At 59.6% G+C, this 54,256-nt stretch carries 63 protein-coding genes and 2 tRNA genes (1 of these 65 cut by a window edge); 53 read left to right on the top strand and 12 right to left on the bottom strand.

The genetic code is table 11. The annotated features are described in order from the left end of the window. Both Q0K02_RS09070 and der read right to left on the bottom strand, forming a co-directional pair. Positions 1–385, bottom strand: partial view of a GNAT family N-acetyltransferase gene (locus Q0K02_RS09070; RefSeq protein WP_294487747.1) — the 5' portion only. Its footprint begins 53 nt before the window's first position; only the first 385 of its 438 coding nucleotides appear in the window; the start codon lies at positions 383–385; its stop codon lies off the left edge, out of view. Between the two features lie 305 nt (positions 386–690). Beyond that, positions 691–2,115 carry a ribosome biogenesis GTPase Der gene (gene der / locus Q0K02_RS09065; RefSeq protein WP_294487745.1) on the bottom strand — a complete coding sequence of 475 codons (1,425 nt, stop codon included), beginning with the start codon at positions 2,113–2,115 and terminating at the stop codon, positions 691–693. Between the two features lie 297 nt (positions 2,116–2,412). On the opposite strand from der, the gene Q0K02_RS09060 reads away from it, so the two are divergent. The 6 genes from Q0K02_RS09060 (at position 2,413) to Q0K02_RS09035 (ending at position 8,581) form a co-directional block, all read left to right on the top strand. Next, positions 2,413–3,678 carry an AMP-binding protein gene (locus Q0K02_RS09060; RefSeq protein WP_077071475.1) on the top strand — a complete coding sequence of 422 codons (1,266 nt, stop codon included), beginning with the start codon at positions 2,413–2,415 and terminating at the stop codon, positions 3,676–3,678. A 320-nt stretch (positions 3,679–3,998) separates the two neighbouring features. Beyond that, on the top strand, positions 3,999–4,376 hold the full coding sequence (locus tag Q0K02_RS09055) for a RidA family protein (RefSeq protein WP_294487738.1): 378 nt from the start codon (positions 3,999–4,001) through the stop codon (positions 4,374–4,376). A 176-nt stretch (positions 4,377–4,552) separates the two neighbouring features. Beyond that, positions 4,553–5,761: a dicarboxylate/amino acid:cation symporter gene (locus Q0K02_RS09050; protein ID WP_294487736.1), complete on the top strand. Its 1,209-nt coding sequence runs from the start codon at positions 4,553–4,555 to the stop codon at positions 5,759–5,761. A 2-nt stretch (positions 5,762–5,763) separates the two neighbouring features. Next, positions 5,764–6,570, top strand: coding sequence for an amino acid racemase (locus Q0K02_RS09045; protein WP_294487733.1), 807 nt, complete (start codon positions 5,764–5,766; stop codon positions 6,568–6,570). A gap of 13 nt (positions 6,571–6,583) precedes the next feature. Continuing rightward, positions 6,584–7,582, top strand: coding sequence for a D-cysteine desulfhydrase (locus tag Q0K02_RS09040; RefSeq protein ID WP_294487731.1), 999 nt, complete (start codon positions 6,584–6,586; stop codon positions 7,580–7,582). Positions 7,583–7,912: 330 nt separating this feature from the next. Next, positions 7,913–8,581: a GntR family transcriptional regulator gene (locus Q0K02_RS09035; protein WP_294487729.1), complete on the top strand. Its 669-nt coding sequence runs from the start codon at positions 7,913–7,915 to the stop codon at positions 8,579–8,581. A gap of 759 nt (positions 8,582–9,340) precedes the next feature. Here Q0K02_RS09035 and Q0K02_RS09030 read toward each other — a convergent pair. From Q0K02_RS09030 to Q0K02_RS09020, 3 genes are all read right to left on the bottom strand, one after another. Next, entirely contained in the window at positions 9,341–10,453 is a 1,113-nt protein-coding gene (locus Q0K02_RS09030; protein WP_294487726.1) for a L,D-transpeptidase family protein, read from the bottom strand. A 152-nt stretch (positions 10,454–10,605) separates the two neighbouring features. Further along, the gene (purB, locus tag Q0K02_RS09025; RefSeq protein WP_294487724.1) at positions 10,606–11,904 is read right to left on the bottom strand and encodes an adenylosuccinate lyase; all 1,299 of its coding nucleotides are present in this window, start codon (positions 11,902–11,904) and stop codon (positions 10,606–10,608) included. Between the two features lie 8 nt (positions 11,905–11,912). Then, the gene (locus Q0K02_RS09020) at positions 11,913–12,230 is read right to left on the bottom strand and encodes a zinc ribbon domain-containing protein (protein ID WP_294487723.1); all 318 of its coding nucleotides are present in this window, start codon (positions 12,228–12,230) and stop codon (positions 11,913–11,915) included. Between the two features lie 430 nt (positions 12,231–12,660). Here Q0K02_RS09020 and Q0K02_RS09015 point away from each other — a divergent pair, with 430 nt between their 5' ends. From Q0K02_RS09015 to Q0K02_RS08985, 7 genes are all read left to right on the top strand, one after another. Next, the gene (locus Q0K02_RS09015; RefSeq protein ID WP_294487721.1) at positions 12,661–13,068 is read left to right on the top strand and encodes a PaaI family thioesterase; all 408 of its coding nucleotides are present in this window, start codon (positions 12,661–12,663) and stop codon (positions 13,066–13,068) included. Continuing rightward, the gene (coaE, locus tag Q0K02_RS09010; protein ID WP_294487719.1) at positions 13,061–14,728 is read left to right on the top strand and encodes a dephospho-CoA kinase; all 1,668 of its coding nucleotides are present in this window, start codon (positions 13,061–13,063) and stop codon (positions 14,726–14,728) included. Before Q0K02_RS09015 ends, coaE begins: the two co-directional genes overlap by 8 nt. A 580-nt stretch (positions 14,729–15,308) precedes the next feature. Continuing rightward, on the top strand, positions 15,309–16,652 hold the full coding sequence (locus Q0K02_RS09005) for a circularly permuted type 2 ATP-grasp protein (RefSeq protein ID WP_294487716.1): 1,344 nt from the start codon (positions 15,309–15,311) through the stop codon (positions 16,650–16,652). A 33-nt stretch (positions 16,653–16,685) separates the two neighbouring features. Then, positions 16,686–17,366 carry an alpha-E domain-containing protein gene (locus Q0K02_RS09000; RefSeq protein ID WP_294487713.1) on the top strand — a complete coding sequence of 227 codons (681 nt, stop codon included), beginning with the start codon at positions 16,686–16,688 and terminating at the stop codon, positions 17,364–17,366. Further along, entirely contained in the window at positions 17,363–18,190 is an 828-nt protein-coding gene (locus Q0K02_RS08995) for a transglutaminase family protein (protein ID WP_294487710.1), read from the top strand. Before Q0K02_RS09000 ends, Q0K02_RS08995 begins: the two co-directional genes overlap by 4 nt. Then, positions 18,187–19,125: a M14 family metallopeptidase gene (locus tag Q0K02_RS08990; RefSeq protein WP_294487707.1), complete on the top strand. Its 939-nt coding sequence runs from the start codon at positions 18,187–18,189 to the stop codon at positions 19,123–19,125. The genes Q0K02_RS08995 and Q0K02_RS08990 overlap by 4 nt, the downstream gene beginning before the upstream one ends. Further along, positions 19,122–20,048, top strand: a complete 927-nt coding sequence (locus tag Q0K02_RS08985) for a M14 family metallopeptidase (RefSeq protein ID WP_294487704.1) — start codon at positions 19,122–19,124, stop codon at positions 20,046–20,048. The genes Q0K02_RS08990 and Q0K02_RS08985 overlap by 4 nt, the downstream gene beginning before the upstream one ends. A gap of 238 nt (positions 20,049–20,286) precedes the next feature. Here Q0K02_RS08985 and tgt read toward each other — a convergent pair whose 3' ends face one another. From tgt to Q0K02_RS08960, 5 genes are all read right to left on the bottom strand, one after another. Continuing rightward, a complete protein-coding gene (tgt, locus tag Q0K02_RS08980; protein WP_294487701.1) occupies positions 20,287–21,435 on the bottom strand; it encodes a tRNA guanosine(34) transglycosylase Tgt in 1,149 nt (382 codons plus the stop codon). A gap of 18 nt (positions 21,436–21,453) precedes the next feature. Then, positions 21,454–22,449: a rhomboid family intramembrane serine protease gene (locus tag Q0K02_RS08975; protein WP_294487698.1), complete on the bottom strand. Its 996-nt coding sequence runs from the start codon at positions 22,447–22,449 to the stop codon at positions 21,454–21,456. 117 nt (positions 22,450–22,566) lie between these two features. Further along, positions 22,567–22,779 (bottom strand): 50S ribosomal protein L28, encoded by a 213-nt coding sequence (gene rpmB / locus Q0K02_RS08970; RefSeq protein ID WP_178581515.1) that lies wholly within the window; start codon positions 22,777–22,779, stop codon positions 22,567–22,569. 369 nt (positions 22,780–23,148) lie between these two features. Further along, positions 23,149–24,168, bottom strand: coding sequence for an ornithine carbamoyltransferase (gene argF / locus Q0K02_RS08965; protein ID WP_294487690.1), 1,020 nt, complete (start codon positions 24,166–24,168; stop codon positions 23,149–23,151). 24 nt (positions 24,169–24,192) lie between these two features. Then, positions 24,193–24,747 carry an N-acetyltransferase gene (locus Q0K02_RS08960; protein ID WP_294487688.1) on the bottom strand — a complete coding sequence of 185 codons (555 nt, stop codon included), beginning with the start codon at positions 24,745–24,747 and terminating at the stop codon, positions 24,193–24,195. A gap of 291 nt (positions 24,748–25,038) precedes the next feature. Between Q0K02_RS08960 and gap the strand changes: the two genes are divergently transcribed. The 36 genes from gap to Q0K02_RS08780 all read left to right on the top strand — a co-directional run bounded on the left by gap (position 25,039) and on the right by Q0K02_RS08780 (position 50,038). Then, a complete protein-coding gene (gap, locus tag Q0K02_RS08955; protein ID WP_294487683.1) occupies positions 25,039–26,085 on the top strand; it encodes a type I glyceraldehyde-3-phosphate dehydrogenase in 1,047 nt (348 codons plus the stop codon). 138 nt (positions 26,086–26,223) lie between these two features. Further along, positions 26,224–28,008 carry an NAD-binding protein gene (locus tag Q0K02_RS08950; protein ID WP_294487680.1) on the top strand — a complete coding sequence of 595 codons (1,785 nt, stop codon included), beginning with the start codon at positions 26,224–26,226 and terminating at the stop codon, positions 28,006–28,008. Positions 28,009–28,944: 936 nt separating this feature from the next. Beyond that, positions 28,945–29,262 (top strand): 30S ribosomal protein S10, encoded by a 318-nt coding sequence (rpsJ, locus tag Q0K02_RS08945; protein WP_077071459.1) that lies wholly within the window; start codon positions 28,945–28,947, stop codon positions 29,260–29,262. Positions 29,263–29,273: 11 nt separating this feature from the next. After that, positions 29,274–29,903, top strand: a complete 630-nt coding sequence (rplC, locus tag Q0K02_RS08940) for a 50S ribosomal protein L3 (RefSeq protein WP_294487674.1) — start codon at positions 29,274–29,276, stop codon at positions 29,901–29,903. Between the two features lie 23 nt (positions 29,904–29,926). Then, a complete protein-coding gene (gene rplD / locus Q0K02_RS08935) occupies positions 29,927–30,556 on the top strand; it encodes a 50S ribosomal protein L4 (RefSeq protein WP_294487671.1) in 630 nt (209 codons plus the stop codon). Between the two features lie 24 nt (positions 30,557–30,580). Further along, entirely contained in the window at positions 30,581–30,868 is a 288-nt protein-coding gene (rplW, locus tag Q0K02_RS08930; protein WP_178579833.1) for a 50S ribosomal protein L23, read from the top strand. Between the two features lie 3 nt (positions 30,869–30,871). After that, positions 30,872–31,702, top strand: a complete 831-nt coding sequence (gene rplB / locus Q0K02_RS08925) for a 50S ribosomal protein L2 (protein ID WP_294487663.1) — start codon at positions 30,872–30,874, stop codon at positions 31,700–31,702. A gap of 12 nt (positions 31,703–31,714) precedes the next feature. Further along, entirely contained in the window at positions 31,715–31,999 is a 285-nt protein-coding gene (gene rpsS, locus Q0K02_RS08920; RefSeq protein ID WP_077071454.1) for a 30S ribosomal protein S19, read from the top strand. Positions 32,000–32,011: 12 nt separating this feature from the next. After that, positions 32,012–32,350 carry a 50S ribosomal protein L22 gene (gene rplV, locus Q0K02_RS08915; protein WP_077071453.1) on the top strand — a complete coding sequence of 113 codons (339 nt, stop codon included), beginning with the start codon at positions 32,012–32,014 and terminating at the stop codon, positions 32,348–32,350. A gap of 3 nt (positions 32,351–32,353) precedes the next feature. Next, positions 32,354–32,995, top strand: a complete 642-nt coding sequence (gene rpsC / locus Q0K02_RS08910; RefSeq protein ID WP_294446848.1) for a 30S ribosomal protein S3 — start codon at positions 32,354–32,356, stop codon at positions 32,993–32,995. Beyond that, entirely contained in the window at positions 32,995–33,414 is a 420-nt protein-coding gene (gene rplP, locus Q0K02_RS08905) for a 50S ribosomal protein L16 (protein WP_294446851.1), read from the top strand. Before rpsC ends, rplP begins: the two co-directional genes overlap by 1 nt. Next, positions 33,411–33,602: a 50S ribosomal protein L29 gene (gene rpmC / locus Q0K02_RS08900; RefSeq protein WP_077071450.1), complete on the top strand. Its 192-nt coding sequence runs from the start codon at positions 33,411–33,413 to the stop codon at positions 33,600–33,602. Before rplP ends, rpmC begins: the two co-directional genes overlap by 4 nt. Before the next feature lie 8 nt (positions 33,603–33,610). Further along, on the top strand, positions 33,611–33,877 hold the full coding sequence (rpsQ, locus tag Q0K02_RS08895; protein WP_294446855.1) for a 30S ribosomal protein S17: 267 nt from the start codon (positions 33,611–33,613) through the stop codon (positions 33,875–33,877). A 30-nt stretch (positions 33,878–33,907) separates the two neighbouring features. Continuing rightward, positions 33,908–34,276 (top strand): 50S ribosomal protein L14, encoded by a 369-nt coding sequence (rplN, locus tag Q0K02_RS08890; protein WP_077071448.1) that lies wholly within the window; start codon positions 33,908–33,910, stop codon positions 34,274–34,276. Between the two features lie 11 nt (positions 34,277–34,287). After that, complete coding sequence (gene rplX / locus Q0K02_RS08885) at positions 34,288–34,608, top strand: 50S ribosomal protein L24 (protein WP_294487654.1); 321 nt, start codon at positions 34,288–34,290, stop codon at positions 34,606–34,608. A 13-nt stretch (positions 34,609–34,621) separates the two neighbouring features. Then, entirely contained in the window at positions 34,622–35,161 is a 540-nt protein-coding gene (gene rplE, locus Q0K02_RS08880) for a 50S ribosomal protein L5 (RefSeq protein WP_294446857.1), read from the top strand. A 10-nt stretch (positions 35,162–35,171) separates the two neighbouring features. Further along, positions 35,172–35,357: a type Z 30S ribosomal protein S14 gene (locus tag Q0K02_RS08875; protein ID WP_077071445.1), complete on the top strand. Its 186-nt coding sequence runs from the start codon at positions 35,172–35,174 to the stop codon at positions 35,355–35,357. Between the two features lie 27 nt (positions 35,358–35,384). Further along, positions 35,385–35,765, top strand: a complete 381-nt coding sequence (gene rpsH, locus Q0K02_RS08870; protein ID WP_077071444.1) for a 30S ribosomal protein S8 — start codon at positions 35,385–35,387, stop codon at positions 35,763–35,765. A 44-nt stretch (positions 35,766–35,809) separates the two neighbouring features. Next, positions 35,810–36,352, top strand: a complete 543-nt coding sequence (rplF, locus tag Q0K02_RS08865; protein ID WP_294487650.1) for a 50S ribosomal protein L6 — start codon at positions 35,810–35,812, stop codon at positions 36,350–36,352. Positions 36,353–36,363: 11 nt separating this feature from the next. Next, positions 36,364–36,723 (top strand): 50S ribosomal protein L18, encoded by a 360-nt coding sequence (gene rplR / locus Q0K02_RS08860; protein WP_294446865.1) that lies wholly within the window; start codon positions 36,364–36,366, stop codon positions 36,721–36,723. A gap of 32 nt (positions 36,724–36,755) precedes the next feature. Then, complete coding sequence (rpsE, locus tag Q0K02_RS08855; RefSeq protein ID WP_294446866.1) at positions 36,756–37,262, top strand: 30S ribosomal protein S5; 507 nt, start codon at positions 36,756–36,758, stop codon at positions 37,260–37,262. A gap of 19 nt (positions 37,263–37,281) precedes the next feature. Continuing rightward, positions 37,282–37,458, top strand: coding sequence for a 50S ribosomal protein L30 (gene rpmD / locus Q0K02_RS08850; RefSeq protein WP_294446867.1), 177 nt, complete (start codon positions 37,282–37,284; stop codon positions 37,456–37,458). After that, entirely contained in the window at positions 37,458–37,934 is a 477-nt protein-coding gene (rplO, locus tag Q0K02_RS08845) for a 50S ribosomal protein L15 (protein ID WP_294487647.1), read from the top strand. The genes rpmD and rplO overlap by 1 nt, the downstream gene beginning before the upstream one ends. A gap of 24 nt (positions 37,935–37,958) precedes the next feature. Further along, positions 37,959–39,239, top strand: coding sequence for a preprotein translocase subunit SecY (gene secY, locus Q0K02_RS08840; RefSeq protein WP_294487766.1), 1,281 nt, complete (start codon positions 37,959–37,961; stop codon positions 39,237–39,239). Positions 39,240–39,241: 2 nt separating this feature from the next. After that, positions 39,242–40,042: a type I methionyl aminopeptidase gene (gene map / locus Q0K02_RS08835; RefSeq protein ID WP_294487644.1), complete on the top strand. Its 801-nt coding sequence runs from the start codon at positions 39,242–39,244 to the stop codon at positions 40,040–40,042. A gap of 115 nt (positions 40,043–40,157) precedes the next feature. Then, positions 40,158–40,271 (top strand): 50S ribosomal protein L36, encoded by a 114-nt coding sequence (gene rpmJ, locus Q0K02_RS08830; protein ID WP_005027799.1) that lies wholly within the window; start codon positions 40,158–40,160, stop codon positions 40,269–40,271. Between the two features lie 18 nt (positions 40,272–40,289). Continuing rightward, complete coding sequence (rpsM, locus tag Q0K02_RS08825) at positions 40,290–40,658, top strand: 30S ribosomal protein S13 (RefSeq protein WP_077071437.1); 369 nt, start codon at positions 40,290–40,292, stop codon at positions 40,656–40,658. 65 nt (positions 40,659–40,723) lie between these two features. Continuing rightward, on the top strand, positions 40,724–41,113 hold the full coding sequence (gene rpsK / locus Q0K02_RS08820; protein WP_294487576.1) for a 30S ribosomal protein S11: 390 nt from the start codon (positions 40,724–40,726) through the stop codon (positions 41,111–41,113). Positions 41,114–41,139: 26 nt separating this feature from the next. Next, positions 41,140–41,766, top strand: coding sequence for a 30S ribosomal protein S4 (gene rpsD, locus Q0K02_RS08815; RefSeq protein ID WP_294487570.1), 627 nt, complete (start codon positions 41,140–41,142; stop codon positions 41,764–41,766). Positions 41,767–41,778: 12 nt separating this feature from the next. Further along, the gene (locus Q0K02_RS08810; RefSeq protein WP_294487569.1) at positions 41,779–42,822 is read left to right on the top strand and encodes a DNA-directed RNA polymerase subunit alpha; all 1,044 of its coding nucleotides are present in this window, start codon (positions 41,779–41,781) and stop codon (positions 42,820–42,822) included. Beyond that, a complete protein-coding gene (rplQ, locus tag Q0K02_RS08805) occupies positions 42,812–43,201 on the top strand; it encodes a 50S ribosomal protein L17 (protein WP_294487566.1) in 390 nt (129 codons plus the stop codon). The genes Q0K02_RS08810 and rplQ overlap by 11 nt, the downstream gene beginning before the upstream one ends. Before the next feature lie 1,154 nt (positions 43,202–44,355). After that, positions 44,356–46,059, top strand: a complete 1,704-nt coding sequence (locus Q0K02_RS08800) for a glucoamylase family protein (RefSeq protein ID WP_294487564.1) — start codon at positions 44,356–44,358, stop codon at positions 46,057–46,059. 440 nt (positions 46,060–46,499) lie between these two features. Next, the gene (cynS, locus tag Q0K02_RS08795) at positions 46,500–46,940 is read left to right on the top strand and encodes a cyanase (protein WP_294487561.1); all 441 of its coding nucleotides are present in this window, start codon (positions 46,500–46,502) and stop codon (positions 46,938–46,940) included. Between the two features lie 48 nt (positions 46,941–46,988). Further along, positions 46,989–48,353, top strand: coding sequence for a CmpA/NrtA family ABC transporter substrate-binding protein (locus tag Q0K02_RS08790; RefSeq protein WP_294487558.1), 1,365 nt, complete (start codon positions 46,989–46,991; stop codon positions 48,351–48,353). Between the two features lie 107 nt (positions 48,354–48,460). Further along, positions 48,461–49,219, top strand: a complete 759-nt coding sequence (locus tag Q0K02_RS08785; RefSeq protein ID WP_294487553.1) for an ABC transporter permease — start codon at positions 48,461–48,463, stop codon at positions 49,217–49,219. Positions 49,220–49,243: 24 nt separating this feature from the next. Then, positions 49,244–50,038 (top strand): ABC transporter ATP-binding protein, encoded by a 795-nt coding sequence (locus tag Q0K02_RS08780; RefSeq protein WP_294487550.1) that lies wholly within the window; start codon positions 49,244–49,246, stop codon positions 50,036–50,038. A gap of 229 nt (positions 50,039–50,267) precedes the next feature. On the opposite strand, the gene Q0K02_RS08775 is transcribed toward Q0K02_RS08780, so the two are convergent. Both Q0K02_RS08775 and Q0K02_RS08770 read right to left on the bottom strand, forming a co-directional pair. After that, a tRNA-Arg gene (locus tag Q0K02_RS08775) sits at positions 50,268–50,344 on the bottom strand. 109 nt (positions 50,345–50,453) lie between these two features. Then, positions 50,454–50,530, bottom strand: a tRNA-Arg gene (locus Q0K02_RS08770). A gap of 190 nt (positions 50,531–50,720) precedes the next feature. Between Q0K02_RS08770 and hflK the strand changes: the two genes are divergently transcribed. From hflK to Q0K02_RS08750, 4 genes are read left to right on the top strand one after another with little or no spacing between them, the layout of a single operon-like run. Then, the gene (gene hflK, locus Q0K02_RS08765; RefSeq protein ID WP_294487548.1) at positions 50,721–51,893 is read left to right on the top strand and encodes an FtsH protease activity modulator HflK; all 1,173 of its coding nucleotides are present in this window, start codon (positions 50,721–50,723) and stop codon (positions 51,891–51,893) included. Further along, entirely contained in the window at positions 51,890–52,741 is an 852-nt protein-coding gene (hflC, locus tag Q0K02_RS08760; protein WP_294487545.1) for a protease modulator HflC, read from the top strand. The genes hflK and hflC overlap by 4 nt, the downstream gene beginning before the upstream one ends. 11 nt (positions 52,742–52,752) lie before the next feature. Further along, positions 52,753–53,442 (top strand): LexA family transcriptional regulator, encoded by a 690-nt coding sequence (locus tag Q0K02_RS08755; RefSeq protein WP_294487542.1) that lies wholly within the window; start codon positions 52,753–52,755, stop codon positions 53,440–53,442. Positions 53,443–53,457: 15 nt separating this feature from the next. Next, entirely contained in the window at positions 53,458–54,036 is a 579-nt protein-coding gene (locus Q0K02_RS08750; RefSeq protein WP_294487540.1) for a flavin reductase family protein, read from the top strand. Positions 54,037–54,256 lie beyond the last annotated feature (220 nt).

The following is a 54,256-nucleotide window of genomic DNA, read 5'->3' as shown; positions in this document are numbered from 1 at the left end:
CGCTGCGTCCCGCGACCTCAAATCCGGCGTGGAGGTAGAATCCGAGACCCTGCGCGTTCTGTTCGTTGACGTCCACGCGGCGCGCGCCGCGCCGGAGGGCCTCATAGAGAAGCTCTCCCCCCAGCCCCCGGCCGCGATGGGAGGCCGCAACGAAGAGCATGTCCACCATGTCGCCGTGCATGCCGAGAAACGCGACGGGATTGTCGTCCTCCACAGCCGCAAGCAGCACGGGAACCTTGCGCAGCCCCTCAAGCACGTGCGGGCGCAGCAGAATGATGTCCTGATTGGAAAGAAAGTCGTGCGTGGCCGCCACCGAGGATTCCCAGATCAGCAGCAGGCATCCGAGAATCCCCTCCGGGCGATCCTTGATTTCTTCGATGGTCATGGAGTCTCCACAGCATTGGGATGAAGGCGTTTTTCGGAAGCGTCGCCGGGCCGCAGCCGCTGTGCCTGCCGAGCCGCTGCCTTCGGTAAAGGCGGTCTTGTCGGAGAGGGCCGCTTTCCGAATCCCGTGAAGTTTCGGAAGTTGCGCCGCTGACGAAGCACATGAAGGGAGGTGCTTTCGGCCCGGGGGGGGGGAGGGGCGTCACTCGGGACGCGCGCGGCGCGCCGCGGGAACCGCCTGCCGGGCGAGGGGAGCGCGCCGTCATGAAAAAAGGCCATGAGGCAGTTTCCTCATGGCCCGTCGGACTACTTTTTCTCCCGCTTGGCGTGGGAGGATCTCAGATGCAGGCGCATGGGCGCATGCCGTATGCCGAACATGCGGCGCAGGGAGCGTTCCAGATAGCGGGCGTAGGAAGGCGCCACGCGGTCGGCGTCGTTGACGAAGCACACGAAGGTGGGCGGTTCGCTTTCAGCCTGGGTGAGATAGAAGAACTTGGGACGCACGCGGCGCACCACGGGAGCCTGATGCCGGGTGAGGGTTTCTTCCATGGCTCGGTTGAGCAGGCCGGTGGACACGCGGGTGCCGCACTCGGCGTAGATGCGTTCGGCGAGCGGAATGAGCTTGTTCAGGCCTTCGCCCGTGCGCGCCGACGTGGGCACCAGCGGCACGTGATAGCAGAAGCTGAGCTCTTCCTGAAGATCCTTCATGAGGTCGGCGCGGGCCTTGGTGGGAATGAGGTCTATCTTGTTCACGATGATGAGGAAGGGCGTCTTGCGCTCGTCGAGCAGCTCGATGAGTCGCTTGTCCTGCGTGGTGAGGCCTTCGGTGGCGTCCAGCAGCAGGAAGGTCACGTCGGCCTTGGTGGTGCTCTTCAGCGAGGAGTTCACGGAAAAGCGCTCCACGGTGTCGGTGATGCGGGAGCGGCGGCGCACGCCGGCGGTGTCCACAAAGGTGTAGGTCTTGCCGTTCTTCTCCACGGAAACGTCCACGCTGTCGCGCGTGGTGCCCGCCTGATCGCTCACGATCATGCGGTCTTCGCCGATGAAGGCGTTGGTCATGGAAGACTTGCCCGCGTTGGGGCGGCCGAGCAGGCAGAGGCGCAGATGATCGGTCGCCTTGCGGCGGCGGATGCCGGGCTTGTCGCGGTCTTCTTCCAGCTCTTCGGAGGCTTCTTCCTGATCGTCTTCGTCGAAGCCGTCGTCTTCCGGCAGCATGTCGCGTATTTCTTCCTCAAGGGCGCGCAGGTTGTGCCCGTGTTCCGCGGAGCAGGCGATGAGGGGAAAGCCGAGGCCGTGGAATTCGGCCAGCATGAGCTCTTCCTTTTCCGCGCCGTCCACCTTGTTGACCACGAGCAGAATGGGCTTGTCGCACTTGCGCAGGTACGAGGCGAGATGTTCGTCGAAGGGCATGAGGCCGTCGCGGCCGTCCACCACCATGCAGATGACGTCGGCTTCCTTCAGCGCGGCCTCGGCCTGACGCAGAATGTCGGCCTCAAAGCCGCGGATGCCCGCCGGACCTTCGGCCACGGCTTCGTGATGATCCAGCGTGATGCCGCCGGTATCGACAATGGCGAAGTCGCGTCCGTAGCGGGAACGCACCACGCCTTCCATGCGGTCGCGCGTGACGCCCGGACGGTCGTGCGTGATGGCGCGGTTGCTGCGGATGAGGCGGTTGAACAGGGTGGACTTGCCCACGTTGGGGCGGCCCAGCAGAACGACTTTGGGCATCATGAGCGCACACCTCGCGAAAAAATGAATGTATGGTTAGGCCGGCCGGGAGGCCGCCCGAGCATGAAAAAAGGAAAATCGTGCAGAACGGAGGCAATCTTTTACGCCGAACTGCCCCGTCTGTCCAACATTTTTAGGATACCCCTTCCGAATGGAGGAAATCAAGCCAAGAAAAATATTAACATAACTATTTGAAATATCATAAAAAATAAAAAAATCCTTGCAATATTCCGCCAATTCGTCTATAAATGCTTACTTTCAGCTCCAGCAAAAGACATTTCCCTAAAACGGAGTCCAGCCATGACCCGCAAAGATCGTACGGAAGGTATCTACAGTCGTCGCGAAGTTCTCGACGAGAGCGAACGCCGTCAGTACAACCTCATTCAGCTCAAGGATCTGCTTTCCTACGCCTACCGCTATTCGGAAGACGTTAAGAAGCGTTTCGACCGCGCGCAGTTCAACGTCGAAAAATTCAAGACGCTGTCCGACCTCAAGCATATTCCCATCCTTAAAAAGAAGGAACTCATCTTCCTGCAGACCATGGGCCCGCGCCTCGGCGGTCTGCTCACCAAGGACATCGGCGAACTGCGCCGCGTGTTCCTTTCCCCCGGCCCCATCTTCGACCCCGAAGACAGAAACGACGACTACTGGGGATACACCGAAGCCTTCTATTCCGTGGGCTTCCGTCCCGGCGACGCCGTGCAGGTGACCTTCAACTATCACCTGGCTCCCGCGGGCCTGATGTTTGAAGAGCCGCTGCGCAATCTCGGCTGCGCCTCCATTCCCGCCGGTCCCACCGACGCCGCCACGCAGCTCGACATCATGCAGAAGCTGCGCGTTTCCGGCTACGTGGGCACGCCGAGCTTCCTCATGCATCTTGCCCAGCGCGCCGAAGAAAAGGGCCTCAACCTGCGCAAGGATCTCTTCCTGGAAGTGGCCTTCGTGACCGGCGAACGTCTGTCGGAAAAAATCCGCAGCCAGATGGAAAAGAAGTACGACATCATCATGCGCCAGGGCTACGGCACCGCCGACGTGGGCTGCATAGGCTACGAGTGCTTCCAGAAGAACGGTCTGCACATTTCCAACCGCTGCTATGTGGAAATCTGCCATCCCGACACCGGCATTCCGCTCAAGGACGGCGAAGTGGGCGAAGTGGTGGTGACCGCCTTCAACAAGACCTATCCGCTGATCCGTCTTGCCACGGGCGACCTCTCCTACATCGACCGCACGCCCTGCTCCTGCGGACGCACGAGCCCGCGCCTCGGCAGCATCGTGGGCCGCGTGGACACCACCGCCCGCATCAAGGGCATGTTCGTGTATCCGCATCAGGTGGAACAGGTCATGGCCCGCTTCGAGGAAATCAAGCGCTGGCAGATCGAAGTCACCAACCCCGGCGGCGTGGACGAAATGGTGCTCTACGTCGAAGCGAGCAACTTCAAGCGCAAGGAAGAACTCCAGCACCTGTTCCGCGAGCGCATCAAGCTGCGCCCCGAACTGCGCATTCTTGCTCCGGGCAGTCTGCCTCCGCAGATCAAGCCCATCGAAGACAAGCGCGTCTGGGATTAATCCCGGAACGCTTTCCGCCTTCGGAGGGAGATAAAAAATCGTTGTCAGGGCGGTCGTCCTTCGGGGCGGCCGCCTTGTTTTTAATGCCGTTTGCGGCTAGTTTGTGAAAAACTGTTACAAGGAGGTGGCGGAGTTTGCCGGCTAAGGGTTGGTGTTCCTTGGATTTTGGTCCAAAAATGTGGATGCCTGCCCGAACCGCGAAACAAAAACAGATTACTTTCATAAGAATTTCCAGAGGATCTTGACAAAAGGCAAATATTCACTAAAAATGTCGACATTCGACAACGTAGTTGCTCCATTTTTTATCATGCGAGGACACCATGATTAAAGTTGTTTCCACCACTGCGGCTCCTGCGGCCATCGGCCCCTATTCTCAGGGCATCCAGGCCTGCGGAATGACGTTCTTTTCCGGTCAGCTCGGCATTGATCCCGCGACCGGCAAGCTCGCCGAAGGCGGCGTGAAGGCGCAGGCCGAGCAGTCTCTCAAGAATATCGCGGCTCTTCTCGCCTCCGTGGGCGCGAAGCCTTCCGACATTGTGAAGACCACCATCTTCCTGGTGGACATTGCGGATTTCGCCGCAGTGAACGAAGTGTACGGCAAGTTCTTTGACGGCGCGTACCCTGCCCGTTCCTGCGTGGCCGTGCATCAGCTCCCCATGAACGGACTCGTGGAAATCGAGGTCGTGGTGGCCAAGTAGTTTGAGTGCCGGCGGGTTCCGGCTCAGGCCGGAGCCCTTTGTTGCCATTCCGGAGGAGGAGAAGGAGGATAGCGCAAGAGGAACTGAAAGAGGCAGTGACGTGCGAGCCGAATCCGCGTGAACGCGCGGATGTGGCCGTGAGATAAGGATTCAAGCAGTCAGTATTGAGAGTCGTTATGTCAAAACGTTTAGGTCTTCCCGCCCAGATGGGCATAGGTATGGTTCTCGGCATCGTTGTGGGTGCCATGGCTCCTTCCTTCAACCTGGAAGCCAGCTGGTTCAAGCCGCTCGGCGATCTGTTCATCACTCTGGTGCGCATGGTGGTTGTGCCGCTCGTGTTCACCACGCTCGTGGCCGGCGCCGCCAGCGTGTGCGACGTGAAGGAACTCGGCCGCGTTGCTTCAAAAACGCTTATTTATTATCTGCTCACGACGACCGTGGCCGTTATCATCGGTCTTATTCTCGCCAACCTGCTCCGTCCCGGTCTCGGTCTGACGCTCTCCATGGAAAACCTGCAGGTGAAGGACGTTTCCGCGCCTCCGCTCATCAAGGTGCTCATGGACATCGTGCCGCTGAACCCGATTGACGCCCTGGCCAAGGGCAACATGCTCCAGGTCATCTTCTTCGCCATCCTGTTCGGCTTTGCTCTCAGCATGCTCGGCGACAGAGGCCGTCCCGCCTTCGTGTTCTTCGACTCCTGCGCCGAAGTCATGATCAAGGTGACCGGCATCGTCATGCGCTACGCTCCCATCGGCGTGTTCGGCCTCATGGCTTTCACCGTGGCCAACCACGGCCTGAGCGTGCTGCTGCCGCTCATCAAGCTGGTCGGCGTCATGTATCTGGCCTGCATCTTCCAGGTGCTGCTGGTCTATCTGCCCTGCGCCAAGTTCTCCGGCCTTACGCCCAGCACGTTCCTGAAGGGGCTCTCTGAACCTCTCATGATCTCCTTCTCCACCTGCTCCTCCGCGGCCGCTCTTTCCTCCAACCTGCTTTCCGTGCAGAAGCTCGGCGCTTCCAAGTCCGTGTCCAGCTTCTCCATTCCGCTCGGCAATACCATCAACATGGACGGCGCGGCCATCTACATGGGCGTTGCGGCCATCTTTGCCGCGGAAGTGTACGGCATCCCCATGCCCATCGATAAGCAGCTCACCGTCATTCTGCTGGCCGTGCTTGCCTCCATCGGCTCCATGGGCGTGCCCGGCGCGGCGCTCATCATGATCACCATGGTGTTCACGCAGGTCGGCATTCCGCTGGAAGCCATCGCCCTCATCGCCGGCGTTGACCGTATCATGGACATGGCCCGTACCACCATCAACGTGCTCGGCGACGCCACCGGCGCCATCTTGGTGTCCAAGCTTGAGCACAACGGCGAGTGCAGAGGCTGACCGTGATTCAGCGTTTTGCCGATCATTCGCCCGTGCCCCGCACCATAGGCATTGTGGGGGGGCTTGGTCCCTACGCCGGGTATGACCTCGTGCGCAAGATCTTCCGCTGGACCAGGGCCAGCAGAGATCAGGACCATCTTCCCCTCATGCTTCACTCCTTCCCCGGGTGGATTCCGGAGCGTCCCGCCTTTCTGCTGGGGCAGACGAAGGAAAATCCCGGGGAGGACATCGGCGGCATTATGGCGCAGCTCGCCAGAAACGGCGCCCGCGTCATAGGCATGCCCTGCAACACGGCGCACAGCCCCCGCATTCTGAATGTGGCTCTGGAGCGCCTGCGCGAAACCGGTCTGGACGTGACGTTCGTGTCGATCATCGACAGTGCGGTGCGTCACATGCAGGCCATGTGTCCGAACGGAGGCCGCATAGGCCTCATGGGCACGGTGGCCACGCTGCAGACCCGCCTGTATCAGGACGCTCTGGAAAAGGCCGGGCTTGAGCCCGTGCTCCCGGACGACGACGAGTGCGCTCTTGTTCAGCGCGCCATCAGCGATCCTGAATTCGGCGTGAAGGCTTTTTCCGATCCTGTTTCCCCGAGAGCGCGTCAGATACTTCTCGACACCGCCCGCCGCCTTGTGGAAAAGAAACAGGTATCCGTCATACTTCTTGGCTGCACGGAAATCCCCGTTGCGGTCACGGAGACCAGTCTGCTGGATACTCCTGTCGTGGACGCCACAAGCGTGCTCGCTCGGGAACTGATCCGGGCCAGTTGTCCGGAACGACTTAAGGAACCCTCAAAACTTCAATTTTAGAGAAGGAAGCATCATGAATCTCGCCAAGTTCCCCCGTCGTGGTTATGTCAAGGAACCTACCCCCATCGAATATCTGCCCAATTTCTCCAAGGCTCTGGGCAATAAGGTCAACGTGTACATCAAGCGCGACGACCTGCTCCCCGGCTGCGCCGGCGGCAACAAGACCCGTAAGCTGGACTTCGCCATCGCCGACGCTCTGTCCAAGGGTGCGGACACCGTCATCACCTGCGGCGCCGTGCAGTCCAACCACTGCCGTCTGACCCTCGCCTGGGCCGTGCATGAAGGCCTCGACTGCCATCTGGTGCTCGAAGAACGCGTGAAGGGCAGCTACAATCCCGAAGCTTCCGGCAACAACTTCCTGTATCATCTCTTGGGCGTGAAGAGCATCACCGTGGTGCCCGGCGGCTCCCCCATGATGGAAGAAATGGAAAAGGTGGCTGAAAAGCTGCGCGCTCAGGGCAAGAAGCCCTACATCATCCCCGGCGGCGCTTCCAACCACATCGGCGCTCTGGGCTACGTTTCCTGCGCTCAGGAAATCATGCAGCAGATGTTTGAAATGGGCCTCAACTTCGACCACGTCGTGGTGCCCAGCGGCAGCGCCGGCACCCACGCCGGCATGATCGCCGGCTTCTACGGCAACAACATGGACATCCCCATGTCCGGCATCGACGTGAGCCGTCCCGGCGACGTGCAGCAGGGCATCGTGCACAAGCTGGCCCAGGAAACCCTGGATTACATCGGCGCCGGCGTGCAGCTTCCCAAAGAAAAGGTTGTCTGCTTCGGCGACTACTATCAGCCCGGCTACTCCATCCCGAACGACGGCATGGTGGAAGCCGTGAAGATGCTCGCCCAGACCGAAGCCATCCTGCTCGACCCCGTGTACAGCGGCAAGGCCATGTCCGGCATGATCGACCTCATCCGCAAGGATTACTTCCCCAAGGGCGCCAACGTGCTCTTCCTGCACACCGGCGGTTCTCCGGCCCTGTACGCCTACCTGCCCACCTTCCGCTAGCAGGTAGCAGGACCTCCTGCTGAAACAACCTCTCTCTCCGCCCCCGGCGTCTTCCCGATGCCGGGGGCGTTTTTTCTTTTGACTTTGGACTGATATGCTTTTCAAATGCAAAAAAATCTGACAAAATCTTGAATTGAAGATTTTCTCTTGTCGGTTTCAGCGTTGCAGGCTGCGTTTGCTTTATAACGTCGGTACAGAAAAGATGGAATCTTTCCGCGATGTTTCATAGTCGCGGCGGTTGTATTTAAATCGTTCCGGGCGAAAGCTGTTTACCTTCGACGCATCCTTTTCCGGAAAGAATGCCTTTTATTCGTGGTCGTTCCGTCAGCTATGCAGTTTAAAAAAGAAACATACAGCATCAAGGCAGCCGAATATATACGCGGTCTTATCCGTTCCGGAGCGCTTCAGCCCGGCCAGCCCGTGAGGGAAGCTCAGATATCGGAAAAGCTCAACATCAGCCGCGCTCCCATCCGCGAAGCCCTGCTCATACTGGCGCATCAGGGCCTCATCTGCTCCGAACCGCAAAAGGGAAAATACGTTCGTTCCATGAGCGCCAAGGAAATTTACGACAGTTACGTCGTGGCAGGCATTCTTGAAGGCGCGGCCGTGGCGCAGTCGCTGCCGACCTGGACGGGCAAGGAGCGCGACGCCTTTGCCGACGTGGTGCATCGTCTCAACGATCAGGTGAATTACGCCGCGCATCTGGATACGCTCGCGGAAATAGACGAAGCCTTCCACATGACGCTGCTTTCCGCCTGCACCAACGAAAGACTCATCGACATTGCCCGCACGTCCTGCTCTTCGCTGGCGAAGTTTCTCTACTACACCTATTGGCGCACGCTGTTCACGCCCAAGGAGTTTTACGACCGGCACATGCTCATTGCCGACACCGTGGCCGCAGGCGACGGCAGAAACATCGAAATGGTGCTGCGTCGGCATTACGAGGAAGTGGGGGAGCGTCTTTCCCTTCTGGTGCATGAAGGGCACGAGGTTCACTGATACCCCTGAGACGGGCGCATGGCGCTTTTTGCCGTCACTGCCGCGGGCAGTGCAGGAAGAGAGGCGCGCCCGGCGTTTCTGAAACACTGCCGCACGCTTTTTCCGGGGTAAGTGCGCTCAGGGGCCTTCTTCCTCGCTTTTGCGCATGAGGAGTGTTCGGCTTCGCTTTTTTCCCCTGGCGTTTTCTGCACGAGCGGCGCTTTCTTGCGGAGCGAGCAAAGGCGTTCACGCTGCCGGGTCGCTTCAGCGCAATTACCATTCGTCGATTCTGATTTTTTGATGCTCCGGGAGCGGTGCTGACGCGCCGGGGCTTGCGATGGGCAGTCACTGCGCCGAGTCGGGGTGAGGCGTCGGCGTAGTATGATGGGCAGTCCGTGATGCGCTGAACGCTTCAATGTGTTGGGCAATGCGACGCTCCGAGGGCGAAGCGCCGAGTGCTGTCATGCGCAGGGGCTTGCGATGATGGCCGGGCGGGCGACGCTCCGGGCGCGCGTACAGGATGTGCGGCCCGAAATTGTTTCAGCACGCCCTGCGGAAGGCGCTTTTCTCGCTCAGGAGAGGCGCTTCATTCTCATGAAAACATGGATGCAAAGGCCGCGGAAGAGCGCCGCTTTCCATGTACGCCTGTGAAGAGCTGTTCAGCTTCACATCCGGCTGAACAGAAAGGGGGCCTTTCCGCGCACGCCTGCAAAGAGCGCGCCGCAATGCGCCTGGCCGGATCCGGAGCTGCCGCACAGTCGCCGTGAGACGCGCCGAAGCCTAGTTGTTTATCCACACTTCGCCGATGATGTGATATTCGCCGAGATCGTCGGGCATCCAGTAGAGCGCCTGAAGACCGTGATGGTACTGCCCTTTGCGCTCGTAGCTCTTGATGAAGCACGACACCCAGTAGCCGGGCCCGGCCAGCAGCCGGATGCCGTCGCGGTCGAGGAAGAGGTCGTGCTGCCTGCGGAAGTCGGAACGCAGGCGCTTGCGCAGCGCGGAAAATTTTTCCCGGCTGGCGCGCGGGTAGTTTTCCCTGTCGTACATGCTGAAAATGTTTTCAGACTTCTGGAGCCTGTCGTCCATCCAGCGCAGGGTCTGGCGCAGCACCTTTTCATCGTCGCCGGAAGGCGCGATTTGCGGCGCAGCCTGCGGAGCGGACGCGGTCAGGGAAGAGCCCGGCGCGCCTGCCGTCGGCAACGCCGGAGCCTCGGCGGTTTCCGTGTGTTCCGTCAGCGGGGCGGGGATGCCGGGCAGGGCCTTGTCCTGCGCGGGAGGCGTTTGCGGAGGCATGTTGTCTTCGGCGCGGGGCAGCAGCGGCGAGGCTCCCGTTTCCGGCGAGGGCAGGGAGGCCAGCGCCCTGTTCCGCACGAAGGGTTCGCCTTCGAGATGTTCCGCAATGACCACGGGCGTGCCCGGAACGAGCACGGCAAGCAGATCCGTGATTTCATGCTGATCGATGGCCATGCATCCGCGCGTGGTCAGGCCCTGAATGGGCTGGCCCTTGCTGTGCAGCCAGATGCCGCCGCCGGTTTTTCCGCGCAGGCGGTCGGCGGGATTGGGATAGTTCAGATTGAAGGCGTGCGGCCCGTATTCCATGAAGTCGAGCTTCTGCGTGATCTTGTGCGTGATGAAGTACACGCCTTCGGGCGTGCGCAGATCGCCTTCCCGCTGCTTGTCGCCTTCGAGTCTGCCGTGGATGCAGTCGAACTGCCGCGTGATGGCGGGCTTGCCGTCCACGGTTTCTTCGACCTGAAAGAGCAGCTTGCGCGATTTGTCGGCGGCAAGAAAATATTCCGGAGTGCGGGAGGGCAGGCGGGCCGTCCAGTCGGCCGCGGCCTGAAGGGGCAGCATGAGACAGAGCATGAGAAGGGAAAGGAGGCGGAACAACGGGAGTCTCCTTGGTTGTAACGTGGCCGGAGGATGCGGCGTCGATCGCCTTTCCGTTTTAAGGGAAAAAGTTCGGGAACACAATGCGCAAAAAAAGAAGCGCCGCCTCCGGCGAACCGGAAGCGGCGCTCTTTCATGATGCCAAGATCGGACTACTTTTCCGCGAGCACGCGGTCGATGATTTCGGCCTCGTAGCGGGTGTAGTGATTGATGTTGAAGATGGCGTCGAGTTCCTCGGGCGAGAGATGCGCCTGAATTTCCGCGTCCGAACGGATGAGATCGGGGAAGGACTTGTGGGTTTCCCAGCTTTCCATGGCGCGCTTCTGCACGACCACGTAGGCCTGCTGACGGGGCATGTTCTTTTCGATGAGCGCGGTGAGCACGCGCTGGGAGAAGAACAGGCCGTAGCTGCCCCAGAGATTGCGTTCCACGTTTTCGGGCAGAATGCGCAGGCCTTCGAGCAGGCGGTTGAGGCGGTGCAGAACGTAGTCCATGAGAATGGTGGAGTCGGGAGTGATGATGCGCTCCACCGAGGAGTGGCTGATGTCGCGCTCGTGCCACAGGGCCTGATTTTCCATGGCGGCGAGAGAGTTGGACCGGATGACGCGGGCCAGACCGCACATGTTTTCCGCGGAAATGGGATTGCGCTTGTGGGGCATGGCGGAGGAGCCCTTCTGGCCCTTGGCGAAGCCTTCTTCCACTTCATGCACTTCGGTGCGCTGGAGGTGGCGCAGTTCCACGCAGATGCGCTCCACGGTGCCCGCGGCGATGGCGAGCGCGGTGAAGTAGTGGGCGTAGCGGTCGCGCTGGACGATCTGGGTGGAGATGATGTCGGCCTTGAGGCCGAGAATTTCGCAGGCGCGGGCTTCCACGGCGGGCGTGATGACGGTGTAGGTGCCCATGGCGCCGGAGAGCTTGCCGGTGCGGATGTCTTCAATGGCGTCGGCAAAGCGCTTCTTGTCGCGCATGAATTCGGCGTAGAATCCGGCGAACTTGAAGCCGTAGGTCACGGGTTCGCCGTGAACGCCGTGGGAGCGGCCCATGCAGATGAGGCCCTGATGCTTGCGGATGAAGGCGCGCAGCGTGTCGAGCACGAGGTCGAAGCCGTCCATGATGATCTTGCCGGCTTCCACCATCTGGAGGGCCATGGCGGTGTCCACGATGTCGGAAGAGGTGCAGCCCAGATGGATGAAGCGCGCGGAGGGGCCGATCTTCTGTTCGAGATAGGTGAGGAAGGCGATGATGTCGTGGCGGGTCACGGACTCGATTTCAAGAATCTTGTCCACGTCGAAGTCCACGTCCTGCATGATGTTCTTCAGGTCTTCGTCGGGAATGACTCCCTGCTCGTTCCAAGCCTGGCACACGGCCTGTTCCACCTTGAACCAGTAGCGATAGCGGTTTTCCAGGGTCCAGAGTCCGGCCATCTCGGGCCGGGAGTAACGTTCGATCATGGCGACCTCTATTTCGTTCCGGCGGGCGATTCCGCGCTCTTGGCGGGCGCCGGGCTTTCGGTTTTGGGAGCGGCGCTTTTTTCTTCCGGCTTGCTGTCGGAAACGGAGGGCACGCCCTTGCTTTTGTCGAAAAGGTTGCTGGTCCCGTGCCCGTAGGAGGAGGCGAACCAGCCGCCGCCCTTGAGGATGAAGGAGGTATTGGAAATCACCCGATGGCAGGACGCTCCGCAGTCGGGGCAGGGCTGGGTTTCGGCGTCGTCGCCGGAACGGAGCCACTCTTCAAAGGTTTTCTGACAGTGAGGGCAGGCGTATTCGTAAATAGGCATGGGAAAAGAAAAGGGTTGAGAGAAAAAACAGGAACGGCGTGTCTGCAGAAAAGAGCCGACACGCCGGAAACTGGCTCTGCAACCGGAAGGCCGCAGGAATCCGCAGACCAGAATTACTTCTTGGCAGCGGCCTTGGCTTCGTGGATGCGTTCCTTGATGCGCTGGGCACGACGATGACGACGGCGATCAAGTTCCTTGGCGCGTTCGATCTTTTTATGGGCCATGAGATTGCTCCTTAAAAGAAAATGTATCCAGAATGTATAAACTCTCCGAACGGCGCTGTCCAGTGAAAGAAGGGCGTCGGAGGCGCGCGGGCGGGCTTTTCCTGCGTTTTTTTCGGCGGAGCCCTGCGGATTCGCGGCTTGCCAGGCCGGGCCGCCGCGCGTATTCTCGCGCCCTGAAACGATTTTTACGCATGAGGAGTCGCACGATGGGCTGTGATGTCGTCACCGAAGGAACGCTGTCCGCGCTGCTGGGCATTCGGGTGGAAGGTTTTGACGCGGAAGGAAACGGCGAAGTTTCCATGCCGCTGGACTCCCGTCATCTCAACGTGATGGGAAACGCCCACGGCGGGGCCATATTCACGCTGGCCGACATGGCCTTTGCGGCCGGATGCCGCGGCGCCGGCATTCTGTGCGTGAGTGCGCAGTGTTCCATTTCCTATCTTCTGCCGGGAACCTGCGGTCCGCTCCGGGCGAAGGCTTCGCCCGTCCGGCTGGGACGCACGCTCGCCGTGTACGACATCATGGTGTACGACGGCGAAGGGCGCAACATCGCCAAGGCCGTGATGACCGGATATGTGCTGAAGAAGCTGGACTGCGGTGACGCCCATGACTGAGGACATGCGGACGGAAGAGTTTTCCGGCGAGCTGGAATCAGCCGATGACGACGCCCTGCAGACGCCGTGCGGCGGACGGAAGCGGCGTTTCGAGGTTCCTGCGGGCTCGAAGAAGATGCGTCTGGATGCTTTTCTCGGCGCTGCGGCGGAGCTTTCCCGCAGCCGGGTGAAGAAGCTGGTGGAGCAGGGCGACTGCCTTGTGGACGGCGCGCCCTGCGCGGACGCCGATTACAGGGTTCGCCCCGGCCAGATCGTGGAGCTTTCCATGCCCGGCGCGTCGGACGCGCTGGCGCCGGAAGAAGGGCCGCTCGACATCGTGTACAGCGATGCGGACATCGCCGTGATCAACAAGCCCGCCGGACTGACCATGCATCCGTGTCCGAGCTGTCCTTCGGGCACGCTGGTGCATCGGATGCTGGCGCGCTTTCCGCAGCTTGCGCTTCAGGAAGGGCCGCGTCCCGGCATCGTGCATCGTCTGGACAAGGACACCTCCGGCCTTGTGATCGTGGCGCTTTCGGAACGGGCCAGACTGCGCCTCATCGAAGATTTTGCGCAGCGCCGCGTGCATAAGACCTATCTTGCGGTCACGCGCGGGGTGCCTCCGGCCGAAGGAAGCAGCGATCTGCCCATCGGACGGCATCCCACGATAAAAACGCGCATGGCCGTGGTGCCCGAGGAGAAGGGCGGGCGCTGCGCGCTCACCAGGTGGAGCACGCTCTACGCGTCGCCTTCCGGCCGTTTTGCGCTGCTTGCCGTGCGCCTGTTCACCGGGCGCACGCATCAGATACGCGTGCATCTCGCACGGGCGGGCTTTCCGCTGTGGGGCGACGCCGTGTACGGCCCCAATGATAAGACTTCGCCCGCTGCGCGGCAGCTTCTCCACGCCTGGAAGCTGGAGTTTGCGCATCCGGTGAGCGGCGAGCCCATGAGCTTCACGTGTCCGCCGCCGGAAGATTTTCCCCGCGCCATGCTGGCGCTGGAGCGCTGCATGCGCCGGGTCATTCTTACGGGCATGCCGGGCTGCGGCAAGTCGGCCGTGCTCGAACGCATGGAGGCGCGCCGCATTCCCGTGTGGAGCGCGGACAAGGCCGTGGCCGCGCAGTATCTGCCCGGCGCGGACGGCTGGCGTCTCATGCGTCAGCGCTGGGGCGACGCCTTTTTCGACGAATCGGGCCGGGTGAACCGCACGGCGCTCACCAGGCTGCTTGCGGAAACGCCGGGCATGCGGCGCGAGCTTGAACGCATGATTCATCCGCTGGTGCGCGATTCCATGGAGACGTTTTTCCGGAAGGCGCAGGAGCGCGGGGAAGGCGTGGCCGTGGCGGAAGTGCCGCTCTGGTTTGAAACGGGGTGGACGTGCCCGGGCGCGGACATTGCGGTCATCGTCTGCCCGGAGGACGTGCGTCATGCGCGCCTTCGGGAAACACGGAGCTGGAGCGACGCCAAAATCGCCGCCGTGGAGAGCTGGCAGTGGAAGCCGGAGGACAAGATTGCGGCGGCCGATCTTCTGATCCGCAACGACGGCACGCTGGATGACCTCGACCGGGAAGTCGGCGCGTTTCTTGACGCGCTCACCGCAAGGCAGAAGAGCGAAGAAGCCACGCTTGAGGAAAGGTGGCGCGCTCTGTGGAGCGGTGAAGAAGGGCAGGCGCGGGACTGAGGCGGGTCCTCTGCGGCATCCGCGGGGCAATCTCCTTGCCGTCCAGGGGCAGGCCGCACGCGCACAGTCTGCCGCATCCGCGCGGAAAACGCGTCGATGCCCGGCAGCCTGCGTTGGACGTTATGCCGCGCGTCTGAAAAGGGTGCTTCCGCACAGGCGCGTCTCTGGCCTTTGCTGCGCGCTCTGTCGTGCGCCGCGTTGCGCTGCTTTCATCAGCAGAAAGAGGCCGTCTTGCGCAGACACGGATTTGTAAGCCCATAAAATTTTTCAATATAAAATCATCTCGAAAATATAGTTGCAATACATTATTGCACCATTCGACAAGGCATGCCGACAGCCGATAGTGTCTGTTATCTTAGGTATTTTCTGCATTTGTTGCGTTCGGCTCCTGTTTGCGCCGCCCGGAGGCGGAACAATGTCCTGTCTGCGCCTGTCTGAATACTGACGTTCCTTTTTTGTTCTTATATTTCAGCATTATGCCGTGAATGTAAAAAAGAAGCCCCGGGAGGGCTTTTTTTTTGGACAACCTGGTACATTTTTTGCATTATTAAAGTCGGAACATATCAAGCAGGAGTCCGACATGTATTCACTCGTAGAAAGCCGTGAAGCTGTGAACAACTGGTTGGAACGCTACGGCGTGCGCTTTGGAATCTATAAAAACGGGAAGTTCAAGGAACAGCTCTTCCCCTTTGATCCCATTCCCCGCGTCATTGAGCCCGAAGAATGGGCCTATCTTGAAAAGGGACTTGCGCAGCGCGTCAGAGCACTCAATCTGTTTCTTGCCGACGTTTACGGCGAAAAGAACATCATTAAAAATAACATCGTGCCCAAATCCTTCATCTATGCCTCCAAAGGCTATCTTCCCCAGTGCGAGGGCATTCGTCCGCCGCACGGCGTGTTCGCCCACATAGCCGGCATAGATCTGGTGCAGGCCAGGGACGGAAGCTGGTTCGTTCTGGAAGACAATCTCCGCATTCCTTCCGGAGCGTCCTATCCGCTCATCGCCCGTTCCATCTCCCGCAAGGTGAGCCCGGAAACGTTTGCCGCCAACCATATCGAAGACAACCGCGACTATCCGCAGCTTCTGAAGCACACCATGGACGACATGAACGTCAACGGCGGACTGAACGTGGTCTTCACGCCCGGGCGCTACAATTCCGCGTTTTTTGAACATTCCTATCTCGCGGAACGCACGGGAGCCGTGCTGGCGTTTCCCGGCGATCTTCTTGTGGAAGACAACCATGTGTACTATCAGGGCATTTTCCACGAAAAAACGCTGGTGGGAGCCATCTACCGGCGCGTGTCCGACGAGTATCTCGATCCCATGGCCTTTGAGCCGGATTCCCTCCTCGGCGTGCCGAACCTCATGCAGGCCTACGCCGCGGGCAACGTGGCCGTGCTGAACTGTCCCGGCAACGGCGTGGCCGACGACAAGGGGCTTTACTACTTCGTGCCCCGCATGGTGGAATACTATCTCGGCGAAAAGGCCATATTGCAGAATGCTCCCACCTATCTCCCCTATTACGAGGAAGACAGAGATTACGTGCTCGCCAACGCGGAAAGGCTGGTCATCAAGGACGTGAGCGAGGCCGGCGGCTACGGCGTGGTGTTCGGACGCGACCTGGAACACGACCGCCTGGAAAAGCTGAAGGATCTCATTCGTTCCGAACCCCGCCGCTGGATTGCGCAGGAAGTCATCAATTTCAAGGATCTGGAAACCATGGAAGATCACGGCGTGGTCTATCGCAAGGCCGATCTGCGCGCCTTTGTGCTCTCTTCCTCCGACGGCGAGGTGGTCTGGAAAAGCGGACTCACCCGTTTTGCCCGTCAGGCCGATTCCTTCGTGGTCAACTCCAGTCAGGGAGGCGGCTTCAAGGATACCTGGGTCATGCGCGATCATCAGTCGCATCTGAAATCCTTGTAGAATCTTCCACCGTTATCGAAAAAAGGACGCGTCATGTCTTCCATATCTCCCGCCAAGGCCAACCATCTTTTCTGGCTGGGGCGCTACGCCGAGCGTCTCTTCGCCCAGCTTCATTTCCTGCGCCGGTACTACGATCTGTGCCTGGATGAAGGCCGGGAAGACGCTCTTCAGATCTACTGCCGCAAGCTTTCTCTGACCAACTGCCCTGCCGACAGGGAAAGTTTTCTGTATCAGCATCTTTTCGAGAATACGCCGGGCTCTCTGCTGTACTGCCTGGAATGCCTGAACGACAACAGCATCGTGCTGCGCGAGGAACTCACCACGGCATCCATCAGCTATGTGAACCTCTGCATGGCCACGATCAATCACTGCCGCCACAAGCAGGACATCAACATCGTTCGGCTTCAGCCCCTCACCGACTATATTCTCGCCTTCTGGGGCTCCGTGTTCCAGCACGTGACCAATATTGCCACGCTGGACATGCTTTTCATCGGCAAACATGTGGAATACATTGATATGTATTCAAGGTTCGACTACCCGTTCAGCCGCATCGCCGCGGAGTGGGAAAGTCTGGATCACCGTCTCGGGCACATTGAAGACATGGTGGACGGGCGTTGCAGAAACAGGCTCAGGGAGATATTCTCCGACGGGCGCGATTACGGGAAGAAACTTCCCGACGTGCTTGGTTCGTTGAACTCCCTGGTCCTGGTATGAAGCAGTTTTTTTATCGTTACGAAAGCCATATTCACTTTTCCTCGCCGGTTTCCGCCCATTCCTGGCTTTTGCGGTGCGTGCCGAAGTCGGAGTCCTTCCAGAAGGTGGAACGGGCTCTGCTGCGCGTGAGCGTCGCGCAGGACGATGAGAACGAATTTGTACTGCCCGTCAGCGACGGGCTCGACGCCTTCGGCAACGCCGTGCAGACGGGGTATGTTGCCGGAGCGCATGTTCGATTCAGCATCGTGTCCGAGGGGGTGGTGCGTCAGACGCCGTACCGCATCTGCGGCACGGCGCACGGCATGTTTCTGGAGCATACCGCGCTGACCCTTCCCGACGCGGACATGAAGCGCTTTGCCGCGCAGGCGGACGGCGGGGATTTCGCCGTTGCGGACGCTGCGGAAGAGATCGGCGGGCCCGCGCTTGCGAAGGCGCTTTCGCTGTGCGGGGCCGTGCATGCACGCATGAGCTATGTTCCCGGCGTGACCACGGTGAACACCACCGCGGCGCAGGCCTTTGCACTGGGGCAGGGCGTCTGTCAGGACTACGCCCACGTGCTTCTTGCCCTGCTGCGTCTGTGCGGCATTCCGGCGCGGTACGCCTGCGGCTATCTTGTCGGCGAGGGAGCCACCCACGCATGGGTGGAGGTTTTCGATCAGGGAGTGTGGAGAGGTCTCGACCCCACCAACAACCGTTTGCTCCGTTATGGCTGCATCAAGGTGGCGCACGGCCGCGACAGCGCCGACTGTTCCGTGAACAGGGGCGTGTTCAGCGGCCTGGCCGCGCAGCGGAACACCCTAGACATCAAAGTGGAACAAGCATGATAAAAACCGTCATATCCACGGAGCTGCCCGTGGACGAGCATCTGCTCATCCGCAAGAACAGCATTTCCTCCGGCTCCGGCAAAAAACGCATCTGCATCGTCACCGGCACCCACGGCGACGAACTGGAAGGGCAGTACATCTGCTATCGCATCGGCAGCATTCTGCAGGAACATCCCGAATGCCTGGACGGCACGGTGGAAATCTATCCTGCGCTCAATCCGCTGGGCATAGACTCCATCACGCGCGGCATTCCCAACTTCGATCTGGACATGAACCGCATTTTTCCCGGCGATCCCCGGGGCAGCATGGCGGAAAATACGGCCTACAACATCATTGAGGACCTGAAGGGCGCGGATCTCGTGCTGGACATCCATTCCAGCAACATTTTTCTGTACGAGGTGCCGCAGGTCCGCATCAATCAGCTGACCGCGGAACGTCTGGTGCCGCTGGCCAAGCATCTGAATCTGGATTTTCTGTGGGTGCATGAGGCCGCCACCGTGCTGGAAGCCACGCTGGCCTATTCCCTCAACGCCCTGAATACGCCCACGCTGGTGGTGGAAATGGGCGTGGGCATGCGCATTACCAAAAGCTACGGCGATCAGCTCGTGGGCGGCATCCTGAATCTGATGCGTCATCTCGGCGTTTGGAAGGGCGACGTGCCCGAGCCTGCGCCCGGGCACAAGACCATACTTTCCACCGGCGGTTCCGTGGAATTCATCAACGCGTCCGCGTCGGGCGTGTTCATTCCGCTCATCCGTCAGTCCAATCAGGTCGAGGCCGGACAGTCCATCGGGCGCATCGTCGATCCGCTGCGCGGCGTGGTGCTCCAGGAAGTGGCCGTGGAAAAGCCGGGATTCGTCTTCACCATCCGGGCGTACCCCGTCGTGTACGAAGGGTCGCTGCTCGCGCGCGTGTACAGGGAGGACAACGCATGAAACGTGAACGTCTTTTCGTCATGCCGTCTCCGTTCCGCGACGAGTTCCGCATTCACGGCTTTCGCTTCGGCTCCGGCAAAAAGAGTCTCGCTGTGGTGGGCGCCATGCGCGGCGACGAGCTTCAGCAGCAGTTCGTCTGTTCGCGTCTAGTCCACAAGCTTCAGGATCTGGAAGAGCGCGGCGAGCTCATGCCCGGTCATGAAATTCTCGTCATTCCCTCGGCGAACCCCTTTGCCATGAACATCGGCAAGCGCTTCTGGGCCATGGACAACACCGACATCAACCGGATGTTCCCCGGCTACGCCCTCGGCGAAACCACGCAGCGCATCGCCTCGGCCCTGTTCGAGCACATTCAGGGCTATGAATTCGGCGTGCAGCTCGCGAGCTACTACCTCGCCGGAGATTTCATTCCCCATGTGCGCATGATGCACACCGGATACGAAAATGTGGAGCTCGCCCAGGGCTTCGGGCTGCCCTACACGCTGGTGCGCAATCCCCTGCCCATCGACACCACCACGCTGAACTACAACTGGCAGATCTGGGAAACGCAGGCGTTTTCCGTGTACGCCGGGCATACCGGCGTCATCGACGTCGCCACCGCCGACGACAGTCTGGCCGCCATTCTGCGCTTCATGGCGCTGCACGGCATCATCCGCTACCGTTCTCATCCGGGCTACTATTCCCAGGTGGTGCAGGAAGAGGAACTCATCAACGTCAAGGCCTGCCGGGCGGGCATCATGTACTGCACCTGCCGCCCCGACGACGTGGTGCGTCGTCATCAGCACCTTGCCAGCATTCTTGATCCCTACGACGGCTCCGTGCGCTGGGAGGTTCGCGCTCCCGCCGACGGCACGGTGTTCTTCATGCAGACGCGTCCGCTGGTGCTGGAAAATTCCATGCTGTTCCGGCTTATCGCGAGCTGAACGAGATTGCAGCGGCATTCGGGCCGGCGTCTTCGACGCCGGCCTTTGCGTTTAAACGCCCCGCCCTTCGGAGCGGGAACTTTTTGCGCCGGTCTGTTGCGTCGCCGAAGCTGCGGGCCCGGGGCCTTCCGACGCTCGCAGGGCGCGGCGGAGCAGAGGGGGCGAAGTCACGAAAAAAGGGCGCGCCCGGTTGGGCGCGCCCTTGCCGTGCCGACGGCGTCGGCAAAAAGCGGACGGATTAAAGTTCCGGCGCGTCGAAGAGCGCGTCCTCTTCGGGGTATTTGGCCTCGTATTCCGCCTTGAAAGCGGCGTATCTGCCTTCGAGAATGGCTTTTCGTGCGCCTCGCACCATGTTGAGGAAGTAGGTGAGGTTGTGCAGAGAGTTGAGGCGGAAGGCGAGCAGTTCCTGACTGACGTACAGGTGGCGCAGGTAGGCCTTGCTGAACGTGCGGCAGGTGTAGCAGTTGCATTTCGGATCGAGGGGGCTGTCGTCTTCGGCGTACTGGAGGCGCTTGATGTTGATCTTGCCTTCCGAGGTGTAGAGCGTGCCGTTGCGGGCGTTGCGGGTGGGCAGCACGCAGTCGAACATGTCCACGCCTGCCTCTATGCCGTGCAGAATGTCCAGCGGCGTGCCCACGCCCATGAGATAGCGTGGCTTGTCCTGCGGCAGCACGGGGTTGAGCGCGCGCAGATTCTTCATCATGAGATTTTTGGGTTCGCCCACGGCCAGGCCGCCGATGGCGTAGCCCTCGAAGCCGATGTTCATGAGCTGCCTTGCCGAGGCTTCGCGAAGCTCGGGGAAGGTGCAGCCCTGCACGATGCCGAAGAGAAGATTGCCCGCGCTTCCCGCAGGATAGGCGTCGCGGCAGCGCTGCGCCCATTCGGTGGTGCGCTTCACGGCCTTTTCGGCTTCTTCATGGGTGGCGCCGTAGCCGAGGCACACGTCGAGCGGCATCATGATGTCGGAATTGAGATTGCGCTGGATGGAAATGACCTTTTCCGGCGTGAACATGTGTTTGGAGCCGTCGATGTGCGAGCGGAATTCCACGCCGTCGGGCTTCATCTTGTTCAGCTTGCTCAGGCTGAAGGCCTGAAAGCCGCCGCTGTCCGTGAGGATGGGCTTGTTCCAGCGGATGAATTCGTGCAGACCTCCGCGCCGGGCCACGAGTTCGTCGCCGGGGCGCAGGTACAGATGATAGGTGTTGCCGAGAATGATCTGCGCGCCGATGGCGTTGAGATCGTCGGGAGCGAGGGCCTTTACGCTGCCCACCGTGCCCACGGGCATGAAGATGGGCGTTTCGATGACGCCGTGCGCGGTATGGAGAAGGCCGGCGCGGGCGTTGCCGTCCTTGCCCAGGAGTTCAAAGGTGCCGGGGGCTTTGTCCATGAATGCCTCGATAGGATGTTAGAGTGCGAGATCCCAGCACAGCAGGAGGACGAGCGGCGCGGCGCAGCCGAGCGCGAATTCCAGTGGGCGGGGGAGGGCGTTATGATGCCGCAAGGCGAAGCTGACGGCAAGGCCGATGAGAAAGCCGGAAAGAAGGCCGAAAATATGCGCGGAGTAGTCCACGTTCTTGCCTTCCGCGCCGAGCATGGCCAGAAAGGCGAGGGCGGCGGCCACGGGCAGCGCCAGCCTGCGGAAGCCCCGCATGTGCGCGGGGGATCGCACCACGATGTCGGCGCAGAGCAGGCCCACCATGCCGAACATGGCCGTGGAGAAGCCGAGGCTGGAATAGCCCGGATCGCGGTAGCACACGTTCATGGCGTTGCCCAGCATGCCGGCGGCGAGGGTTGAGGCGAGCGTGAGCCCGAGGCCGAGGCGCTGCGCGAGCAGAATGAGGAAGGGCGTGCCGAAGATGACGTTGCTGAAAAGGTGAAGCGTGTCGGCGTGGAGCGTGAGCGCGGTGGCCGTGCGCCACCATTCTCCGGCGCGTACTTCGGTGACGTTGAGCTTGCCGCAGCGCACCCAGTATTCCGGATCGGGCAGATGCTCGAAGGGCAGGGGCCACCAGCCCATGCAGAGCCCGTACCAGAAGACGAGAAAGAGCATGACGAGCATGGACCAGTGCGCGTTCCGGCGCAGGGGCACGGGCGGAGGCGGGGGCGTTTTTTCCGATTCCAGGGCGGAAAGCTCGCTGCGCGCCACGTCTTCAAACATGGCCGGAACAAAGGCCCGCGTCTGGGAGCCGTGCCCGGTGACGATATAGGGAATGTTCTTGGAGTCGAGCACGAGGCGCAGCAGTTCCATCTGCCGCGTGCCGAGGGCGGGAAGCGAGCGGCCCATGTGTCCCGGCCCGCGGAAGTCCACAACTCTCCAGCCTTCCGGCGCGCGCAGGGAACGACGCCACATGGAAACGTGGCTTTTCGGACGATGACGGAAGGCGGCTCGAAGATCGCTCATGACTCGGACGGCCCGAAGATCGCGGCGCAGGCGGCGCGGCGGAAAAGTGCGGGGGAATTATTAATCAAAAAAAGGCGGAGATGTTATCCCCGCCTTAGGAAAGATCGGCAAACCTGATTATTCGGCGTCATTCTTGACGACGGGCTTCACCACGGCGCCGGAACGGAGGCAACGGGTGCACACGTTGATGGTGCGCACGGTGCCGTCGGCTTCCTGATGGCGGACAGCCTGCAGGTTGGGGTTGAAGCGACGCTTGGTCTTGATATTGGAATGGCTCACAAGGTTGCCCACCTGAGCTTTCTTGCCGCAGATTTCACACTGTTTACCCATGGTATATCCTCCATAAAAAAGCCCGTGTGGGGCGGAATGCTGCTGAAATTCGATACCTTTTGTATCGTAAGGACTGCTAGCAATAGCCTGAATTTTAAAAAAAGGCAAGTGGAAACGACCGCAAGTTCCGGGCCAGAACGCTTCCGCAGGCCGGAACGCTCCCGCAGCTTCCCGCCGTGAACGCGCAAAACCGCCTGAATTTTCAGAACATTAAAAAATCTCTCCAAAAAATTCGGCGGCCGCCTTCGGAAGCAGGCGCTTTTCCCCGATCCGTCTTCCTCCCAACAAAAGTTTTCGGAAGGAGGATGGGGGTGCGGGGGAAGGAGGAAAGCCCTTTTTCAAAAGGGTTTCCTCCTTCCCCCGCCCGTCCTAGTCTTCAAAAAAGATGGGCGGCACGTCCGCGAGGGTGGCGACCATGACGGCCTTGATGGTGTGCTTGCGGTTTTCGGCTTCGTCGAAGACGATGGAGTTTTCGGATTCAAAGACTTCTTCGGTGACTTCGAGGGCGTCGAGGCCGAATTTCTGGTAGATGGATTCGCCCACGGCGGTTTCGCGGTTGTGGTAGGCGGGCAGGCAGTGCATGAACTTGCAGTTCGGGTTGCCGGTCAGTTCCATGACGCGGGCGTTCACCTGGTAGGGCAGGAGCTTTTCAATGCGTTCCTTCCACACTTCGTCGGGCTCGCCCATGGACACCCACACGTCGGTGTAGATGAAGTCGCAGCCCTTCACGCCTTCGGCCACGTTGTCGGTGCGCACGATGGTGGCGCCGGACTTTTCGGCTTCGGCGAGGCACATGTTGTAGATTTCGTCGCTGGTCTGGAGCGAGACGGGAGCCACGGAGCGGAAGTTCATGCCCATTTTGGCCGCGCCCATCATGAGGGAGTTGCCCATGTTGTAGCGGGCGTCGCCGAGGTAGGCGAAGGTGATTTCGTTGAGCGGCTTGTCGCTGTGTTCCATCATGGTGAGGAAGTCGGCCAGAATCTGCGTGGGATGCGCTTCGTTGGTCAGGCCGTTCCACACGGGCACGGGGGAGAACTCGGCCAGCTTTTCCACGATGTTCTGTCCGTAGCCGCGGTATTCGATGCCGTCGTACATGCGGGAGAGCACGCGGGCGGTGTCGGCCATGGATTCCTTCTTGCCTATCTGCGAGCCGTCGGAAAGGTAGGTGGCGTGGGCGCCCTGGTCGTACAGGGAGGTTTCAAAGGCGCAGCGCGTGCGGGTGGACGTTTTTTCAAACACCAGGGCCACGTTCTTGCCCTTGAGGAACTGCGGTTCCTTGCCTTCCTTGCGGAGTTTCTTGAGGCGGGCGGCGAGGCGGAGCAGGTAGGAGAGCTCTTCCTGGTTGAAGTCCGCGATTTTCAGAAAGTCACGATTCTTGAGGTTGGTCATGGCAGGCTCCTGTAAGAACTGGCATCAGAAGTGCAGCATCATGCCGACTTCGTCGCATTTATAAAATTTCGGGCACTTGCTGCACTCGGCCCACACCACGGGGGAGAGCGTGTCGCGATCCACGGCGGAAAAGCCCAGCGAGGAGAAGAATCCCGGGGCCAGCGTGAAGGTGAACACGTGCGCCGCGCCGAGAGCGCGCGCGTCTTCAATGAGATCCTGCACGAGCAGGCGGCCTATGCCCTTGTGCTGAAGCTGCGGATGCACGGCCACGGAACGCACTTCGGCCAGATCTTCCCAGAGCACGTGCAGGCCGCCGCACGCAAGCACGATTTCCTTCTCGCCCGCGTTCACGGTAATGACCCGGTAGTCCTGAATGTTCTGATACAGGTACAGCGGCCCGCGGGCAAGCATGATGCGCGCCGAGGCAAACTCGTTGATGAGACTGGACATGCCGTCCACGTCCTGAATTTTTGCCTTGCGGCTGGCGAGCGTTGCCGGCAGCGAAATGCCGCTGATGTCCGGCAGCATGGACTGCTCGCCGGAAACGGCCGCCTGCGGAGCGGAAGCGAAACGATGCATGGGATTCCCCCCTCGGAAATAAAGATGAGTCAGAAAAAATATCCCCCTTGCCCCGGCTTTGCAAGGGCTTGGAGGGCTCCCGAATGTTTTTCCCAAAAGGAGAACCACAGAAAGCATTTGCGCGCCGGGGCGTATTCTGCTATGCTCACTCCCGCTCTTGTGATTTTTTAAACACGGTGGCAGAATTCTCCCCGACGCCGGACGGAAAAGGCTGATCCGTCCGCAGACATCGGCGTCATGCCATGAGACGTTCACCGAAAGTCCCGGTCTGCCGGGCAAAGGAAAGGAATTATGAAAAAGGTTAGAGTTGCAATCAACGGCTTTGGCCGCATCGGTCGTCAGGTCTTCCGCGCCATGTACGGCAAGTACGCCGACAGCGCCGAAATCGTGGCCATCAACGACCTGATGGACGCCAACACCAATTTCCATCTGCTCCAGCACGACACCTCCTACGGTCCTTCCGCCTTCACCTGCGAAGTGGCTCCCGAAAAGACCTCCGTGGGCGGCGTGGACTGCACCATGGTCAAGGTGGGCGACTGGAACGTGGCCTGCCTCGCCGAACGCGATCCCAACAACCTGCCCTGGAAGGCCCTCGACGTGGACGTGGTGGTGGAATCCACCGGCATCTTCCGCACCGCTCCTCAGGCCGGCGTGCATCTGGAACGAGGCGCCAAGAAGGTCATCATTTCCGCTCCCGCCAAGCAGCCCGATCTCACCGTGGTCATGGGCGTGAACCAGGACATGTACGATCCCGCCAAGCACAACATTCTGTCCAACGCCTCCTGCACCACCAACTGCCTCGCTCCCGTGGCCAAGGTCATGCATGAGGAATTCGGCCTCAAGCTCGGCAGCATGGTCACCGTGCATTCCTACACCAACGACCAGCGCATCCTCGACCTGCCCCACAAGGATCTGCGTCGCGCCCGCGCCGCCGCTCTGAACATCATTCCCACCAGCACCGGCGCCGCCAAGGCCGTGGCCGAAGTGATTCCCGCCCTCAAGGGCCGCTTCTCCGGCTACGCTCTGCGCGTGCCCACCCCCACCGTCTCCATCGTGGACTTCACCGCCATTCTTGAAAAGTCCACCGACGCCGAAACCCTGGTGAACGCCTTCCGCGCCGCCGCCGAAGGCTCCCTCAAGGGCATTCTCGGCGTGAACGATCTGCCCCTCGTCTCCATGGACTTCAAGGGCGACTCCCGTTCCTCCATCGTGGAATCCGAATACTGCACCGTGCAGGACGGCAACCTCGCCAAGGTGGTGAGCTGGTACGACAACGAATGGGCCTACTCCGTCCGCGTGACCGACCTCATTCACTACATGCAGTCCAAGGGCTTCTAAGCCCGGCTCCGCTTTCGCGGAACCTCGGACGCGCGTTGTAAGACGCAACCGGCAAACAGACAGGCCGCCGCTCCTAAAAGGGGCGGCGGCCTTTTTCAGACTCTTGCCTAGAAGCGCGGCTCGGAGCATACTGCCCCCATGAAATTTTTTCCCAGTCAGTTTTCTCTGTTGAGCCAGGGGAAGGGAGCGCGAAGAAACTTCGGATACTTCTTCCGCGTCATCCTCATTCTCACCGTGTTCGTGGCCGTGTTCAGCGTGCTGTTCCACTACATCATGGAATATGAAGGCCGCGACTATTCCTGGATTACCGGCCTGTACTGGACCCTGACCGTCATGTCCACGCTGGGATTCGGCGACATCACCTTCAATTCCGATCTCGGCCGCGCCTTTTCCATCGTGGTGCTGCTCACCGGCATCGTGGGGCTGCTCATCGTGCTGCCCTCGTCGTTCATTCAGTTCGTCTATACCCCGTGGCTTGAGGCGCAGAAGAAAAAGGAAGTGCAGCACAGTCTGCCGGCGTCGGCGCGCAATCACGTCATCATCGTGGGCGTGAGCCCCGTGGCGCGCAACCTTGCCCAGGTGCTGGCCAGATACGGCTTTCACAGCGTGCTTCTGTGCTCCACCACGCAGCAGGCGCTGGATCTCATGGATCTCGGCCTGCACGCCGTGGTCGGCGACTACGACGACGTGCAGGTCTATCGCGGCCTGCACGCCCAGAACGCGCGCCTCGTGGTGGCTCTCGACACCGACGTGCGCAACATCAACGTGGCCTTCACATTGCGGGAACTCGACAAGAACGTGCCCATGGTCTCCCGCGCCGAGAAGGATGAATCCATCGACATTCTCAAGCTTGCGGGCTGCTCTTCGGTGTTCCAGTTCCGCAAGTCGCTGGGCCGCTCCCTCACGCGCCGCGTCATCACCGACAAGCTCAGCGTGAGCCCGCTCGTCACCTTCGGCCCGCTGGTCATTGCCGAAGCCCCCGTGAAGCAGACCTCCCTTTCGGGCATGACGCTCAAGGAAAGCGATCTGCGCGGCAGAACGGGCATCAACGTGGTGGGCCTGTGGAATCACGGCGTGTTCGAGCATCCCGGGCCGGACACCGTGCTGGAAGAGCACAAGGTGCTGGTCATGGCGGGCTCGCGCGAGCAGATGCGCGTCTTTTCGCAGGAACTGGCCCGCAAGCCGGAAGCGGAAAAGCCCGCAGGGCGCGCGCCGGTGCTCGTCATCGGCGGCGGACGCGTGGGCACGGCGGCCGCCACGGCCCTCAAGGAACGCGGTCTCGACGTCGTGGTGGTGGACCGCTCCAACATCGCCTCGCGCATTCCGGGCATACGGGTGCAGGTGGGCGACGCTTCCGATCCGTTCACGCTGGAGCAGGCGGGCATCAAGACTTCGCCCTCCATTCTCATCACCACCCACGACGACGACACCAACATCTACCTCACCATCTACTGCCGCCGCCTGCGCCCCGACGTGCAGATCATCACCCGCACCAACCTCGACCGCAACGTTCACGTGCTGCACATGGCCGGCGCCGATCTCGTGCTTTCGCTGGCGTCCATGGTGTCCAGCCAGATCATCAACCTGCTGGAGCCGGGCAGGGTGTTCATGCTCAATGAAGGGCTGAACATCTTCCGCGCGGTGGCGGGGGAGGGGCTTGCGGGGCACAATCTCGTCAACAGCGGCATACGCAAGAATCTGCGCTGCAACGTGGTGGCCGTGAGAACCGTCCGCGGCGACATTCTGGTGAATCCCGATCCGCTGCGGGTGTTTCAGGCGACCGACGAGCTTTTCCTCATCGGCGACGCGGCGTCGGAAACCGCGTACTACGAGGAATACTGGCCGGACAGAGGCCGGAGGGAATGCGACCCCACCTGCGGCGACGAGAACAGGCACGAGCCCGGACAGGGCTGGTTTGCGTAACCGCCGGGATGCCGAAAGCGCGCCGGCAGAAGTTCGTTTCCAGATGCATGTTCGGGGAACACCCCCGGCGTTTTTTGGGAAAATTTTTTCGTCGGAGAACGTCGGGAGCCGCCTCGGCAGGGATTTCGACGGCGTTTTTTCCGTTTTTTTATCCGGACGGAGCGAAGTCGCAAAAAATTTTTTGAAAAAATGTGGAAAAGGGCTCGGAAGACATCGTTTCCGGGCCCTTTTTCGTGCGGAACATGCGGATTTAACTGCGCATGATCCTTAAGAAAAAATGAATTCCCCGTTTTTTTGCGCACACGCGGGAAAAAATGAAAATTTTTCAAAAAAAACTTGACTGCCGGGGGTAGTGAAGATACAAATAGACCTCGCCCAAGTTGTGGGCGTTTCCCTGGACGGCAGGGAAGGGCAGATGGAATCTGTCCTGCTGTACTCTGAGCATTCGATCAGGGTTTTGACATTTGCAGGCGTCGCACATGCCTAAGATGTCAGACCGCAGCAATCCGAACTTCGCGGATTGCAAGGTTTTCCGGTGGATGGGCAATCCATGCGCCGGGTGTGTGTTGGCTCCTGCGGGACCACCTGTTTGACGGAATGAATTCCGTGCAGGCCGGGTTGGCGACCAGGATCGGCTTTTATGGACTTTTTGCAGGGCTCGAACGGTTGCCGAGTGGTCCGTTCTTCTCTTTATCCCCCGCATACATATCCATGAGCCGAACGACTTTGATGCTTTTTCAAAGGCGTTTTTGGTCGTTGCCTGACTTTAGGTGTAGGAACGAAGGGCGCTTCTCCACGCAAGGTGAGCGTGAGCGCGCCTCATGAAATGACCGGTTCCTCTGACCGGTCAGCCGCCCTTTCGGCGGTGGATTCTCCGGTTGAAATACTCCGACAGGGATCAGCCGGAGCGGGTTTGCCAGAAAATGGAGATTCGCAATGACGACAGTTGGCAGTGATCGTATCCGTATCAAGCTTAAGGCTTACGATTACCGCATCCTGGACAAGGCTGTGGCGGAAATCGTGGACACTGCGCGCAATACCGGCGCGGGTGTGGCTGGGCCTATTCCTCTGCCCACCAACATTCACAAGTACACGATTCAGCGCTCGGTCCATGTGGACAAGAAGTCCCGTGAACAGTTCGAGATGAGGGTCCACAAGCGCCTTATGGACATCCTCGACCCCACGCAGCAGACCGTGGACGCTCTGGGCAAGCTTTCCTTGCCCGCCGGCGTGGATGTGGAAATTAAGCTCTAGAGAGGGGCGTCATGTCTGAAAAAATGGGTATTATTGGACGAAAGCTGGGCATGACCCGTATTTTCGCCGACGACGGCAGCGCTGTTGCCGTTACCGTGGTCAAGGCAGGTCCCTGCCCCGTGACCCAGGTAAAGACGGTGGAAAAGGACGGCTACAACGCTCTTCAGATCGCCTTTGAAGAAGTGGCTGAAAAGAAGGTGACCAAGGCTATGCGCGGTCACTTCGCCAAGGCCGGCGTGGCTCCCTGCCGCGAAGTTCGCGAGATCCGTCTCGCCGAACCGGCCGCCGTTGAAGTCGGTCAGGTCCTCACCGCCGAAGTGTTCGCCGCCGGCGACACCGTGAAGGTGACGGGAACCAGCATTGGTAAAGGTTATCAGGGCGTTATGCGCCGTTGGAACTTCCATGGCATTGACGATGGCCATGGCGACGAAAAGGTGCATCGTTCCGGTGGTTCCATCGGTAACAACACCTTCCCCGGACATGTGTTCAAGGGCAAGAAGATGGCCGGTCAGTGGGGCGCCGAACGCGTCACGCAGCAGGGCCTGAAGATCGTGGAAGTTCGCCCCGAGGATAACGTCATCCTTATTAAGGGTGCCGTGCCCGGACCGAAGAACGGTCTGGTGCTGGTGCGCAAGCAGTAGTGCGCAACACAGGAGATGAAGCAATGGCTGTTATGAAAGTTTACGATCAGAACAATCAGGAAGCCGGGGAAGTCACCCTCGCTCCCGAAGTGTTCGAAGTCGAAGTGAGGCCGGAGATTCTGAACCTTGTGGTTCGTGCCTATCGCGCCGCCCAGCGTGCCGGTACTCACGCCGCCAAGACCCGCGCCTTTGTGTCCGGCGGCGGCAAGAAGCCCTTCAAGCAGAAGGGCACTGGCAATGCACGCCAGGGATCCAACCGTTCGCCCATCATGCGTGGTGGCGCGATCGTCTTCGGACCCCAGCCGCGTGACTACAGCTTCAAGGTCAACAAGAAGGTGCGCGCTCTGGCTCTGCGCATGGCTCTTTCCTCCCGCGTGGCCGACGGCCTCATGGTGGTGAAGGGCATTGAACTTGCCGAAGCCAAGACGAAGCTCTTCGCCGGCGTCGCCAAGAACCTCGGCCTTACCAAGGCTCTGGTTGTGGCCGCTCCCGAAGAAAACGGCGTGAATCCCACGCTGGCTCTCGCTTCCCGCAACCTCCCTGGTATCACCCTCGTCACCCCCGATGCCGTGACTGTGTACGATGTGCTCAATTGCAAGCAGCTCGTGGTGCTGGAAGGTGCTCTGCCCCACCTGGAAGAGAGACTGAAGTAGTCGCTCGCCTTGAAAGGAATGGACATGGATTACACTAAAATTCTTCTTCGGCCCGTGGTGACCGAAAAGGCCACCGCTCTTCGTGAAGAAGGCGTGTACGCCTTCTTCGTCGATACCAAGGCCAACAAGATCGAGATCGGTAAGGCAGTGGAAGAAGCCTTCAAGGTCAAGGTCACGAATGTCAATGTCATTACGGTCAAGCCGCGCCGTCGCGTGCGTCAGGGCCGCGTGAAGGGTCGCATCCCGGGCTATCGCAAGGCCTATGTCACCCTCGCCGCTGACAACAAAATCGATTTCTTCGAGGGAGTCTAGTCAATGGCTGTTCTGAAGATGAAACCGACCTCGGCTGGACGTCGTTTCCAGACTGTGTCCGACTTCGCTGAGATCACCAGATCTACGCCGGAAAAGTCTCTCACCGAAGGTCTTACCAAGAAGAGCGGCCGCAACAACAACGGCCGCGTTACCAGCCGTCGCCGTGGCGGCGGTCATAAGCGCCTGTATCGCATCATCGACTTCAAGCGCGACAAGATGGGCATTTCCGCCCGCGTCGCCGAAATCGAATACGATCCCAACCGTACCGCCCGCATTGCTCTCTTGAACTATGCCGACGGTGAAAAGCGCTACATTCTCGCCCCCGTGGGCATTCAGCAGGGCGACGTGATTGAAGCCGGCGACAAGGCCGACATCAAGCCCGGCAACGCTCTGGCTCTGAACCGCATTCCCGTGGGCACCAACGTGCACAACATCGAAATGCACCCCGGCCGCGGCGGCCAGATGTGCCGTGCCGCCGGCACCTATGCCCAGCTCGTGGGCAAGGACGGCAAGTACGTCATCCTGCGCCTGCCCTCCGGCGAAGTCCGCAAGGTGCTCGCCACCTGCATCGCCACTGTGGGGCAGGTCGGCAATGTGCAGCATGAAAACATCAGCCTTGGCAAGGCCGGCCGCAACCGCTGGTTGAGCCGTCGTCCCAAGGTCCGCGGCGTCGCGATGAACCCTGTCGACCATCCTCTGGGTGGTGGTGAAGGTCGCAGCTCCGGTGGTCGTCATCCTGTGACTCCCTGGGGCATTCCTACCAAGGGCTACAAGACCCGCGCAAAGAAGAAGCCTTCCGGCCGTCTCATCATCAAGAGCCGCGGTCAGAAGTAAGAGGAGCCGGACATGCCCAGATCTCTTAAAAAAGGTCCCTTTGTGGACGGCAGCCTCATGAAGAAGGTAGACGCGGCCGTTGCCAGCAACGACCACAAGGTCATCAAGACCTGGTCCCGCCGTTCCATGATTCTGCCTGAAATGGTTGGTTTGACGTTCGCCGTGCACAACGGCAAGAAGTTCATCCCGGTCTTCGTGACGGAAAACATGGTCGGTCACAAGATGGGCGAATTTGCGCCCACTCGTACGTTCCACGGCCACGCTGCGGACAAGAAGACGAAAGCGGTCAAAAAATAGCGAGTAACGTTCATGGAATCGAAAGCAATCTGCAAGTTTCAGCGCGTTTCTCCCCGCAAGACCCGTCTGGTTGCCCAGAACATCAAGGGTCTTCCTGTGGAAGATGCCCTGAACCAGCTCAAGTTCACGCCCAACAAGCCTGCCGGTGTTCTTTACGGAGTGGTGCGTTCGGCGCTGGCCAACGCCTCCCAGTTCCCTGGCATTGATGTGGACTCCATGTACGTCAAGGACGTGGTGGTCAACGAAGGCCCCACCTGGAAGCGCTTCATGCCTCGTTCTCAGGGTCGTGCTATGCACATTCGCAAGCGTACCAGCCACATTACCGTAATTCTCGCGGAAGGACAGGAATAGGCTATGGGTCAGAAAGTACATCCTTACGGCTTCCGTTTGGGATATAATAAGAATTGGCAGTCTCGCTGGTTCAGCAAGAAGGAATACGCTTCCTTCGTGTTTGAAGATCACAACATCCGCAAGTACGTGAAGAAGCTTCTGTACAGCGCCGGTGTTGCCAGAATCGAGATCGAACGTTTCGGCGGTCGCATCCGCCTCATCCTTTCCACCGCCCGTCCCGGCATCGTCATCGGCCGCAAGGGCGCGGAAATTGAAAAGCTTCGCGCTGACCTCAAGAAGAAGTTCGGCCGTGACTTCACCCTCGAAGTGAACGAAATCCGCCGTCCTGAAATCGAAGCTCAGCTCGTTGCCGAAAACATCGCCATGCAGCTGGAACGCCGCGTCGCCTTCCGTCGCGCCATGAAGCGCACCGTGCAGATGGCCCGCAAGTTCGGCGCCGAAGGCATCAAGATTTCCTGCGCCGGCCGTCTCGCCGGAGCTGAAATCGCCCGTTCCGAATGGTATCGTGACGGCCGCGTGCCGCTTCAGACCCTGCGTGCCGACATCGACTTCGGTTTTGCCGAAGCCCACACCACCTATGGCCTCATCGGCATCAAGGCGTGGGTTTACAAGGGTGAAATCCTTGATAAAGAGGTTGAACAGTAATGCTTGCTCCCAAGAGAATCAAATTCCGCAAGTGGCAGAAAGGCCGCCTGCGTGGCCCGGCCAACCGTGGCGCTACCATCGCGTTTGGTGAAATTGGCCTGAAGGCTGTCGAACATGGCAAGCTTTCCAGTCAGCAGATTGAAGCCGCCCGTATCGCCATGATGCGCCACATCCGCCGCGGCGGCAAAGTCTGGATCAGGGTGTTCCCCGATCATCCCGTGACCGCCAAGCCTCTGGCCACTCGTCAGGGTAGCGGTAAGGGTGCCCCTGTGGGCTGGTGCGCACCGGTCAAGCCCGGCCGCGTGCTGTATGAAATCAAGGGTGTTGACCTTGAACTTGCCAAGCGCGCTCTGACGCTGGCCAGCCACAAGCTGCCCGTGAAGACCGTGATCGTGGTGAGAGAGGGGGCCTTCGAATGAAAATGAAGGAATTGCGCGAAATGAGCGTCGAGCAGCTCCAGGCGAAGCTGACTGAACTGCGTCAGGAACTTTTCAACCTGCGCTTCCAGCATGCCACTGCTCAGTTGGAAAAGACGGCGTCCATTCCGGCCACCAAGAAAGATATTGCCCGTGTGCTGACGGCTCTGGCCGCGGCCGCGAAGAACTAGGAGCGGATATGAACAGCGCAATCGAACAGCGCAACGGCAGAACGCTCGTCGGTACTGTCATCAGCGACAAGTGCGACAAGACCATTGTCGTTCTCGTTGAAACCCTGGTGCAGCATCCGCTTCTCAAGAAGTACATTCGTCGGCGCAAGAAGTTCACCGCCCACGATCCTATGAATGAGTGCGGCATCGGCGACAAGGTCAAGATTGTGGAATACCGGCCCATGAGCCGGAACAAGCGCTGGCACCTGGTGTCCGTGCTTGAAAAGGCCGTCTAGTCCCATTCGGGCTGACTAAAAGGAAACACTATGATCCAGGTAGAATCCAGACTCCAGGTGGCCGACAACTCCGGCGCCAAGGAAGTGGCCTGCATCAAGGTGCTGGGCGGCTCTCACCGTCGCTATGCCACGGTGGGCGATATCATCATGGTGTCCGTGAAGGACGCCATCCCCCACGCCAAGGTGAAGAAGGGCGATGTCATGGAAGCCGTGGTCGTGCGTACCGCCAAGGAAGTGCGCCGCGCCGACGGTTCCTACATCAAGTTCGATACGAACGCCGCCGTGCTTCTGACCAAGCAGGGTGAACCTGTGGGTACCCGTATCTTCGGACCCGTTGCCCGCGAACTTCGCGCCCGCAACTTCATGAAGATCGTGTCCCTTGCCCCTGAAGTGCTGTAGGAGCCAAGGCTATGAAACAGTTTCGTATTCATAAAGACGACAAGGTGATGGTGATCGCCGGCAAGGACGAAGGCAAGATCGGCAAGGTTCTGAAGGTCCTGCGCAAGTCCGACCGCATCCTGGTGGAAAAGGTGAACGTTGTGAAGCGCAACGTGCGCCCCAACCCCTACAAGCGCGAAGCCGGCGGCATCGTTGAAAAGGAAATGCCTATCCACGTCTCCAACCTGATGGTGGTTTGCCCGCACTGCGCAAAGCCCACCCGCGTTGGTTATCGGGTGACCGAAGACGGGAAGAAAGTCCGTTTCTGCAAGAAGTGCAACGAAACCCTCTAGAAGGTGAACGACGATGACCCGTCTGGAAACGATATACCGTGAGAAGGTGGTCCCGGCATTGCAGAAGGAGTTCGCTTACAAGTCTCCTATGCAGATCCCTGGGATCGAGAAGATCTCCCTGAATATCGGTCTTGGTTCTGCCAACCAGAACCAGAAGCTGATCGACGACTGCGTGGCCGATCTGACCGCCATTGCCGGTCAGAAGGCCGTAGTCACCCGCGCCAAGAAGTCCATTGCCGCGTTCAAGCTGCGTGAAGGCATGCCCATCGGCGTGCGCGTCACCCTGCGCAAGGACGCCATGTGGGACTTCCTTGACAAACTCATGAACTTCGCCATGCCCCGCGTCCGCGACTTCCGCGGCATCCCGGATCGTGGCTTCGATGGTCGTGGCAACTTCACCCTCGGTATCAAGGAACACACCATTTTCCCTGAAATGGAATCCGACCGTGTGGAAAACCCCGTGGGTATGAACATCACCATCGTGACCTCCGCAACCACGGACAAGGAAAGCAAGCTGATGCTCGAACAGCTCGGCATGCCTTTCCGCAAGTAAGGAGTGAGCAATGGCTCGTACTGCTCTTAAAGTAAAAGCCGCCCGCAAGCCCAAGTTTGCTGTTCGCGCTTACAATCGCTGCCCTGTGTGCGGTCGTCCCCATGCTTTCATGCGTCAGTTCGGCCTGTGCCGTATCTGCTTCCGCAAAAAGGCGCTGAACGGCGAACTGCCCGGCGTCCGCAAATCCAGCTGGTAATTCCGGCTAACTTTCAGGAGATATACCATGTTGACCGATCCCATTGCCGATATGCTTACGCGTATCCGCAACGCACACCTGGCCCTTCACAAGGAAGTAAGTGTGCCGCGCTCGAAGATGAAGGAAGCCATGGCGTCCATCCTCAAGCAGGAAGGCTATGTGGAAGATGTTACCGTCGATGACCGTAACATCACCATTGCGCTGAAGTATGTGAAGGGGCGTCCGGCCATAACGGGCCTCAAGCGTATCAGCAAGCCTGGTCGCCGTGTCTATGTGGGCGCTCATCAGATTCCCCGCGTTCAGAATGGTCTTGGCATCTGCATTCTGTCCACCTCTCGTGGCGTTCTGGACGGCATGACCGCCCATGCGGACAAGACTGGCGGCGAACTTCTTTGCGAAGTCTGGTGATCGCGGCTTAACCGCCGTTGACCTTCAGCCAAGGTAGAAAACATATGTCGAGAATAGGTAAACAGCCCATCGAACTTCCCAAGGGCGTGGAAGTTAAGTTGGGTGAAGATATGGTCGAAGTGAAAGGCCCCAAGGGGACCCTGCAGACTCCGATTTGCAGCCTGCTGAACTACGAAATCGCCGATGGTCACCTTACCATCACCCGCAAGGACGACACCCGCGAGAGCAACGCTCAGCACGGCCTGCGCCGTACCCTCATCGCCAACTGCGTGGAGGGCGTGAGCAAGGGTTTCTCCAAGACTCTCGAAGTCGTCGGCGTGGGCTTCAAGGTGGCCGTGAAGGGCAACATCATTGACCTTTCCGTCGGTTACTCCCACCCCGTGCTGCTTGAGCTTCCCAAGGGTCTGGAAGCCAAGGCGGAGGGCACCAAGCTTACCATTTCCGGTATTGACAAGGAACTGGTGGGCGAATTCGCCGCCCGCGTCCGCCGTGTGCGCGAGCCCGAACCCTACAAGGGCAAGGGCATCAAGTATGAAAACGAAATCATCCGTCGCAAGGCCGGCAAGTCCGGCGGCAAGGGCAAATAGGGGTAACGGACATGATTCTTTCTAAGAATGAAAGCCGGAAGCGCCGCAAGGTGCATATCCGGAAGAAGATTTCCGGCACGGTCGAAAGACCTCGTCTGGTTGTGTACCGTTCCAACCTGCATATCTACGCCCAGGTTGTGGATGATGCCTCCGGCAACACGCTGGTAGCCACCTCCACCCTCGCCCTGTCCAAGGGCGGCGAGAAGGCTTCCTGCAACAAGGCCGGCGCAGAACGCGTGGGCAAGGAAATTGCCCGCCTGGCCCTGGAGAAGGACATCCACAAGGTTGTCTTCGATCGTAACGGCTATCTGTATCACGGTCGCGTGAAGGCTGTGGCCGAAGGCGCCCGTGAAGGCGGCCTCGAATTCTAGTGGTCCGCAAGGACAACAAGAGCAGGATAAATATGGAACAGCAGCAGCAAACGCAGCAGGATTCCGGCTACATTGAAAAGATCGTTAGTCTGAACCGTGTTGCCAAGGTCGTGAAGGGTGGCCGTCGTTTCAGCTTCAGCGCCCTCATCGTCGTTGGCGACGGCAAGGGCAATGTGGGCTACGGCCTCGGCAAGGCTCAGGAAGTTCCTGAAGCCCTCCGCAAGGCTACCGAACGCGCCCGCAAGTCCATGGTTCGGGTTCCCCTGGTGGAAGGCACTCTGCCTTATGAAGTGCTCGGCCGCTTCGGTGCTGGCCGCGTGCTTCTGAAGCCCGCCTCCCGCGGTACCGGCATCATCGCCGGCGGCGCCGTGCGCGCCGTCATGGAAGCCGCCGGTGTCACCGACGTGCTCGCCAAGGCTATCGGTACCAACAACCCGCACAACGTTCTTCGCGCCGCCGTCGCCGGACTCAGCTCCCTGCGCAGCGCCGAGGAAGTTTCCGAAGTGCGCGGCAAGAAACTGGAAGCCCCCCGCAAGTAGGGTCATAAGGTAGAGTACCATGTCTGAAATCAAGGTGAAGCTCATCAAAAGCCGCATCGGCACGACCCCTGCCCAGAAGAAGGTTCTGGACGCCATGGGCCTGCGCCGTCGTGAGATGGTAAAAACCCTTAAGGATAACGCCGCCACCCGCGGCATGATCGCCAGCGTGTCCCACCTGGTTGAGGTCATTGCATAATGAGACTTAACGATCTGTATCCTTTCCCTGAAGAACGCAAGAGCCGCAAGCGCGTCGGCCGCGGTGCCGGTTCCGGCCTCGGCGGCACTTCCGGCAAGGGCCACAAGGGCCAGAACGCCCGTTCCGGCGGCGGTGTCCGTCCCGGCTTTGAAGGCGGTCAGATGCCCCTGCAGCGCCGTCTGCCCAAGCGTGGCTTCAAGAACTATCTGTTCAAGGTGACCTACGAAGTCATTAACCTCGATCGTCTGCTGGCGGCCTTCCCCGATCAGAAGGAAATCACGCTGGAAGACATCTACAGCCGCGGTCTCGTCAAGAGCGCCCTCGTGAAGATCCTGGGCGAAGGCGAAGTGACCCGCCCCGTCAGCATTGAAGCCTTCCGCTTCAGCCAGTCTGCCAAGGACAAGATTCTTGCCGCCGGCGGCGAAGTGAAGGAACTTCTCGCCGACGCTGAAGAACCCGCTACCTCCGAGGAATAAGACGTGGCGAACGGCGTGGACAAAATGGCGCAAATGCCTGAGCTGCGTAAAAAGCTGGCATGGACCCTTTTCATCCTGTGCATGTACAGGGTGGGGGTCCATGTTCCGGTGCCTGGCATTGATGCCGGCGCGCTGTCTCACTTTTTCGCCAGTATGCAGGGTTCGGTCTTTGCTCTGCTCGACATGTTCTCCGGCGGCGGCCTCAGAAACGTTTCTGTGTTCGCCCTCGGCATCATGCCTTACATTTCGGCGTCCATCATTCTGCAGCTTCTGCAGGTGGTGAGCCCCGACATCAAGCGCATGGCCAAGGAAGAAGGGCAGGCCGGCAGACGCAAGATCACGCAGTACACGCGATATCTCACTGTCGCGATCACCCTTATACAGGGCTTCGGCATTGCCGCCCTTCTGGAAGGCATGGTCAGCCCTGAAAATGCTCCCGTCGTCATGAATCCCGGCTGGGAATTCCGTCTGGTGACCATCGTCACCCTGACGGCAGGTACCATCCTCATCATGTGGCTTGGCGAGCAGATTACCGCCAAAGGCATTGGAAACGGCATATCGCTCATCATCTTCTCCGGTATCGTGGTCGGCATTCCGAGCGCGCTCATGCGCTCCTATCAGCTGATCAAGGCCGGCGACATGAATGTGCTGTTCGCCATTTTCATTGTCATCATGATGCTGGCCGTCACCGTGGGCATTGTGTTCGTTGAGCGCGCTCAGCGCAGAATACCCATTCAGTACGCCAAGCGTCAGATCGGCCGCAAGATGTACGGCGGACAGACCACGCATCTGCCCCTGCGCATCAACACCGCCGGCGTGATTCCCCCCATCTTCGCCCAGAGCCTTCTGCTCTTCCCGGCGACCGTGGCGGGCTTTTCCACCGCCGAATGGCTGCAGACCGTGGTGTCGTGGTTTCAGCCCACGTCCATCGTGTACAACGTCATCTTCATTGCGCTGATCTTCTTCTTCTGCTTCTTCTATACCGCGATCATCTTCGATCCGAAGGACATCGCGGAGAACCTGAAGAAGGCAGGCGGGTTCGTGCCCGGCATTCGTCCCGGCGACAAGACCCGCGAATACATCGACAACGTGCTTACTCGTCTTACCTTGTGGGGCGGCATCTACATTTCCATCATCTCCGTGCTGCCCATGCTGCTGATCGCTCAGTTCAACGTGCCGTTCTACTTCGGCGGAACCAGTCTTCTGATTCTCGTCGGCGTGGCCATCGACTTCATGAGCCAGGTGGAATCCCACCTCATCTCCCAGCAGTATGAAGGCCTCATGAGCAAAGCAAGAAAGGGATAGGCATGAAAAAGTTTCGGGGCATTTTTATCAAGAATGAGCATGAGATCGAACTCATGCGCGTGGCCAACGGCATGACGGCGACCATTCTTGACGAACTGGTGGCCAACGTGCGTCCCGGCGTTCCCACCATATTTTTCGACGAACTGGCCCGCAAGATGTGCCGCGACATGGGCGTTGTGCCCAACTTCCTCAACTACTGCGGCTATCCTTTTGCGCTGTGCTGTTCCGTCAACGAGACCATCATTCACGGTTTTCCTTCAAAGGACATCATTTTGAAGGAAGGGGACATCGTCAGTTTTGACATGGGCGTGAATTACAAAGGTTTCAACGGGGACTCCGCCCGCACCGCGTTCTGCGGCGAGGTGTCGGAGGAAGCCAGGCATCTTTCCGACGTGACGAAGCGCTGCCTCGAACTCGGAATTGCCGAGGCGCATCCCGGCAACAATCTCTATGCGATTTCGGCGGCGGTGCAGCGTCATGCCGAAATGGAAGGGCTCCATGTGATCCGTGATTTCGTCGGGCATGGCATAGGCGCCAGCCTTCACGAAAAGCCGGAAGTGCCGAACTTCGTGCCACGCGGCGGCATGGTGGACGGCGTTCCGGGCGGAACTCCGCTGAAACCTGGCATGGTTTTGGCCATCGAGCCCATGTTGGCAATCGGCACCCATGAGGTGGAAATCATGTCCGATGGCTGGACGACGAAGATGAAGGATCGGAGTCTGTCCGCCCATTGGGAACACACGGTGGTCATCCGGCAGGACGGAGCGGAAATACTCAGTCTGGCCGAGAACTACCGGCCGTGATTTTCGCGTCGTGAAACACTGTCCTTGACAGGGTGATGATAACAAGATAAGAGAAACGGTTCCAGGCGATTTTTCGCCGCAATCGTGTATCTAAAAGTAACTAACGGAGTGAGCGATGAAAGTCAGGCCGTCCGTCAAAAAAATCTGCCCTAAGTGCAAGGTTATCCGGCGCAAGGGTGTTTTGAGAGTGATCTGCGAAAACCCCCGGCATAAACAGCGCCAGGGCTAACCTTGCAGGAGTCTTAACGTGGCCAGAATTGCAGGCATTGAACTGCCCCGTGGTAAAAGAGCGGATATCGCACTTACCTATATTTATGGCATCGGCCGGGCTACTGCCCTGGAAATCCTTGCTGCTTCCGGCGTCGACTGGAACCGCAGCATCGACGATCTGAGCGCCGATGAAGTGAACGAAGTCCGTAAGGAAATCGAAACGAACCACAAGGTGGAAGGCGACCTCCGCCGTGAAGTGGCTTCGAATATCAAGCGTCTGATGGATATTGGCTGCTACCGTGGCCTGCGCCACCGCCGTGGTCTGCCCGTCCATGGTCAGCGTACTCACACGAACGCTCGTACCCGCAAGGGTCCGCGTCGTGGCAATGTGGGTAAAAAGAAGTAGGAAGCTGTATCTGATGCAGCCCATCTTCGGCTGATCGAGACACCATAGCTCCAAGGAAGTGCAAGATGGCAAGAGCCAAACGTGCAGTCAAAAAGAAGGAAAAGAAGAACATTCCGCTGGGCATAGCCCACATTGCGGCTTCTTTCAATAATACTATCGTTACCTTCACCGATACTCGCGGCAACACCGTGAGCTGGTCCTCCGCCGGCCAGAGCGGATTCAAGGGTTCCCGCAAGTCCACTCCTTTCGCGGCTCAGGTTGCGGCTGAAAACGCCGCCCGTCGCGCTCAGGACAATGGCATGCGTACTGTGGGTGTGTATGTGAAGGGTCCCGGCGCCGGCCGTGAATCCGCTCTGCGCGCTATCAACGCCGCCGGTTTCAAGGTTGCGTTCATTCGTGACGTGACTCCCATTCCCCACAACGGTTGCCGTCCTCCCAAGCGGCGCCGCGTCTAACGCCTTGAAGACAAGGAGAACTAGCCTTGGCAAAATATAATGACGCCAAATGCCGGCTTTGCCGTCGTGAAGGCACCAAGCTGTTTCTGAAGGGCGACCGTTGCTTCACTGACAAGTGCGCTCAGGACCGCCGCCCCTACGCCCCCGGCCAGCACGGCCGCGCCCGCAAGAAGCTCAGCGAATATGCTGTGCAGCTGCGTGAAAAGATGAAGGTCCGTCGTATTTACGGCGTGCTGGAAAAGCAGTTCCATGGTTACTTTGAAGACGCCGAAATGGCCAAGGGCGTGACGGGCGCCAACCTGCTCGTCATCCTCGAACGCCGTCTCGACAACGTCGTGTACCGCATGGGCTTCGCCAACTCCCGCAGCCAGGCCCGTCAGCTGGTCCGTCACGGCATCTTCACCCTCAACGGCCACAAGGTGACCATTCCGTCCCTGCAGGTCCGCGTGGGCGACGAAATCGCCGTTCCGGAAAAGAACCGCAACATCCCCGTGATCGCCGCCGCTCAGGACGTGCTCGCCCGCCGCGGCTGCCCCGCCTGGGTGGAAGTTGACGGCGCGTCCTTCAAGGGTGTTATCAAGGCCCTTCCCCAGCGCGACGATATTCAGACTCCCATCGAAGAATCCCTTATCGTCGAACTTTACTCGAAATAAGCAGGAACTCCCATGCTCAGCAAACAAGCCAACAGGCTCATCAACGCCCGCAACTGGGCGGTGCTCGTCAAGCCCGAACAGATCGTCCGCGAGAACGACCCTGCCGATACCATGTACGGCAAGTTCGTGTGCGAACCTCTGGAACGCGGTTACGGCACCACCATCGGCAATGCGTTGCGCAGAGTGCTTTTGGCATCCCTTCAGGGCGCAGCGTTTGTGTCCGTCAAAATTGCGGGCGTACAGCATGAGTTTACCACCATCCCCGGCGTGCTTGAAGATGTGACGGACATCATCCTGAACATCAAGCAGGTTCGTCTCGCGATGGATACAGACGTTCCTCAGACGGTCACTCTCAACGTGAACAAGAAGGGCGAGGTGACCGCCGGCGACATTCAGGGCAACCAGCACGTGACCGTGCTCAACCCTGAACTGCACATTGCCACGCTGACCGAAGACGTGGAATTCAATCTTGAATTCGAGGTCCGCATGGGCAAGGGCTACGTCCCCGCCGACATGCACGAAGGCCTCTCCGACGAAATCGGCATCATCAAGCTTGATTCCAGCTTCTCTCCCGTGCGCAAGGTCGCCTATACCATCGAAGCCGCCCGCGTGGGCCAGATGACCAACTACGACAAGTTGATCCTCGAAGTCTGGACGGACGGTTCCGTGACCCCTGAAGACGCCATTGCCTACAGCGCGAAGATCATCAAGGATCAGATTTCCGTGTTCATCAACTTCGACGAGCACATTTCTGACGAGAGCGGTCTCGGCGCCTGCGACAACGGGGAATTCAACGAAAATCTCTTCAAGAGCATCGACGATCTTGAGCTTTCCGTGCGCGCCACCAACTGCCTGCGCAGCGCCAACATCGCGCTGGTGGGCGAACTGGTGCAGCGTTCCGAAAACGAAATGCTCAAGACCAAGAACTTCGGCAAGAAGTCCTTGGACGAAATCAAGAACGTGCTTCTCGACATGGGTCTTGACTTCGGCATGAAGGTCGACTCCTTCGATAAGAAATACCAGGAATGGAAGAGGAAGCAGCACCATGAGGCATAGCAACTCTGGTAAGAAACTGAGCAGAAATCCTTCGCATCGCAAGGCTCTGCTTCGCAATATGTCCAAGGCCCTGCTTACGCACGGCCGGATTCGTACCACCGAGATCAAGGCCAAGGAGCTGCGCGGCGTGGTCGAATCTCTCATTACTCTGGCTCGTCGCAACGACGTGGCCGCCCGTCGCCTCGCTTACCGCGAACTGGGCAGCCATCAGCTCGTGCAGAAGCTGTTTGACGAAATCGCTCCCCGCTTCGCCGGCATCCCCGGCGGCTACACCCGCGTGGTGAAGCTGGCCATGCCCCGTCGCGGCGACTGCGCCCCGATGGCCATCATCGAACTGACCAAGCAGGCTGCCGACGCTCCTGCCGAAGCTCAGGCGTAAGCGTTTTCTGCATTGCGCATAGAGGGAACCACATGTGTGGTTCCCTTTTTTTGTTAATCGCCTCCTCGGACGCGGGGAACGGCTGGGATGCGTGCTTGTTGCTGGGCCCAGGCGGCTCCTGGAAACGTCATGCACCCTGTTGTCGCGTCGGGAAGGCCCGGGATTTTCCTTTGCAGCCTGCAAATGGAGCGCGGAGGCAGATGCCGCACGCTCGCGGCGGAATCTTCGCAAGGATCGGAGCCGTTGACGGGATGGCTGCGGAGTCGGTGTGCCTTCCGGCGCCCGCTGTCCGGCGTGAAAATTCGGAACGCCGGGGGGCGGCGGCTCCCGGCAGGGGCATGCCTGCCTGATGACCGGGGGCCTTGCCGCCGGCAAATGGAGCGCGGAGGCAGCACGTTGACTCGGTCTCGCAGATTTCTGGCGCATGCGCCGACGCCGATCTTTCATTCTCTTGTGTTCTTCCTCCACTCTCTCGGTGGCTACGGGCCCGCTGTGTTTGAGCTTTGTCACTCCCGCAGAACCGGCTCGGCGTCCTCAGTCTGCCGCGCCGTCCGCGTTGGTCACTGCTTTGGGAACTGGTGGATCAAGCTCATTATGCTTTCGCGCCTTCCGATTTTCGTTCGCCCTGACTGTCTTCGTGTGCAGCAGGTCGGATTCTGGAATCATCAGCCATGATTCCGGGGCATTCGCGGTTGCTGCGCCTGCGTCTTTGCCTGCGGCGTGTGTCCCATATTTGTGCGGCTCGGGTCGGATTCCAGAATCAGGGGCAGGGAGCTCCTCTGCCTCCGTGCGCCATGCTCCCGTCAGGGAACAGGGGCGGAGCCGCGGCGTGAGCCCCGTCTGCAAAGATCAACACGGACCGTCGGGCAGGGCGCCTGTCCTGCCGATTGCGGCGAAACCGTTTTCCGTGCTACTTTTCGAGTCACAGGTCTGCATGCCCTTGATGACTTCCCATTTGAGGCGCGCGCGTCTGCGCGTTTCCGACGGTGCGCCGGAAGCGCTTTCCCCGGCAATTCCGTGACAATCCGGCGACCTGGATGCTTGCGCAGCGGAACGTTTATGGCTACTTATAGGCGCGGGAGCCTTGCGCTCCCTGAAGCGTTTCCCCCGGGAAATGCCGTCAGAAAAAATGCCTTCAACCTCGGTGGATGGTTATGAATCTGAGAAAACATGTTTTTCTGGCTATGGCGCTTGCCGTTCTGCTCTTTCCCTGTTCCGTGTTTGCCGCACAGGCGCAGAAGCAGGCCGCCGCACCGCAGCCCGAAGCCGTTCAGGCCAATACGGCGGCGCTGAACGAATTTCAGCCCGACGACTCCTTCCGCAAGGATCGTCATCTCCTTGATCGTCTGCAGTACGACGCGTTTCGTTACATATGGGATCACACGTTCCCGGAATCCGGTCTGGCCTATGAGGACAGCCGCAACAAGGAAACCGGACAGGCCACCATCGGCGGTTCGGGCTTCGGCGTGGCGGCCATTGTCGTGGCTGCGGAACGCGGCTGGATCTCCCATCAGGACGCGCTGGATCGCGTGCTTAAGATAGCCACGTTCCTGCGCGACAAGACGGACAGAAAGAATCTGCACGGCGCCTTCCCGCACTGGCTGGACGGCCGCACGGGCAAGACGATTTCCTTCGGCGAGCAGGACAACGGTGCCGATCTGGTGGAAACGGCCTTCATGATGCAGGGACTGCTCATTGCCCGCGCCTATTTTACGGCGGACACGGAGCAGGAAAAGGCCCTGCGCGACTGCATTACCGAACTGTGGCACGACGTGGACTGGCACTGGTTCACGAAGTCGGAAAACAACGGCCTGTACTGGCACTGGAGCCCCACCGCCGATTTCGGCATGGGCATGAAGATTTCCGGGTTCAACGAAGCCATGGTGGCCTATGTGCTGGCGCTCGGTTCGCCGACGCATCCCATTTCCCGCGAGGCGGCCAAGTTCTGGTATTCCACGGAGGAATATCAGCCGAAAACCGGCAACGGCTACACCATTGAGGCGGCCAACGCCTACGGCGGCTGCATGTTCCTGTCGCATTATTCCTTCATCGGTCTGGATCCCCGCCGCATGGCCGACGAACACGTGCGTCGCGGCTACATGGTGCGCAACATCACGCACACGCTCATGAACCGCGCCTATGCGCTGGAATCCGCGCCGGCCGAGCATCAGTTCAGCGAAGGCTTCTGGGGCCTGACCGCCTGCGACGTGAAGGGCGGGTATCGCTACCAGTCCGCCTACAACGAGATAGGCACGGTGGCTCCTACGGCCGCGCTTTCCTCCATGCCGTACACGCCGGAATATTCCATGCGCGTGCTGTGGAACATTTACGACAACTACAAGGACAAGATGTGGGGCCCCTACGGTCCCTACGACGCCTTCAGCCTGAAGGACGCCTGGTTCGACAACAGCTATCTTGCCATCGACCAGCTTCCCATCGTGAGCATGGTGGAAAACTACCGCAGCGGTCTGCTCTGGTCGCTGTTCATGAACATTCCCGAAGTGCAGGAAGGACTTGCCCGCATGGGCGTGCAGCCGCTTCCCGCGGTCAACGGCTTCCCGCAGGTGGTGGTGCCGCTGAAGAAGACGGAATCCGGCTACGAACTGGACGCTCTTGATCTGCGCCGTCATCCCGACACCGGACTTTACACCGTGCCCTACAGCTGCGAGAAGGACGGCATGGTCTTCTTCACGCTGGAAGACGCCTCCGGCAAGGTCGTCAAACGCTTTACCCGTGAAGGGCGCAAGGGCCCCAACCTGCTGGAATTTCCCCAGTTCATGCCTGCCACGCAGGAAAAGTATCAGCTCATCATGCACATCGGCGATCTGACCGCAGGACTGCCCATCCGTATGAACTGATCTGACGTGCGGCTCAGGCACGCATGCGCAACGTTCCGCCGCCTCTGTCCGGAGATTCCGGGCCGGGGCGGCTTTTTTGTCCGTCAGTAAACAGGGCGGGACGCCTGACGTGCGTTCGGCAGGAGCAGGGCGATGCCTTCATGCGGCACGGCTGGCAACGTTCGGGCATGGCGGAAGGCGCTGCCTCCTGCATGGCCGGGGATCGCCGTGCCGACGCCGCAGGCGACAGGCTGTTGCCCGGCGGCGGAACAGGGCAGTCCGTTTGTTGCTCTGATTCTTTTCGGTTTTGTGACATGATCACCGTTATTTGATACGTATTTGTTCTTTCTCCAGGCAAAAACAGCAGGAATAAAATATATCTCGCTGAAATAACATTATATTTTTATTGGCATGCTTCTTGCAATACTTGCGACAAACAGTCATTGCAAAGGAGCATACACATGGAACGCAGCCAAGCTACCAAGATGATAAAGGAAGCCAAGCTCAGCAAACATCTTTCCTGGGAAGCCATTGCCGCTCATGTGGGCGGACATCCGGTATGGGTTACTTCCGCGCTGCTGGGTCAGAACAGCATGACGGCGGAGCAGGCGGCAAAGGCCGTGGAGATTCTGGGCCTTCCTGCGGAAGTGGCGGAAGCCCTGCAGGAGTGCCCCATGAAGGGAACGGACACCATCGTGCCCACCGATCCGCTCATCTATCGCTTCTATGAAATCATGCAGGTATACGGCGGAACCATCAAGGAAGTCATTCATGAGAAGTTCGGCGACGGCATCATGAGCGCCATCGACTTCACCATGGACATTCAGAAGGAAGAAAATCCCCACGGCGACCGCGTGGTGGTGACCCTGAACGGCAAGTTCCTTCCCTACAAGAAGTGGTAATCGTCGGCAGGAATCCTTTCATCATGTTTTATCTTCAAGGAAATCGCCATGTCTCAGCATCATACAGGGCCGGCCAGTCTGGCCGATCCGTTCAGCTCCACCACTCGACTGGCCCATGACCATGCGGCCGTGTCCCCTTCGTCCCCCGTCGACGGCGAATCCGCCATGCTGCGCGCCGTGGAATCCTCCGTGGTACGCAAGATATTCGGCGGCAACGACGTCAGTCGACGCTCATTCATGAAAATGCTCGGCGCGTCTTCGGCCATGGCCGTCATCAGCAGTATTTTTCCTCTGGACGCCGCCAAGGCCATGGCTCTTGACGCCATAGGCCCCATTGAAAAGAAGGATGTGAAGATAGGCTTCATGCCGCTCACCTGCGGCACGCCCATTGTGATGGCGCATCCCATGGGATTTTATAAGAAATACGGTCTTACGGAAGCGCAGCCCTACAAGGCTTCCGGCTGGGCCATGATACGCGACTGGGCGGTTTCCGGTCAGACGGACTACACCCAGATGCTCGCCCCCATGCCCATTGCCATGTCGCTCGGCCTGGGCTCGCCCAAGATGCCTTTCCTCACTCCCGCGCTGGAAAACGTCAACGGACAGGCCATTACCCTGCGCATGGATCACAAGGGCGTGAAGTCCGCCAAGGACATGAAGGGCTTCGTGTTTGCCGTTCCCTTCGACTATTCCATGCACAATCTGCTGCTCCGCTACTATCTGGCCGAAGGCGGCGTGAATCCCGACACGGAAGTGCAGATCCGCATTCTGCCCCCGCCGGAAATGGTGGCCAACCTCAAGGCGGGCAACATCGACGGATTCCTGTCGCCCGACCCGTTCAATCAGCGTGCCGTGTACGAGAAGGCCGGTTTCATCTTCATGCTGACCCGCGACATCTGGCCCGGGCATCCCTGCTGCGCCTTCACCTCTTCCAAGAAGTTCGCGGAAGAGGCTCCCAATACCTTCAAGGCCATTTTCCGCGCCATCATCGACGCCACCATGTTCAGTTCCGATCCGGCCAACCGCAAGGACATCGCCAAGGCCATCGCTCCCCGCAACTATCTCAACCAGCCCGTGGAAGTGGTGGAACAGGTGCTTACCGGCGAGTTCCCCGACGGTCTCGGCAACATGTGTCACGTGCCCGAGCGCATCAATTTCGATCCCTTCCCGTGGGATTCCATGGCCGTGTGGATTCTCAGCCAGCTCAAGCGCTGGGGCTACCTCAAGGGCGACGTGGATTATCGCGGCATAGCCGAACAGGTCTTCCTTGCCGCGGACTGCGCTTCGGTCATGAAGGAAATGGGATTCACGCCCCCGACCTCGGCGTACAAGAAGCACGTCGTCATGGGCAAGGAGTTTGATCCCGACAAACCGGAAGAGTACATCAAGAGCTTTGCCATCAGAAAGGCATAGTCTGTTTTCCCGACGGCCGACGAGAGGCCGTTGTCCAAAGCACGGGGACAGAGGCCGGAATGATCGTCATGCCGGCTTCTGTCCCGCATCTTTTTTCGGGTACGCTCATGAACAGTAAATCCCTTTTTCTCTGTCTGCTGCTTGCCGTCGTTTTCCTTGCGCTGTGGCAGCTTCTGGCTCAGGGCTCGGAAATGCCCACTCCCGGCGAGGTGGCGACGGTGTCTCTGGAGTTTCTCAGTGATCCTTTCTACGACGCGGGCCCCAACGACAAGGGAATAGCCATTCTTGTGGGCTACAGTCTCCTGCGTCTGATTTCGGGCTTTGTGCTGGCAAGCGTGGTGGCCGTCATTCTGGGCGTGATTCTCGGCCGCAGTCAGACCCTGTTTGCCGCCGCCAATCCGTACATTCAGATTCTGCGCTCCATTTCGCCCATCGCGTGGATGCCGCTGCTTCTGTATTCCGTCAGAGACAGCGAAATGACGGCCTTTTTCGTCATTTTCATGGCCAGCTTGTGGCCTACGCTGGCCAACACGGCCTTCGGCGTGGGCAATATACGCAAGGAATATCTCAACGTGGCGTCCATCCTGCAGATGCGGCCCTCGGAAAAGTTCTTCAAGGTCATTCTTCCCGCGGCCGGTCCCGCCATCGTTGCCGGATTGAAGATATCCATGGGCAGCGCGTGGGTCGCGCTCATTCCCGCCGAGGCTCTGCTCGGCTCCCTGGGACTGGGCTATTTCGTGTGGAACGAATGGAACAACCTGTCTCTGCCGAGCGTCATTTTCGCCATTCTCACCATCGGCGTCGTCGGCGTGATCGTGGACTGGCTGTTCACCAGGCTCGCCAGACGCCTGGCCTACACGGACTGATTTCTTACCGTCGAAGGAGGCATCATGACACCTCTTCTTGAAGTGGACCGGGTAAGCAAGACGTACAACGTTCCCGGCATGAAAGAACCCTACTGCGTGTTTCGCGACATTTCCCTGCAGATACGGGAAGGGGAATTCGTTTCCGTCATCGGGCATTCCGGCTGCGGCAAGTCCACCCTGCTCAACATCATTGCCGGCATCGACCACGCCGATGAAGGCGTCATTCTTCTGAAGGGCAGGGAGGTGAGCAGCCCCGGACTCGACCGCATGGTGGTGTTCCAGAACTTTGCGCTCATGCCGTGGATGACCGTGTATCAGAACGTGCGCCTTGCCGTGCAGGCCGCGTATCCGCACTGGAGCCGCAGCAAGATTCACGAACGCGTGTCGCATTATCTGGAGCTCGTCAATCTGAAGGGCGCGGAGGGCAAGTATCCTTCGGCGCTCTCCGGCGGCATGAAGCAGCGCTGCGGCCTTGCCCGGGCTTTTGCCGTGCAGCCTCCCATGATGCTGCTGGACGAGCCCTTTGCCCAGATCGACGCCTTGACGCGCGGAACCATTCAGGATGAGCTCATACGCATGTGGAACGATACGGGCGTGACCATATTCATGGTGACGCACGACGTGGACGAAGCCATACTGCTTTCGGACCGCATTCTGCTCATGAGCGCCGGGCCGTTCGCGGCAATCAGGGAGGTGGTTCCCATCGAGATTCCGCGGCCGCGAACCAGGGCGTCCATCATCGAGCATCCCGACTACTACAAGCTGCGCAACCGGATCATTCAGTTTCTCAGTGAGAAGGGGGCGTCGCAGGCCGCGTAGCTTTGAGGCGGGATTCCCGGAATCGGACATGGTGCGCCGACGGCGTGCGTTTTTGAGGCGCGCCGTCGGTGCGCTTTTTTTGGGGGGGGAGAGGGAGGAAAAAGGCCTCGCCGGAGAACCCGGCAGGGAAGAAGCTTGGAAGCGCGCGGAAGCGGAAAGCTCCCGGAAATGCTGAAAAAGCATAAGAAAAAAGGCTTATGAGATATTCTCATAAGCCTTTGCTCTCGAATGGTGCGCCCGGAGGGATTCGAACTCCCGACCTACAGGTTCGTAGCCTGTTGCTCTATCCAGCTGAGCTACGAGCGCTTGGTGAAAATGGACATTAGTCGCGCTTCGGAAAAACGTCAAGCATTTTTTTGCCTTTTCCGAAGAAAAAGGCTTGCCTTTTGCGGCAAGCCTTCCGACTGTCATGGTGTGGTGCGCCCGGAGAGATTCGAACTCCCGACCCACAGGTTCGTAGCCTGTTGCTCTATCCAGCTGAGCCACGAGCGCCCGACAACCGCCAACATAGGCAAAAGGCTGGTGGTCGTCAAGCGTTTTTTTCTCATGCGCGCATTTTTTTCGTCAGAGGAGCCGGAATCGCCTTCGGCGTCCGGCGGCGTCGTTTTTCCCAAAAGCCTTGCGCCGTAATCCTGCCTTGCGCCTTGACCATGGAAAGAACGTGTCATAATTTACTCTCATTATGAACTGGGACTGGGATAAACTACAGGAAAAGCGGCAACAACAGCAGAAAAACGGCTGGGGTTCCGCGGGCAGGGGCAACTGGGGAAAGGGCGACGATGATCGCGACGATTCCCGGAAAGACGACAACCGGAACAGGCAGGGCGGCGGTTCTCCCAAGGGCGGACGTCCTTCGTTTTCATGGCCCAAGGCTCCGCAGATCGACGGTCTGCCGAAAATGCGCTGGTGGATTCTTGGCGCGCTGGTGGTCTGGATGCTTTCCGGCATCTATATCGTTCAGCCCGACGAATCCGGCGTGGTGCTTCGCTTCGGCAAGTACGTGCGCACCGAAAATCCCGGACCGCACATTCATCTGCCGTACCCCATAGAAACCGTGTACAAGCCCAAGGTTTCGCAGGTGCGTCAGACGGCCGTGGGCTATCGCGCCCAGTCCGTGGGCGGCGTGTTCCAGCAGGGACGCGTGCAGGCGGTCAACGAGGAATCGGCCATGCTCACGGGCGATGAGAACATCATCAACGTGCAGTTCAACATTCAGTATCAGATCAAGCCCGACGGCGCGGTGGATTACCTGTTCAACGTGATTCAGCCCGATCAGGTGGTCAAGCGCGCGGCCGAGGCGTCCATGCGCGAGGTCATCGGCAAGACCACGCTCGATTCCGCGCTCACCGACGGACGAGTGCAGATTCAGAACGACGTGGCCGATCTTCTGCAGCGCATTCTTGACCGCTATCAGGTGGGCGTGCAGGTGGTGGCCGTGCAGATGCAGGACGTGCAGCCGCCCAGAGAAGTGAGCGATTCCTTCAAGGATGTGGCGAGCGCCCGCGAAGACAAGCAGCGCAGCATCAACGAGGCCGAAGCCTACCGCCGCGACATTCTGCCCAAGGCGCAGGGCCAGGCCCAGGAAATGATCAACAAGGCCGAAGCCTACAAGGAAACGCGCGTGCGCGAGGCCGAAGGCGAGGCGCAGCGCTTCCTTTCCGTGCTCGCCGAATACGAAAAGGCCGAGGACGTGACGAAAAAACGCATGCTCTACGAAACCTTTGAAGACATACTGAGCAAGCCCGGCATGGAAAAGCTGGTGCTTCCGTCCGACACCGGCAGCCATGTGCTTCCCCTGCTTCCGCTCGACGGCTGGAAAGGCGGCGATGCGGCAAAGGGAGGTGCGCAGAAATGAAAGCCGTGAAGCCCTTCTTTTTTCTGATTGTTTTTATGATCGTGCTCCTGGGGGTGCAGCAGAGCCTGTTCATCGTGAATCAGACGCAGCAGGCGCTGGTCATCCAGCTCGGTCATCCGCTGGACAAGGTGTATGGTCCCGGCCTGCACGTCAAGCTTCCCTTCGTGCAGAAGGTGGTGTACTTCGAGGCCCGCATTCTGGACTATGACGCCCGTCCGGCCGAAGCGCTCACGAGCGATCTGAAATCCATCGTGCTCGACAACTACGCCCGCTGGAAAATCGTCGATCCGCTGCGCTTCTACCGCACCATGCGCACGGAACACAACGCGCAGGCCCGTCTCGACGCGGTCATCTATTCGCAGATACGCGCGCACATCGGCCGCCACACGCTCACGCAGGTCGTGGCCGACGAACGCACGTCCATCATGGAGTCGGTGACGGAAAAGGCTTCGCAGCAGATGAAGGAATTCGGCATCGAGATCGTGGACGTGCGCATCAAGCGCACCGACCTGCCCGCCGAAAACCAGCGCGCCATTTTCGACCGCATGCGCGCGGAACGCGAACGTCAGGCCACGCAGTACCGTTCGGAAGGCGCGGAGGAATCCACCAAGATCCGCTCCGGCGCCGACAAGGAACGCGCCGTCATTCTGGCCGAGGCCAACAAGAAGGCGCAGGTGCTCCGCGGTCAGGGCGACGCCGAGGCGGCCCGCATCTACGCCGAAGCCTTCTCGCGTTCTCCGGAATTCTATTCCTTCCAGCGCGGTCTGGAAGCGCTCCGCAAGTCTCTTGGAGAAAACACCCGCATGGTTCTCACGCCCGACAGTCCTCTGCTTCAGCCCATCAAGTAGCCGGGGGAAGCATGGAACGACTGGATATGGATCAGTTCGACGCGGTGTACGCCCGCATGCTCTTTGTGTCCGGGAAAAGGACGCAGGCGGAACTTGCCGAACTGCTCAATCTGCAGCAGGGAAGCATTTCGGAAGCCAAAAAGAGGGGGATTATTCCGTTGTCGTGGTGCGTCAGGGTTTCTGACCTGTTCCATGTCCGGATGGACTGGCTTCGCTTCGGCGAGCCGCCGGTGTTCATGAGTTCCGCGCGTCAGGAGTATCCGGCGAGGGAGGAGGGTGCGTCGGGATTCCGACAGCCTCCCCCCCCGCCGCTGGAAAGGACGCGTCCGGGGGAACTGCCCGTGTACGGCACCGTGCGTTCCGCCGACGGCGTCTTTCCCGTGGTGGATCGTCAGATTTTTCCTCTGGAGTTCACCAGGCGGGGCGTGGAAATCTTCCGGGTGCTGGAGACCTGCATGGCTCCGGCGCTCAATGCAGGCGCGCTCGTGGCCGTTGCACGGGAAGTCGAAGCGGAAAACGGCGCGCTGGTGGCGGTGCTCGGCGGCAGCGGACTGCAGTTCCGCCGCCTGTGCATCACGCCCAAGGGCTATGAACTTCGCGCCGAATGCGGCGAGGAAGGCAAGAAAACAAGGCTGGTGTCGAAAGAAGACTGGCCGAACCTTTATTATGGAAGAGCCGTCTGGGCCTTCCAGCCCCTTTAATGGTTGAGGCGTTTCATGTTGATTTCTCTCGGGCCGCAGGCCTTCCTTTCTCCGGCTCCCGTCATGCTGGTGGGAACCTACGATGTTGAGGGGCGACCCAATATCATGACGGCGACATGGGGAGGCGTATGCTGTTCGCAGCCCCCGTGTCTTTCGGTTTCTCTTCGCCGCTCCACGTGGACCTGCCGCGCGCTGCAGCAGAAAAAGGCGTTTACGGTGAGCATTCCCGCGAGGGGAATGGCGGGACAGGCGGATTTCGCCGGACTGGTGTCCGGCAGTCAGGAAAACAAGTTTCAGACGCTCGGGCTCACGCCGGTGCCGGGCGATCATGTGGACGCCCCGTTTGTGGCGGAATGTCCCGTGGTGCTGGAGCTGCTTCTCCGCCATACGCTGGAACTCGGTTCCCATATCCAGTTCGTGGGCGAGATCATGGACGTGAAGGTGAACAGGGATTGTCTGACGCCCGAGGGCCTGCCCGATGCATCCCGCATCGACGCGCTTTCCTTTGCTCCGCTGACCAAGGAGTATTACGGCACGGGCGAATTTGTGGCCCGCGCGTTTGCCGTGGGAAAGACGGTGAAACGCTCTTCCTGACGGAAAACGCCGGGAAAAGGTCAAAAAATGGGGCGGAGAGTGATCTTTGCCTCATTTTTTTTATGCTGTATTCTCAATATGTTACGAAGGAAAATGCAAAAAGAATGAAAAAATCGCAAAAAAGTGTTTGACAAGTCGGGGCGAAATGGGCATAACTCGAAAACGCGCTGAGGCACAGCGGCTCAAACGAGCGCCCCGCCGAAAGCGCCGCCTGAAAAAA

It is taken from the genome of uncultured Mailhella sp. (genome assembly GCF_944324995.1).
In the GTDB taxonomy this organism is placed as follows: Bacteria; Desulfobacterota; Desulfovibrionia; order Desulfovibrionales; family Desulfovibrionaceae; genus Mailhella.
The sequence above is the reverse complement of the archived record's forward strand: the minus strand, read 5'-3'. Positions and strand labels throughout refer to the sequence as shown.

Excerpts from the sequence above, each read along its gene's own strand:
- der (WP_294487745.1), bottom strand. The coding sequence starts at position 2,115 with ATGATGCCCAAAGTCGTTCTGCTGGGCCGCCCCAACGTGGGCAAGTCC.
- Q0K02_RS09060 (WP_077071475.1), top strand. The coding sequence starts at position 2,413 with ATGACCCGCAAAGATCGTACGGAAGGTATCTACAGTCGTCGCGAAGTT.
- Q0K02_RS09055 (WP_294487738.1), top strand. The coding sequence starts at position 3,999 with ATGATTAAAGTTGTTTCCACCACTGCGGCTCCTGCGGCCATCGGCCCC.
- Q0K02_RS09050 (WP_294487736.1), top strand. The coding sequence starts at position 4,553 with ATGTCAAAACGTTTAGGTCTTCCCGCCCAGATGGGCATAGGTATGGTT.
- Q0K02_RS09040 (WP_294487731.1), top strand. The coding sequence starts at position 6,584 with ATGAATCTCGCCAAGTTCCCCCGTCGTGGTTATGTCAAGGAACCTACC.
- Q0K02_RS09035 (WP_294487729.1), top strand. The coding sequence starts at position 7,913 with ATGCAGTTTAAAAAAGAAACATACAGCATCAAGGCAGCCGAATATATA.
- purB (WP_294487724.1), bottom strand. The coding sequence starts at position 11,904 with ATGATCGAACGTTACTCCCGGCCCGAGATGGCCGGACTCTGGACCCTG.
- Q0K02_RS09020 (WP_294487723.1), bottom strand. The coding sequence starts at position 12,230 with ATGCCTATTTACGAATACGCCTGCCCTCACTGTCAGAAAACCTTTGAA.
- Q0K02_RS09015 (WP_294487721.1), top strand. The coding sequence starts at position 12,661 with ATGGGCTGTGATGTCGTCACCGAAGGAACGCTGTCCGCGCTGCTGGGC.
- coaE (WP_294487719.1), top strand. The coding sequence starts at position 13,061 with ATGACTGAGGACATGCGGACGGAAGAGTTTTCCGGCGAGCTGGAATCA.
- Q0K02_RS09005 (WP_294487716.1), top strand. The coding sequence starts at position 15,309 with ATGTATTCACTCGTAGAAAGCCGTGAAGCTGTGAACAACTGGTTGGAA.
- Q0K02_RS09000 (WP_294487713.1), top strand. The coding sequence starts at position 16,686 with ATGTCTTCCATATCTCCCGCCAAGGCCAACCATCTTTTCTGGCTGGGG.
- Q0K02_RS08995 (WP_294487710.1), top strand. The coding sequence starts at position 17,363 with ATGAAGCAGTTTTTTTATCGTTACGAAAGCCATATTCACTTTTCCTCG.
- Q0K02_RS08990 (WP_294487707.1), top strand. The coding sequence starts at position 18,187 with ATGATAAAAACCGTCATATCCACGGAGCTGCCCGTGGACGAGCATCTG.
- Q0K02_RS08985 (WP_294487704.1), top strand. The coding sequence starts at position 19,122 with ATGAAACGTGAACGTCTTTTCGTCATGCCGTCTCCGTTCCGCGACGAG.
- tgt (WP_294487701.1), bottom strand. The coding sequence starts at position 21,435 with ATGGACAAAGCCCCCGGCACCTTTGAACTCCTGGGCAAGGACGGCAAC.
- Q0K02_RS08975 (WP_294487698.1), bottom strand. The coding sequence starts at position 22,449 with ATGAGCGATCTTCGAGCCGCCTTCCGTCATCGTCCGAAAAGCCACGTT.
- rpmB (WP_178581515.1), bottom strand. The coding sequence starts at position 22,779 with ATGGGTAAACAGTGTGAAATCTGCGGCAAGAAAGCTCAGGTGGGCAAC.
- argF (WP_294487690.1), bottom strand. The coding sequence starts at position 24,168 with ATGACCAACCTCAAGAATCGTGACTTTCTGAAAATCGCGGACTTCAAC.
- Q0K02_RS08960 (WP_294487688.1), bottom strand. The coding sequence starts at position 24,747 with ATGCATCGTTTCGCTTCCGCTCCGCAGGCGGCCGTTTCCGGCGAGCAG.
- gap (WP_294487683.1), top strand. The coding sequence starts at position 25,039 with ATGAAAAAGGTTAGAGTTGCAATCAACGGCTTTGGCCGCATCGGTCGT.
- Q0K02_RS08950 (WP_294487680.1), top strand. The coding sequence starts at position 26,224 with ATGAAATTTTTTCCCAGTCAGTTTTCTCTGTTGAGCCAGGGGAAGGGA.
- rpsJ (WP_077071459.1), top strand. The coding sequence starts at position 28,945 with ATGACGACAGTTGGCAGTGATCGTATCCGTATCAAGCTTAAGGCTTAC.
- rplC (WP_294487674.1), top strand. The coding sequence starts at position 29,274 with ATGTCTGAAAAAATGGGTATTATTGGACGAAAGCTGGGCATGACCCGT.
- rplD (WP_294487671.1), top strand. The coding sequence starts at position 29,927 with ATGGCTGTTATGAAAGTTTACGATCAGAACAATCAGGAAGCCGGGGAA.
- rplW (WP_178579833.1), top strand. The coding sequence starts at position 30,581 with ATGGATTACACTAAAATTCTTCTTCGGCCCGTGGTGACCGAAAAGGCC.
- rplB (WP_294487663.1), top strand. The coding sequence starts at position 30,872 with ATGGCTGTTCTGAAGATGAAACCGACCTCGGCTGGACGTCGTTTCCAG.
- rpsS (WP_077071454.1), top strand. The coding sequence starts at position 31,715 with ATGCCCAGATCTCTTAAAAAAGGTCCCTTTGTGGACGGCAGCCTCATG.
- rplV (WP_077071453.1), top strand. The coding sequence starts at position 32,012 with ATGGAATCGAAAGCAATCTGCAAGTTTCAGCGCGTTTCTCCCCGCAAG.
- rpsC (WP_294446848.1), top strand. The coding sequence starts at position 32,354 with ATGGGTCAGAAAGTACATCCTTACGGCTTCCGTTTGGGATATAATAAG.
- rplP (WP_294446851.1), top strand. The coding sequence starts at position 32,995 with ATGCTTGCTCCCAAGAGAATCAAATTCCGCAAGTGGCAGAAAGGCCGC.
- rpmC (WP_077071450.1), top strand. The coding sequence starts at position 33,411 with ATGAAAATGAAGGAATTGCGCGAAATGAGCGTCGAGCAGCTCCAGGCG.
- rpsQ (WP_294446855.1), top strand. The coding sequence starts at position 33,611 with ATGAACAGCGCAATCGAACAGCGCAACGGCAGAACGCTCGTCGGTACT.
- rplN (WP_077071448.1), top strand. The coding sequence starts at position 33,908 with ATGATCCAGGTAGAATCCAGACTCCAGGTGGCCGACAACTCCGGCGCC.
- rplX (WP_294487654.1), top strand. The coding sequence starts at position 34,288 with ATGAAACAGTTTCGTATTCATAAAGACGACAAGGTGATGGTGATCGCC.
- rplE (WP_294446857.1), top strand. The coding sequence starts at position 34,622 with ATGACCCGTCTGGAAACGATATACCGTGAGAAGGTGGTCCCGGCATTG.
- Q0K02_RS08875 (WP_077071445.1), top strand. The coding sequence starts at position 35,172 with ATGGCTCGTACTGCTCTTAAAGTAAAAGCCGCCCGCAAGCCCAAGTTT.
- rpsH (WP_077071444.1), top strand. The coding sequence starts at position 35,385 with ATGTTGACCGATCCCATTGCCGATATGCTTACGCGTATCCGCAACGCA.
- rplF (WP_294487650.1), top strand. The coding sequence starts at position 35,810 with ATGTCGAGAATAGGTAAACAGCCCATCGAACTTCCCAAGGGCGTGGAA.
- rplR (WP_294446865.1), top strand. The coding sequence starts at position 36,364 with ATGATTCTTTCTAAGAATGAAAGCCGGAAGCGCCGCAAGGTGCATATC.
- rpsE (WP_294446866.1), top strand. The coding sequence starts at position 36,756 with ATGGAACAGCAGCAGCAAACGCAGCAGGATTCCGGCTACATTGAAAAG.
- rpmD (WP_294446867.1), top strand. The coding sequence starts at position 37,282 with ATGTCTGAAATCAAGGTGAAGCTCATCAAAAGCCGCATCGGCACGACC.
- rplO (WP_294487647.1), top strand. The coding sequence starts at position 37,458 with ATGAGACTTAACGATCTGTATCCTTTCCCTGAAGAACGCAAGAGCCGC.
- secY (WP_294487766.1), top strand. The coding sequence starts at position 37,959 with ATGGCGCAAATGCCTGAGCTGCGTAAAAAGCTGGCATGGACCCTTTTC.
- map (WP_294487644.1), top strand. The coding sequence starts at position 39,242 with ATGAAAAAGTTTCGGGGCATTTTTATCAAGAATGAGCATGAGATCGAA.
- rpmJ (WP_005027799.1), top strand. The coding sequence starts at position 40,158 with ATGAAAGTCAGGCCGTCCGTCAAAAAAATCTGCCCTAAGTGCAAGGTT.
- rpsK (WP_294487576.1), top strand. The coding sequence starts at position 40,724 with ATGGCAAGAGCCAAACGTGCAGTCAAAAAGAAGGAAAAGAAGAACATT.
- Q0K02_RS08810 (WP_294487569.1), top strand. The coding sequence starts at position 41,779 with ATGCTCAGCAAACAAGCCAACAGGCTCATCAACGCCCGCAACTGGGCG.
- rplQ (WP_294487566.1), top strand. The coding sequence starts at position 42,812 with ATGAGGCATAGCAACTCTGGTAAGAAACTGAGCAGAAATCCTTCGCAT.
- Q0K02_RS08800 (WP_294487564.1), top strand. The coding sequence starts at position 44,356 with ATGAATCTGAGAAAACATGTTTTTCTGGCTATGGCGCTTGCCGTTCTG.
- cynS (WP_294487561.1), top strand. The coding sequence starts at position 46,500 with ATGGAACGCAGCCAAGCTACCAAGATGATAAAGGAAGCCAAGCTCAGC.
- Q0K02_RS08790 (WP_294487558.1), top strand. The coding sequence starts at position 46,989 with ATGTCTCAGCATCATACAGGGCCGGCCAGTCTGGCCGATCCGTTCAGC.
- Q0K02_RS08785 (WP_294487553.1), top strand. The coding sequence starts at position 48,461 with ATGAACAGTAAATCCCTTTTTCTCTGTCTGCTGCTTGCCGTCGTTTTC.
- Q0K02_RS08780 (WP_294487550.1), top strand. The coding sequence starts at position 49,244 with ATGACACCTCTTCTTGAAGTGGACCGGGTAAGCAAGACGTACAACGTT.
- hflK (WP_294487548.1), top strand. The coding sequence starts at position 50,721 with ATGAACTGGGACTGGGATAAACTACAGGAAAAGCGGCAACAACAGCAG.
- hflC (WP_294487545.1), top strand. The coding sequence starts at position 51,890 with ATGAAAGCCGTGAAGCCCTTCTTTTTTCTGATTGTTTTTATGATCGTG.
- Q0K02_RS08755 (WP_294487542.1), top strand. The coding sequence starts at position 52,753 with ATGGAACGACTGGATATGGATCAGTTCGACGCGGTGTACGCCCGCATG.
- Q0K02_RS08750 (WP_294487540.1), top strand. The coding sequence starts at position 53,458 with ATGTTGATTTCTCTCGGGCCGCAGGCCTTCCTTTCTCCGGCTCCCGTC.